At 62.6% G+C, this 57671-nt stretch carries 53 protein-coding genes, 2 tRNA genes and 3 pseudogenes (2 of these 58 cut by a window edge); 30 read left to right on the top strand and 28 right to left on the bottom strand.

Annotation, left to right across the window (positions count from 1 at the left end; translation table 11 throughout):
- The 8 genes from DC31_RS12650 to DC31_RS12620 all read left to right on the top strand — a co-directional run.
- Positions 1 to 400, top strand: the 3' portion of a protein-coding gene (locus DC31_RS12650; RefSeq protein ID WP_051606918.1) for a hypothetical protein. Its footprint begins 761 nt before the window's first position; only the last 400 of its 1161 coding nucleotides appear in the window; the start codon falls outside the window, past its left edge; its stop codon occupies positions 398 to 400.
- Positions 401 to 408: 8 nt separating this feature from the next.
- Entirely contained in the window at positions 409 to 1224 is an 816-nt protein-coding gene (locus DC31_RS12645; RefSeq protein ID WP_051606915.1) for an inositol monophosphatase family protein, read from the top strand.
- A 213-nt stretch (positions 1225 to 1437) separates the two neighbouring features.
- Complete coding sequence (locus DC31_RS12640) at positions 1438 to 2466, top strand: M23 family metallopeptidase (RefSeq protein WP_235201497.1); 1029 nt, start codon at positions 1438 to 1440, stop codon at positions 2464 to 2466.
- A gap of 66 nt (positions 2467 to 2532) precedes the next feature.
- Positions 2533 to 2605, top strand: a tRNA-Thr gene (locus DC31_RS12635).
- Positions 2606 to 2638: 33 nt separating this feature from the next.
- A tRNA-Met gene (locus DC31_RS12630) sits at positions 2639 to 2712 on the top strand.
- Between the two features lie 469 nt (positions 2713 to 3181).
- On the top strand, positions 3182 to 3469 hold the full coding sequence (locus tag DC31_RS17160) for a hypothetical protein (RefSeq protein WP_051606913.1): 288 nt from the start codon (positions 3182 to 3184) through the stop codon (positions 3467 to 3469).
- On the top strand, positions 3442 to 3867 hold the full coding sequence (locus tag DC31_RS12625) for a phosphatase PAP2 family protein (protein ID WP_051606911.1): 426 nt from the start codon (positions 3442 to 3444) through the stop codon (positions 3865 to 3867). The genes DC31_RS17160 and DC31_RS12625 overlap by 28 nt, the downstream gene beginning before the upstream one ends.
- A complete protein-coding gene (locus DC31_RS12620; protein ID WP_036280663.1) occupies positions 3864 to 4676 on the top strand; it encodes a DUF1206 domain-containing protein in 813 nt (270 codons plus the stop codon). The genes DC31_RS12625 and DC31_RS12620 overlap by 4 nt, the downstream gene beginning before the upstream one ends.
- Positions 4677 to 4725: 49 nt before the next feature.
- On the opposite strand, the gene DC31_RS12615 is transcribed toward DC31_RS12620, so the two are convergent.
- Both DC31_RS12615 and DC31_RS12610 read right to left on the bottom strand, forming a co-directional pair.
- Complete coding sequence (locus DC31_RS12615; RefSeq protein WP_051606909.1) at positions 4726 to 5994, bottom strand: serine hydrolase domain-containing protein; 1269 nt, start codon at positions 5992 to 5994, stop codon at positions 4726 to 4728.
- Between the two features lie 80 nt (positions 5995 to 6074).
- A complete protein-coding gene (locus tag DC31_RS12610; protein WP_051606906.1) occupies positions 6075 to 7322 on the bottom strand; it encodes a serine hydrolase domain-containing protein in 1248 nt (415 codons plus the stop codon).
- A 181-nt stretch (positions 7323 to 7503) separates the two neighbouring features.
- Between DC31_RS12610 and DC31_RS12605 the strand changes: the two genes are divergently transcribed.
- From DC31_RS12605 to DC31_RS12600, 3 genes are read left to right on the top strand one after another with little or no spacing between them, the layout of a single operon-like run.
- Positions 7504 to 9063, top strand: coding sequence for a histidine kinase (locus tag DC31_RS12605; RefSeq protein ID WP_051606905.1), 1560 nt, complete (start codon positions 7504 to 7506; stop codon positions 9061 to 9063).
- Entirely contained in the window at positions 8982 to 9251 is a 270-nt protein-coding gene (locus tag DC31_RS20610) for an ATP-binding protein (RefSeq protein ID WP_442921905.1), read from the top strand. The genes DC31_RS12605 and DC31_RS20610 overlap by 82 nt, the downstream gene beginning before the upstream one ends.
- Entirely contained in the window at positions 9242 to 9892 is a 651-nt protein-coding gene (locus DC31_RS12600; protein WP_036280661.1) for a response regulator transcription factor, read from the top strand. The genes DC31_RS20610 and DC31_RS12600 overlap by 10 nt, the downstream gene beginning before the upstream one ends.
- Before the next feature lie 57 nt (positions 9893 to 9949).
- Here the strand turns inward: DC31_RS12600 and DC31_RS12595 are convergent, their stop codons facing one another.
- From DC31_RS12595 to DC31_RS12585, 3 genes and pseudogenes are all read right to left on the bottom strand, one after another.
- A complete protein-coding gene (locus tag DC31_RS12595) occupies positions 9950 to 10744 on the bottom strand; it encodes a hypothetical protein (RefSeq protein ID WP_036280659.1) in 795 nt (264 codons plus the stop codon).
- 204 nt (positions 10745 to 10948) lie between these two features.
- Positions 10949 to 12995, bottom strand: a pseudogene (locus tag DC31_RS12590) (heavy metal translocating P-type ATPase); the annotation flags it as partial.
- Between the two features lie 112 nt (positions 12996 to 13107).
- Positions 13108 to 13317: a heavy-metal-associated domain-containing protein gene (locus tag DC31_RS12585; protein WP_036280657.1), complete on the bottom strand. Its 210-nt coding sequence runs from the start codon at positions 13315 to 13317 to the stop codon at positions 13108 to 13110.
- Between the two features lie 98 nt (positions 13318 to 13415).
- Between DC31_RS12585 and rraA the strand changes: the two genes are divergently transcribed.
- A complete protein-coding gene (rraA, locus tag DC31_RS12580; RefSeq protein ID WP_036280655.1) occupies positions 13416 to 13883 on the top strand; it encodes a ribonuclease E activity regulator RraA in 468 nt (155 codons plus the stop codon).
- A gap of 3 nt (positions 13884 to 13886) precedes the next feature.
- Here rraA and DC31_RS12575 read toward each other — a convergent pair whose 3' ends face one another.
- The gene (locus DC31_RS12575; RefSeq protein ID WP_235201496.1) at positions 13887 to 15194 is read right to left on the bottom strand and encodes a M20/M25/M40 family metallo-hydrolase; all 1308 of its coding nucleotides are present in this window, start codon (positions 15192 to 15194) and stop codon (positions 13887 to 13889) included.
- Between the two features lie 81 nt (positions 15195 to 15275).
- Between DC31_RS12575 and DC31_RS12570 the strand changes: the two genes are divergently transcribed.
- The 3 genes from DC31_RS12570 to DC31_RS12560 are packed head-to-tail and all read left to right on the top strand — an operon-like array spanning position 15276 to position 17937.
- Entirely contained in the window at positions 15276 to 16181 is a 906-nt protein-coding gene (locus DC31_RS12570; protein WP_235201495.1) for a MetQ/NlpA family ABC transporter substrate-binding protein, read from the top strand.
- The gene (locus DC31_RS12565) at positions 16178 to 17263 is read left to right on the top strand and encodes a methionine ABC transporter ATP-binding protein (protein ID WP_051606903.1); all 1086 of its coding nucleotides are present in this window, start codon (positions 16178 to 16180) and stop codon (positions 17261 to 17263) included. The genes DC31_RS12570 and DC31_RS12565 overlap by 4 nt, the downstream gene beginning before the upstream one ends.
- The gene (locus tag DC31_RS12560) at positions 17260 to 17937 is read left to right on the top strand and encodes a methionine ABC transporter permease (RefSeq protein ID WP_036280649.1); all 678 of its coding nucleotides are present in this window, start codon (positions 17260 to 17262) and stop codon (positions 17935 to 17937) included. Before DC31_RS12565 ends, DC31_RS12560 begins: the two co-directional genes overlap by 4 nt.
- Here the strand turns inward: DC31_RS12560 and DC31_RS12555 are convergent.
- Complete coding sequence (locus DC31_RS12555; protein ID WP_036280647.1) at positions 17934 to 18629, bottom strand: endonuclease/exonuclease/phosphatase family protein; 696 nt, start codon at positions 18627 to 18629, stop codon at positions 17934 to 17936. The two genes, DC31_RS12560 and DC31_RS12555, sit on opposite strands and share 4 nt — an antisense overlap.
- 49 nt (positions 18630 to 18678) lie before the next feature.
- On the bottom strand, positions 18679 to 19530 hold the full coding sequence (gene truA / locus DC31_RS12550; RefSeq protein WP_036280645.1) for a tRNA pseudouridine(38-40) synthase TruA: 852 nt from the start codon (positions 19528 to 19530) through the stop codon (positions 18679 to 18681).
- A 904-nt stretch (positions 19531 to 20434) separates the two neighbouring features.
- On the opposite strand from truA, the gene rplM reads away from it, so the two are divergent.
- The 3 genes and pseudogenes from rplM to glmM all read left to right on the top strand — a co-directional run bounded on the left by rplM (position 20435) and on the right by glmM (position 22777).
- Positions 20435 to 20881: a 50S ribosomal protein L13 gene (gene rplM / locus DC31_RS12545; protein ID WP_036280643.1), complete on the top strand. Its 447-nt coding sequence runs from the start codon at positions 20435 to 20437 to the stop codon at positions 20879 to 20881.
- Between the two features lie 29 nt (positions 20882 to 20910).
- A pseudogene (gene rpsI, locus DC31_RS12540) lies at positions 20911 to 21404 on the top strand (30S ribosomal protein S9).
- 14 nt (positions 21405 to 21418) lie between these two features.
- Positions 21419 to 22777, top strand: coding sequence for a phosphoglucosamine mutase (gene glmM, locus DC31_RS12535; protein ID WP_036280639.1), 1359 nt, complete (start codon positions 21419 to 21421; stop codon positions 22775 to 22777).
- A gap of 101 nt (positions 22778 to 22878) precedes the next feature.
- Here glmM and DC31_RS12530 read toward each other — a convergent pair whose 3' ends face one another.
- From DC31_RS12530 to rfbA, 7 genes and pseudogenes are all read right to left on the bottom strand, one after another.
- The gene (locus tag DC31_RS12530) at positions 22879 to 23442 is read right to left on the bottom strand and encodes a hypothetical protein (RefSeq protein WP_036280637.1); all 564 of its coding nucleotides are present in this window, start codon (positions 23440 to 23442) and stop codon (positions 22879 to 22881) included.
- A gap of 116 nt (positions 23443 to 23558) precedes the next feature.
- Positions 23559 to 24700 (bottom strand): annotated as a pseudogene (locus tag DC31_RS17155) (DUF4012 domain-containing protein).
- 649 nt (positions 24701 to 25349) lie between these two features.
- On the bottom strand, positions 25350 to 26276 hold the full coding sequence (galU, locus tag DC31_RS12520; protein ID WP_051607021.1) for a UTP--glucose-1-phosphate uridylyltransferase GalU: 927 nt from the start codon (positions 26274 to 26276) through the stop codon (positions 25350 to 25352).
- 23 nt (positions 26277 to 26299) lie between these two features.
- Positions 26300 to 27604, bottom strand: coding sequence for a UDP-glucose dehydrogenase family protein (locus DC31_RS12515; RefSeq protein ID WP_036280635.1), 1305 nt, complete (start codon positions 27602 to 27604; stop codon positions 26300 to 26302).
- Positions 27601 to 29028 (bottom strand): sugar nucleotide-binding protein, encoded by a 1428-nt coding sequence (locus DC31_RS12510; protein ID WP_036280633.1) that lies wholly within the window; start codon positions 29026 to 29028, stop codon positions 27601 to 27603. The genes DC31_RS12515 and DC31_RS12510 overlap by 4 nt, the downstream gene beginning before the upstream one ends.
- A complete protein-coding gene (gene rfbB, locus DC31_RS12505; protein ID WP_036280631.1) occupies positions 29025 to 30023 on the bottom strand; it encodes a dTDP-glucose 4,6-dehydratase in 999 nt (332 codons plus the stop codon). Before rfbB ends, DC31_RS12510 begins: the two co-directional genes overlap by 4 nt.
- Positions 30020 to 30892 carry a glucose-1-phosphate thymidylyltransferase RfbA gene (gene rfbA / locus DC31_RS12500; protein WP_036280629.1) on the bottom strand — a complete coding sequence of 291 codons (873 nt, stop codon included), beginning with the start codon at positions 30890 to 30892 and terminating at the stop codon, positions 30020 to 30022. Before rfbA ends, rfbB begins: the two co-directional genes overlap by 4 nt.
- A gap of 596 nt (positions 30893 to 31488) precedes the next feature.
- Here rfbA and DC31_RS12490 point away from each other — a divergent pair.
- Both DC31_RS12490 and DC31_RS12485 read left to right on the top strand, forming a co-directional pair.
- Complete coding sequence (locus DC31_RS12490; RefSeq protein WP_081813844.1) at positions 31489 to 32682, top strand: polysaccharide pyruvyl transferase family protein; 1194 nt, start codon at positions 31489 to 31491, stop codon at positions 32680 to 32682.
- Between the two features lie 115 nt (positions 32683 to 32797).
- Positions 32798 to 34270, top strand: a complete 1473-nt coding sequence (locus DC31_RS12485; protein ID WP_327036867.1) for a lipopolysaccharide biosynthesis protein — start codon at positions 32798 to 32800, stop codon at positions 34268 to 34270.
- Positions 34271 to 34498: 228 nt separating this feature from the next.
- Here DC31_RS12485 and DC31_RS17730 read toward each other — a convergent pair whose 3' ends face one another.
- From DC31_RS17730 to DC31_RS12450, 8 genes are all read right to left on the bottom strand, one after another.
- Positions 34499 to 35164, bottom strand: coding sequence for a glycosyltransferase (locus DC31_RS17730; RefSeq protein WP_081813842.1), 666 nt, complete (start codon positions 35162 to 35164; stop codon positions 34499 to 34501).
- Positions 35165 to 35535: 371 nt separating this feature from the next.
- Positions 35536 to 36774: an O-antigen ligase family protein gene (locus DC31_RS12475; RefSeq protein WP_160173236.1), complete on the bottom strand. Its 1239-nt coding sequence runs from the start codon at positions 36772 to 36774 to the stop codon at positions 35536 to 35538.
- 208 nt (positions 36775 to 36982) lie between these two features.
- Positions 36983 to 38092, bottom strand: coding sequence for a glycosyltransferase family 4 protein (locus tag DC31_RS17725; RefSeq protein WP_160173235.1), 1110 nt, complete (start codon positions 38090 to 38092; stop codon positions 36983 to 36985).
- A complete protein-coding gene (locus DC31_RS12465; RefSeq protein ID WP_051606897.1) occupies positions 38085 to 39245 on the bottom strand; it encodes a glycosyltransferase in 1161 nt (386 codons plus the stop codon). Before DC31_RS12465 ends, DC31_RS17725 begins: the two co-directional genes overlap by 8 nt.
- A 124-nt stretch (positions 39246 to 39369) precedes the next feature.
- Positions 39370 to 40269, bottom strand: a complete 900-nt coding sequence (locus DC31_RS20325) for a sugar transferase (RefSeq protein ID WP_327036865.1) — start codon at positions 40267 to 40269, stop codon at positions 39370 to 39372.
- Between the two features lie 42 nt (positions 40270 to 40311).
- The gene (locus tag DC31_RS20320) at positions 40312 to 40830 is read right to left on the bottom strand and encodes a hypothetical protein (RefSeq protein ID WP_327036864.1); all 519 of its coding nucleotides are present in this window, start codon (positions 40828 to 40830) and stop codon (positions 40312 to 40314) included.
- A gap of 181 nt (positions 40831 to 41011) precedes the next feature.
- Positions 41012 to 41740 carry a hypothetical protein gene (locus DC31_RS12455; RefSeq protein WP_036280614.1) on the bottom strand — a complete coding sequence of 243 codons (729 nt, stop codon included), beginning with the start codon at positions 41738 to 41740 and terminating at the stop codon, positions 41012 to 41014.
- Positions 41741 to 41938: 198 nt separating this feature from the next.
- The gene (locus DC31_RS12450; RefSeq protein ID WP_081813840.1) at positions 41939 to 43468 is read right to left on the bottom strand and encodes a polysaccharide biosynthesis tyrosine autokinase; all 1530 of its coding nucleotides are present in this window, start codon (positions 43466 to 43468) and stop codon (positions 41939 to 41941) included.
- A gap of 165 nt (positions 43469 to 43633) precedes the next feature.
- Between DC31_RS12450 and DC31_RS12445 the strand changes: the two genes are divergently transcribed.
- The 3 genes from DC31_RS12445 to DC31_RS12435 all read left to right on the top strand — a co-directional run bounded on the left by DC31_RS12445 (position 43634) and on the right by DC31_RS12435 (position 45618).
- Positions 43634 to 44302, top strand: a complete 669-nt coding sequence (locus DC31_RS12445) for a CPBP family intramembrane glutamic endopeptidase (RefSeq protein ID WP_051606895.1) — start codon at positions 43634 to 43636, stop codon at positions 44300 to 44302.
- A 381-nt stretch (positions 44303 to 44683) separates the two neighbouring features.
- On the top strand, positions 44684 to 45004 hold the full coding sequence (locus tag DC31_RS12440; protein WP_036280612.1) for a hypothetical protein: 321 nt from the start codon (positions 44684 to 44686) through the stop codon (positions 45002 to 45004).
- A gap of 317 nt (positions 45005 to 45321) precedes the next feature.
- Positions 45322 to 45618: a DUF7882 family protein gene (locus tag DC31_RS12435; RefSeq protein ID WP_036280611.1), complete on the top strand. Its 297-nt coding sequence runs from the start codon at positions 45322 to 45324 to the stop codon at positions 45616 to 45618.
- A gap of 378 nt (positions 45619 to 45996) precedes the next feature.
- Here the strand turns inward: DC31_RS12435 and DC31_RS12430 are convergent, their stop codons facing one another.
- The 3 genes from DC31_RS12430 to DC31_RS12425 are packed head-to-tail and all read right to left on the bottom strand — an operon-like array spanning position 45997 to position 46951.
- On the bottom strand, positions 45997 to 46314 hold the full coding sequence (locus DC31_RS12430; protein WP_036280609.1) for a DUF2283 domain-containing protein: 318 nt from the start codon (positions 46312 to 46314) through the stop codon (positions 45997 to 45999).
- Positions 46311 to 46553 (bottom strand): DUF4258 domain-containing protein, encoded by a 243-nt coding sequence (locus DC31_RS20605; protein WP_152545429.1) that lies wholly within the window; start codon positions 46551 to 46553, stop codon positions 46311 to 46313. The genes DC31_RS12430 and DC31_RS20605 overlap by 4 nt, the downstream gene beginning before the upstream one ends.
- Positions 46550 to 46951: a DUF6941 family protein gene (locus DC31_RS12425; RefSeq protein ID WP_036280607.1), complete on the bottom strand. Its 402-nt coding sequence runs from the start codon at positions 46949 to 46951 to the stop codon at positions 46550 to 46552. Before DC31_RS12425 ends, DC31_RS20605 begins: the two co-directional genes overlap by 4 nt.
- A 265-nt stretch (positions 46952 to 47216) precedes the next feature.
- Between DC31_RS12425 and DC31_RS19630 the strand changes: the two genes are divergently transcribed.
- The 4 genes from DC31_RS19630 (at position 47217) to DC31_RS12415 (ending at position 54656) form a co-directional block, all read left to right on the top strand.
- Positions 47217 to 48809 (top strand): DUF7927 domain-containing protein, encoded by a 1593-nt coding sequence (locus DC31_RS19630; protein ID WP_235201493.1) that lies wholly within the window; start codon positions 47217 to 47219, stop codon positions 48807 to 48809.
- A complete protein-coding gene (locus DC31_RS19625; protein ID WP_235201492.1) occupies positions 48806 to 51949 on the top strand; it encodes a DUF7927 domain-containing protein in 3144 nt (1047 codons plus the stop codon). The genes DC31_RS19630 and DC31_RS19625 overlap by 4 nt, the downstream gene beginning before the upstream one ends.
- The gene (locus DC31_RS19620) at positions 51832 to 52401 is read left to right on the top strand and encodes an isopeptide-forming domain-containing fimbrial protein (protein ID WP_442921904.1); all 570 of its coding nucleotides are present in this window, start codon (positions 51832 to 51834) and stop codon (positions 52399 to 52401) included. The genes DC31_RS19625 and DC31_RS19620 overlap by 118 nt, the downstream gene beginning before the upstream one ends.
- Before the next feature lie 287 nt (positions 52402 to 52688).
- On the top strand, positions 52689 to 54656 hold the full coding sequence (locus tag DC31_RS12415; RefSeq protein WP_036280605.1) for a hypothetical protein: 1968 nt from the start codon (positions 52689 to 52691) through the stop codon (positions 54654 to 54656).
- Between the two features lie 44 nt (positions 54657 to 54700).
- Here DC31_RS12415 and DC31_RS18200 read toward each other — a convergent pair whose 3' ends face one another.
- On the bottom strand, positions 54701 to 54922 hold the full coding sequence (locus tag DC31_RS18200; RefSeq protein WP_152545428.1) for a hypothetical protein: 222 nt from the start codon (positions 54920 to 54922) through the stop codon (positions 54701 to 54703).
- 112 nt (positions 54923 to 55034) lie between these two features.
- On the opposite strand from DC31_RS18200, the gene DC31_RS20315 reads away from it, so the two are divergent.
- Positions 55035 to 55421 (top strand): HNH endonuclease signature motif containing protein, encoded by a 387-nt coding sequence (locus tag DC31_RS20315; protein WP_152545427.1) that lies wholly within the window; start codon positions 55035 to 55037, stop codon positions 55419 to 55421.
- Positions 55378 to 55509 carry a hypothetical protein gene (locus tag DC31_RS20005; protein WP_268748244.1) on the top strand — a complete coding sequence of 44 codons (132 nt, stop codon included), beginning with the start codon at positions 55378 to 55380 and terminating at the stop codon, positions 55507 to 55509. The genes DC31_RS20315 and DC31_RS20005 overlap by 44 nt, the downstream gene beginning before the upstream one ends.
- 149 nt (positions 55510 to 55658) lie before the next feature.
- Here DC31_RS20005 and DC31_RS12400 read toward each other — a convergent pair whose 3' ends face one another.
- Entirely contained in the window at positions 55659 to 57023 is a 1365-nt protein-coding gene (locus DC31_RS12400) for an MFS transporter (protein ID WP_036280599.1), read from the bottom strand.
- A gap of 47 nt (positions 57024 to 57070) precedes the next feature.
- Between DC31_RS12400 and DC31_RS12395 the strand changes: the two genes are divergently transcribed.
- Positions 57071 to 57671: the 5' end (the start) of a LuxR C-terminal-related transcriptional regulator gene (locus DC31_RS12395; protein WP_081813838.1), read on the top strand. 1700 nt of this gene lie beyond the right edge of the window; 601 of the gene's 2301 nt are visible here — the first part of the coding sequence; its start codon is at positions 57071 to 57073; its stop codon lies beyond the right edge, outside the window.

Raw genomic sequence — 57671 nt, 5'->3', positions numbered from 1 at the left:
CGCTCAGCAGTGGCCGACCTACGCCGACGGCGTGACGCCGCTACCCATGCTGCAAGACGGGCAGCCGGACTGGAACGCCTACTACACCGGTTACCCGACGCAGCAGCAGGGCTACCAGCAGGCGCCAGCTCCGGCGCAGACCTTCCCCGTTGCGCAGGACTACGGGCAGGCGCCTCAGGCTCCTGATTACTCCCAGGCGCCTCAGGTGCCTGACTACTCGCAGGCGCCAGACGCACAGCCCGCGCCGCCAGCATCCACCGTGCCACCAGCATCAGCCATGCCACCCGTGCCGCCGATGCCGGACTACCCGCAGTCCACACCCACTCCGCTCGCGGCACCCGAGCAGACGGCGCCCACACCAGGTTCGGTCCCGCCTCCGCCGCCCGCCCCGCCGCGATGACATCCGAGATGACCGGTGGGAATGCCAACCTGAGGGACCCTCAGTCACTTCAAGAGCTCGCGGTCGACATTGCGCGTGAGGCTGGCGATCTTGCTCGTCGTCGACGCGCGGAGGGTGTGTCGCTGGCTGCGACGAAGTCGAGCGTTGCCGACATCGTCACCGAAGCTGACCGCGAGGTCGAAGAGCTCATCCGTGAGCGGCTGCGAGTCGAGTGCGCCGGCGACGGATTCCTCGGTGAGGAGTCTGAGCCGAGCGACGGCACCACCGGAGTGACCTGGGTCGTTGATCCGATCGACGGCACGGTCAATTACGCCTACGGGCTGCCGCTGTACAGCGTCAGTATCGCCGCGGTTGCGGGTAGTGCCGATCCTGAGAGTTGGCAGGCGCTCGCGGGGGTTGTCTATGCGCCCGTGCTCGGCGAACTGTTCTCTGCGGCACGCGGATCCGGAGCCTGGCTCGACGGCACCCGTCTTGCAGTGAATACCGAGACTCCGGCTGGTGCGTTGCTGTCGACCGGGTTCGGCTACGACCCTTCGACGCACGACGGTGACCTCGCGACGGTCCGACAGATCATGCCGCTCGCGCGTGACCTGCGCCGTATGGGGTCGGCCGCGATCGACCTGAGCTACGTCGCGGCCGGCCGTCTGGACGGCTACTTCGAGCGCGGGCTGAAGCCCTGGGACTTCGCGGCAGGGGCGCTTCTGGTCGAAGAGGCCGGGGGAGTGGTTACCCGGTCTGACACAGCATCCGCACGTCCGATGCTGGTCGCCGCCGGTAACCAAGTGCACGCCCGGTTGTCCGCGATTCTCGACAACGGAAAATAAGGATCCGCACATGGCATTCTCAGGCCGCTCACGATAGCGTTTATCTGTTCGTTACCTTCGCTCCCCGAACTTCGAAGGTGTAAGCCCTCACTTTTACGAATTCCCCCGAGAGAACGACTTTTGCCTTTCGATACCCCTATGGCTGAGCCCGCACGCACGCGGCGAGACAGCCGGCGACGGACCGTGATTTCTTCGACTCCCGCGGATATCGAAGTGACCTCTCCCGTAGAAGCGGCGACTTCTGCTGTTCTCCGCGTCGCTCTTGCTGATGCCGCGCTTCTGGGAGCTGCAGTGCAGCCGCTCTCGCGTCGCGCTGTTCGTGAGCGCGAACGTGCGGGAGCGGATGCTGCTGCTGACGTCGACGCGTTCATCGCAGCATCCCGTGCCTTCGGTACCATTGCCGCAGAGGTTCCCGTCGTCAAGGCGACCGAAGAAGAACTCCCGGTCGAGAACGCTCTCCCCACCGAGGCGACCACGGTCCACGTGGCGCCTCGCAAGCACAAGTCACGTCGTAAGTTCATCGCCTTCGGCGCGACGGTTGGTGTCATGGGTGCTGCGGGTCTGCTCGCCGTTTCGATGACTCTTCCTGCGGCGGCTGTCGCGGGTGTGAAGGGCGGTCAGGCGCAGTCGGTGACTTCGCTGGTCGCCGCAACCAAGGGCACGGCATCCGAGGGCGCTGGTGACGAGATCCAGGCATTTGTCGCGTCATCCGACGTGAAGAACGACGTGATGCAGCGTATCGACGCCTTCTCGACGATCTCGCTGGGGCAGCTGGCGGCAGAAGAGGGAATCAACTTCTCCGCGTCGCTGTACACGAATGACCCGAATGCGGCGATCCAGTGGCCGTTTGTGGTGGGTGTGGCGATGAGTTCCGGCTACGGCATGCGCGAGGGCGGCATGCACGAGGGCCTCGACCTTGTCCCGGGTGAGGGTGCTCCGATTCAGTCGATCGCCGACGGCACTGTGCGCATCGCGACCGAGTCCGGCGGAAACTACGGCGTGACCGTGTACGTCGACCACGTGATTGACGGAAAGGTCATCACCAGTCATTACTCGCACATGCAGTACGGCTCGCTCAAGGTCGTCGCAGGGCAAACCGTGAAGGTCGGAGATGTTGTCGGACTGGTCGGAAATACCGGTCGCTCGTACGGCGCACACCTGCACTTCGAACTCATTGTCAGCGGTGCGACGATCGACCCGCTTCCCTGGATGCAGGAGAACGCGGGACGGTACTCGTACTAGCGGCCTCAGTTTCATGGGAACGCCAAAGTGATGGTATTCTCGTGTGGTTGCCTTCACGGGTGACAGCGCCCCGATAGCTCAGTGGTAGAGCACTTCCATGGTAAGGAAGGGGTCGTCAGTTCAATCCTGACTCGGGCTCGCAGCATTCTTCTCACGCCGATGGATGCCTCGCGGCAGGGTAGCTCAGCTGGTCAGAGCGCACGACTCATAATCGTGAGGTCGCGGGTTCAAGCCCCGCTCCTGCTACAGATGAAAACCCCCGGATTTCCGGGGGTTTTTGCGTATCCGGAACCTTGGCTGGAACGGTGCTGGGGAGGACTGTGCCGGTTGAGATGTCGAGAACAGATCGCACTGGCCGTTCACCGAGCCGCCGAGGTACGTGTGTAGCACGGCGGGCAGTAGCCCTCGGAGCCTGGCAGTCTTCCGGACGGTAGACGAGCCAGGCTCACGTGTTTCTACAGCCGGGTAACCCGGGGCTCGACGATCGCGTCGACGCGACGGATCCAGTCGCCGCCGTTCGCGTAGCACCAGGCGACGGCATCGCTCACCCAGAGCAGCGGATGCTCCGCAGTGCCGGGTTTGTGCGGAAATCGGGGGTTTTGTCGTATCCGGGATGCGCGCCTGTTCGATGAAGCCGCACAAGGCTCGCAAACCGGCCGCCGCAGAATAGTCTTACCCTTACCGCACAAGGCGTGATCTCTGGGAGGGCACTGGCATGAGCACCGATATCGCCCCGACCTCCCGGCGCCGCATGATCGCCTTCGTCGTGGGAGTTGCAGCCGTTATCGCGTTCATCACCCTCCGACTCATCGTGGCGGCAGGTGATCACGAGCCGCTGGCGGTCGACGTCTGGTGGCATGACCTTATGGTGGCGAACCTCAACGACGCTTTAATCATCGCCGCCTGGGTGCCCGCGGTCGTCGGGGGCACGATCGGAATGATCGTCGTGGGAGCCATTTTCATCGCGTGGCTCCTATGGCGCGGGCGCGAGGGGATGCCGTAACGCTGGCGGCTGCCATGATCGTCGTCGTCGCGATCGGGGCGACCATGGCCGCTGTGATCGCCCGCAAGCGTCCCGAGGACTCGCTCGCTGAAAGTGTCGCGACCTCATTCCCCTCCGGGCATACTGCCGTCGCGACGACGGTTGTCGTCGTCCTCGGACTGCTCCTGCGACGCTGGTACGTGTGGAGCCTCGGCGCCGTGTGGGTTCTCATGATGATGTGGAGTCGCACCTATCTCCACGCGCACTGGCTCAGCGACGTGGTGGCCGGTCTCCTTGAAGGCATCGCCGTTGGCATGCTTATCTGGGTCGCAGCAGAGGCCGTACGCGATCGTCACGCCACCCGCACCGTCGATGCATCCTCCAACGAACAACCGATTGAAAGTGTCGCGAACTCATGAATCCCAAGACTTCAGCCGCGTCGACAGCCAGAGCGGCCCAGGGGTCCGATGCGTTCCGTGTCCTCGCTCGCGTTGGGTACATCGTTCTCGGCATCCTGCACGTTCTCATCGGGGCTATCGCGATCTCGATCACCACAGGCGGAGGAGGCGGCGACGCCGATCAGGGAGGTGCGATGCAGCAGATCCAGAAGTCATCGGCAGGCGTCGTACTGCTGTGGATCATCGTTGTCGGTCTTTTCGCGCTCGCGATCTGGCAGATCGCGGAAGCCGTGACTGAGCGTGACCCCGACACGAAAAAGAAGTGGGGATACCGGATCAAATTCATCGGCACTGCGTTCGCCTACCTCGCGATCGCTGGGACCGCGCTCACCTACGCTCTTGGCGGGCAGTCTCAGTCGTCCCAGTCCTCCCAGTCGCTCAGCGCTCAACTCCTGGCCGTGCCTGCGGGTGTCGCACTGCTTGTTCTACTCGGTCTCATCGTGGTCGCGATCGGCATCGCATTCATCGTCCGCGGCATCACCAAGGCATTCAAGAAGAATCTCAACCTTCCGACCGGAGCCACGCGCTCTGGCATCGTCACCTTCGGCGTCGCCGGTTACATCGCGAAGGGCATCGCGGTCGCCGTGGCCGGAGTGCTCTTCGTGGTCGCCGCGCTCACACATAACCCCGAAGCTGCCGGCGGACTGGATTCTGCGCTGCGCACGCTCGCAGGACTTCCGTTCGGCACGGTGATCCTGTGGACTGTGGGCGCCGGGCTTATCCTCTACGGCCTGTTCTGCTTCGCACGCGCCCGCTACGCGAGGATGTGATTCGCGGAGCTGGCGATGACTCGTCAGCTCCGCGGACGCGCAGCCGGAGCTACGGCGTCGGTGTCGGCGATGCTGCCGGATCGGGCGGCAAGACGGACGCCCCATACATGGCGCCCATTACCGACTTCGCGAGCACGACAGCGGCGTTCTGCCCGTCGACCGGCGAGGCTGAGAGGTTGCATCCGATGATGATGGTGTCGCCGGTGTCAACGTTGTAGACCATGAACGTCGAGAAGCCCGGGAGTTGTCCGTCGTGGCCGAAGATCCCTGGGGCGAATTGGACGATGCCGAGACCGTAACCGATCCCACTGGGTGCTCCTGCACTCATCGGCTGGATGCTCGCCAAGCGCAGTTTCTGGGTGGCGTCATCTAGTAGTCCACCGCCCACGAGGGCTTTTACATAGACGGCGAGATCAGCGGGCGTCGAGATGGCTCCGCCGGCCGTCCAGCCCCACGAAGGATTCGCGTCCGTCTGATCTATGGGCTCTAGCGTGCCGTCGAGCGCGTCAGAGAGTTGGTCCGCCGGAACCGCGTACGAGTCGATCGTGTCGACGTTCGTGCCGAATTGGTATCCCCGCGCGTGGCTCTGAGGGATGGAAGAGTCCGTGGCGGCCGGCAGCGAGGAGTGCTTCAGACCGAGTGGTTCGAAGATTCTCTCCTTGAAGGCCTCGGATGCTGACATCCCGGTGAGCTGTTCGATCACGACGCCGAGCAGCACGATGTTGGTATTGCTGTATTCGAACTCCGTTCCGGGCGCCGCATTCACCGGGTGCGAGAACGCGATCGCGAGAAGCTCGTCGGGAGTCCACGCTTTTTGCGGATCATCGTCGAGGGTGGAATTGAAGCCAGGGTCGAAGGTGTAGCTGAAGAGCCCGCTTCGCATCTCCGAGAGCTGAGTGATGGTGATGTTCTCACCTCCGGGTACGTCGGGGCGGTATTTCGAGATCGGGTCGTCGAGCGAGAGTTTGCCCTCGTCGACAAGCTGCAGGATGACGGTCGAGGTCATCGTCTTCGTGTTGCTGCCGATCCGAAAATAGTCGTCGAGTGACATCGGTACGTCGGCGCCCAATTCAGCCGTGCCGAAAGTCGCCGACCAGTCGCCCTTCGACGGCGACTGCACTGACACGACGACTCCGGGGATGGCATTTTTCTCCATCACGTCGGTGATCTGCCCCTCAAGGGTCGCGGCGTATTCGGGCGTGACCTCGGCTGGCGAGTCCGTCACGGGTGCGGCCGGTGCCGCACCCGGCGAGGCGCACGCGCTGAGACTCAGCACCGCACCGACCACGAAGATGGCTAGGGCAGATTTTTTGATCATGGTCGCAATCGTGTCAGTCGCGAGCGGCGAAAAAAGGAGACCTAGGTCTCCAACGGATGCGGTGCCCGCCCCGCCGGATGCTACTTCGGCGGACCGTGGGTGAACGCCGGCGGCGGGTTCTCAGGCACGAGCTGCGTGGCGATCTGGAGGGCGAGCTCGGTCGACCAGTTCGTCAGCGAGATATCCCAATCTGCGTAGCTGTTCGGTCCCGGCACAGCCGACACTGCGATCGTTACTGAACCTCGGTCTGAACTCGATGCAGGGAGCGTGGCAACGGCTGACTGGTATCCGCCGAACAGCGGCGTCTGCAGTATCCAGTCGTCCTGAATGAACACTCCGAGGCCGTAGTTCCACTCTTTGGTGAGAGTGTGGCAGTTGCTGCATCCATCCAGTGGCGCGCCGAAGCCGACCAGTGCGGGAGCGATCATCTCCTCGTACGATTCGGCAGAGAGAAGTTCACCGCGGCCGACGATCGCGTCGAAGCTGGATGCCATGTCATCGATCGTCGTCGTCTCGATGGCCCCGGCCGGCAGCGTCCACGACGGATTCCAGTAGGTCGAGTCTTCATAGGTTCCGCGTTCCGCAGTGAATCCGTGCACGACAGGATCCGGCATCCGGGCGGTGATGTCATGCACCGTCCCAGCGAGGTCGAGCGGGTCGAGCACATACTTCGCGATGAGCTCGTCGACCGGGGCATCGCCCGCTTCGGCGAGAACCCTGCCGAGCAGGATGTATCCGGCGTGTGAGTAGTCCCAGTTCTCGCCCGGTGCGAACATGCGCGGGGTGGCGCTGCTGAATGCCAGGAGCTCGTCCTCGGTCCACGCCCGAAACGGGTCAGCGTCGTTCGCAGCATCGAAGTCGGGGTTCGCAACGTGATCCGGGTAGCCGGCGGTCATCGACGCGAGCATCCGCAGGGTCGCGGTATCGGCTCCCGGCCACTCGGGTAGCCAACGTGAGATCGGCTCGTCGATGTCGACGAGCCCCTCATCGGCCATCGCGAGCATTGTGGCGGCCATGTACATGATCGCGACAGCGCCATTTCGGAAGTGTCCGTCCTCACTCACGGGTACACCGGTCATCGAGTCGCCGAGGGCGAGGGTTGTGACTGTTTCACCATCGATGCGCACCTGGACGACGACAGACGCCAGCTCGCGCTTCTCGAATTGCGCATTCGCCAGATCGTCGACGATGGCAACGGCTGCAGGATCCTCAACAGCCACCGGAGTCTCGGATGCCGCGGGCGGCGTCGCAGCGCTGCATCCGACGAGAACGAGCCCGACGCACGCGGCCGTACCCGTACCCAAAAACGCACGAAGGCGTGCAATCACGATGTGTGCTCCTGACAGGCAAGTCGCCGATCGCTGGCGAGGGCAATAGTCTCAGTTCTTGAGGGCATGATCAGCACGCTACGCAAACCATCGCGGGCGCCGTTAGAGACCTGAGTCCCCAATGTGGCGCAAGAGCTGAAGGGGCCTCATCGCGAGTGCCGAGAAACAGAACGGGGTGAGGATGCGCGAACTGCGCTCGCCGCTGCGTCGCTCATTCGATCGGGCGCTTCTCGCGCTTCTCGTCGCCGGTCTGCTCTTCGTCGTGCTGCTTGTCGCGCTCCTGCCGTCCGGCGGCTCGATGGACATCGCCCGCATCCTGTTCCCCTCGGCTCTCGTCGTATACCTGATCGCCGGATTGCTCTCCTGGTATTACCGACCGAGTAATCGGATGGGCGCACTCCTCCTGCTGGCCGGGGTGGGGATCTTCCTCACCGGAGCGGAAAACACCACGGTGCCGCTGTTCGTTGCACTCGGCGTGGTCGGAGGCAGCCTCACACTCGCCGTGCTCATCCACCTGCTGCTGGCCTTCCCCTCCGGTCGGCTGCACGGGAAGGTTTCGCAGATCACGGTCGCCGCGGGGTACTTCACGGCGCTCGTGCTGCAGGCTCCGCGTTACCTCTTCATCCCGCACCCGAGTTTCTCCACTTCGTCGTTGTGGGATGCGCCATGGGTTGCTGAGTTCGCAGCATCCGCGCAGACCCTCATCGGCGGACTGGTGTTCATTGTCACGGGTGTGCAGCTGGTCTTCCGGCTGAAGCGTGCGTCAACAGCGGAACGCCGCGTGCTCGTGCCGCTGTACTTCTACGGCATCTTCGCCATCGCCGTTCTCTTCTTCGCGACGCGGCTGCTCGGCGCATTCCTAAGCTGGCCAGCCGATGCAGTCGGCATCCTCCAATTGACGGTCATCGCGCTCGTGCCAGTCGCGTTCGCGCTCGCGGTGCTGCGCGGCGGTGTCGCTCGCACCGGCGAGCTCGAGGAGCTTGGGGCCTGGCTCGGCGCGGCCGGCGACGAGAAGCCGGCCATCGCGGGTGCCTTGGCGCGGACACTCGGAGACCCGACGATCGAGGTCTGGTTTTGGGTGTCCTCCCGCGCGATATATGTCGATGCGCAGGGCGTTGAGGTCGGCGTCGAGCCCGAGGTCTCGCGTGGGACGGAAGTCGTCGAGCTCGACGGTCGGCGCATCGGCGCGATCTCTTATGACAGGGCGCTCATGCCGGAGCCAGAGCTTGCGCGCACCGCGGGGCGAGTGGTGGCGATCGCGCTGGATCGCGAAAGGCTGACCGCAGAGCTGCGTGCGAGCAGGCGCGCGCTCCAGCTCTCACGCGAGCGGCTTGTCGAAGCCGCCGATCACGAGCGCCGCCGCATCGCGCAGGACCTCCACGACGGGCTGCAGGTGCAGTTGGTGCTGCTCGCGCTGGACGCGCAGCGGCTTGCGCGCGCGCTCGGTCCCGGCGAAGGTCTGTCGCTCTCGCAACGAGCAACGGCGTTGCGAGAGGGCATCGACTCAGCGGCTGTGGAACTGCGTGAACTGGTCCATTCCGTGATGCCGGCTGCCCTCATTCAGCGAGGGCTGTCGCTGCCGCCGAAGACCTCGTCGATCGGATGCCGATCCCTACCACACTGCATCTCGACGTCGTCGATGGTGACTGCCCGCCGGCTGTGGAGAGCGTCGCCTATTTTGTGGTCGCCGAGGCGCTCGCTAACGCCGTCAAATACTCGGATGCTCGTGCCATCAACGTGAGCCTGCGTCGAACAGCGGACAGCCTGCACATCGAGGTGAGGGATGACGGGCGGGGCGGCGCGCGCGCCGGAGGCGGCTCAGGACTTCTCGGGATGGCCGAGCGTATAGATGTGCTTGGGGGAACACTTGTCGTGGTCAGTGAACCAGACAACGGAACGACGATCAGAGTGGAAGTGCCGTGCGCGTAGTCATCGGTGAGGATGAGGCCCTGTTGCGCAGAGGCCTGGAGTTGGTGCTCGATGAGGGCGGCTTCGATGTTGTGGATTCCGTGTCGGATGCTGAGTCTCTCGAGCGATCTGTGGCCACCCACCGACCGGACCTTGTGGTGACGGATATCCGGATGCCGCCGACGTACACCGAAGAAGGCCTCGTTGCGGCGGCGCGCATCCGCGAGCAATTCCCTGGCACATCTGTAGTGGTGCTCTCGCAGCATGTGCAGCGGCGTTACGCGGTCGAACTTCTGAGCGATCAGGCCGGGGGCGTGGGGTATCTCTTGAAGCAGCGAATCGCGGATGTAGACACCTTCCTCGGCAATCTGCGGGAAGTGGCCCAGGGCGGCACCGCCATCGACCCGGACGTGATCGCTCTGATGGTGGCCCGCGCACGCATTTCTGATTCCGCAGTCGGCGCGCTCACGGTGCGGCAGCGCGAGGTGCTCGCGCTGGTTGCCGAAGGACGAAGCAATGCGTCCATTGCCGCGCTGCTCTTCCTCACGGAGAAGTCGGTCGTGCAGCACATATCGAGGATCTACGATGCACTCTCGCTGCCCGTCGATTCTGATGCGCACCGCCGTGTGCTCGCCGTGCTTCAGTACCTCAACCAGCAGTAGCGGTAGCCAACCGGGATGCTCGCTGACGGGATGCGCGGGACTTCGATGCCGCGCTGGTTAGGGGAACATCCGACGCAACAGCGTCCAGTTGCTCTCGCTGAGCGCTTGAGTGATGACGCTCGCGGCATCCGGGGAGACATCCACGGATAGGCGGTCCCACACGGATTGAGCAGTTGGCAGGTCGCGCGCGGCGATGGCGGTCGAGAACTCATAGACCGTGTGGAAGTACGGGATGGTCGACGTTCCCGGTTCGGCCGCGTAAGGCATGAAAGAGCTGACCAACGGAAGCGTGGGGTCTGGGCGCAGGTACAGCACATCGCCGGGCTGGATCGCAGTGCCGCAGCAACGGTGGTTCAGCGTTCCGAGGGTCAGCGCATTGCCGAAGCAGAAGCGGTCGCCGATCGCGAACAGCGCGTCGCCGGGCTCGACGGTGTAGGTCTCGATCTGTCCCTGCTCGTCCAAGCCCACTGCGCCCGCCGCGAATTCCCGCGGTCCCATGTCGATGAGTTCAGCGCCGGTGAGTGTCGCGTAGGTCGGTCCGTCCTCGTTGCCCGCGATGTTGATCCAGGCCGTTGCCGTGCAATCGCCCGGGCCGCCTTCCGGTACCCAGGTTCCATTGCCGATATCGACGTACCCGTCCGGGATGCCGTCTGGATTGTCAGTGGAATCCGCAGCCACAACCGTGTCTGCTGAGGGTGCGCTGGCATCGGCCTGCTCGGTGCCGGACTGGTTGAACAGCGCCCAGCCGCCGACCCCGGACACGACCGAGGCAACGGCGGGAGCAGCGACCGCGACGAGGCACGCGACGACGAGGCCGGAGACAGCGGCGGTGATCTTCTGGGAGCGGTTCATTTGGTCTCTACCTTGGCATCGACCCGAATGAATGCGCCAGAGGATCGCAAGTGCGCCTCAGCGCACCACACTCCGAAACCCGCGCAGCCGCAGGCTGTTTCCGACCACGAACACGCTCGATAGTGCCATCGCCGCTCCTGCGAGCATCGGATTCAGCATCCCGAGTGCGGCGATCGGGATCGCGGCGACGTTGTAGGCGAAGGCCCAGAACAGATTGGCCTTAATGGTTCCGAGCGTCCGGCGCGACAGTCGGATCGCATCGACGGCGCTGCGCAGATCACCGCGCACGAGCGCGATATCGGACGCTTCGATCGCGACGTCCGTCCCTGTTCCCATCGCCAACCCGAGGTCAGCCTGCGCGAGAGCGGGGGCGTCGTTCACGCCGTCGCCGACCATCGCGACGACCTTGCCCTCGGACTGCAGACGCTTCACCACAGACACCTTGTCCTTCGGCAGCACCTCCGCGATGACGTGATCAATTCCGACTTCGGACGCGATCTGCCGCGCGACCGCCGCGTTGTCACCGGTCAGCAGAATGGGGGAGAGCCCGAGTTTCTTCATTTGGGCGATCGCCTCGGCGCTGGTGGGTTTGACCGTATCGGCGACGATCAGGATGCCGCGCGCACGCGCCGCCCCACCCCACCGCAACCACGGTCTTGCCTTCGCTCTCAGCCTGAGCCTTCGCCGACGCGACAGAAGGCGAGAGTGCGAGTGACCAATCTGCGAGCAGCGACTCGCGCCCGACGACGAGACTGTGCCCCTCGACGATGCCCTGAACGCCCTTGCCTGCGACGCTCACGAATTCAGAAACCACAGGTAGCGGTCCGGATGCACGCACCGCACCCGCCGCAATGGCCTGGGCGATCGGATGCTCGGACGCATCCTCCAGCGCTCCGGCCAGTCGCAGCAGCTCATCAGCATCTATTCCAGATTCGGCATGAACATCGACGAGAGTCATCTTGCCGGTCGTGACGGTGCCGGTTTTGTCGAGCACGATCGTGTCGACCTTGCGGGTGGACTCGAGAACCTCAGGGCCTTTGATGAGAATCCCCATCTGCGCACCGCGTCCGGTGCCGACCAGCAATGCCGTCGGGGTCGCGAGACCCAGCGCACACGGGCACGCGATGACCAGCACGGCAACCGCTGCGGTGAACGCCGCAGCGGCGGGGAATCCTGCGAGCAGCCAGCCGCCGAGAGTCACCACCGCGATGACGAGCACGATCGGTACGAAGACGCCCGAGATCCGGTCGGCGAGGCGCTGTACCTCGGCCTTGCCGGTCTGCGCATCTTCGACGAGCCACGCCATCTGCGCGAGCTGCGTGTCAGCGCCGATGCGCGTTGCGCGCACCACGAGGCGGCCGCCGGCGTTGACGGTCGCTCCGGTGACGGCATCCCGTTCGGTGACCTCGACAGGAACGGATTCGCCGGTGAGCATCGAAGCATCCACCGCCGACGTGCCCGACGTGACAACGCCATCGGTCGCGATCTTCTCGCCGGGGCGTACGATGAACTCGTCACCCACCTGCAGCTCCGCGATCGGGATCTGAGTCTCCACGCCATCGCGGAGCACCGAGACGTCCTTCGCGCCGAGCTCGAGCAACGCGCGCATCGCCGCACCGGCTTGGCGCTTGGAACGCTTTTCGAAGTAGCGTCCGGCGAGGATGAACATCGTCACGCCCGCGCCGACCTCGAGGTAGATGTTCGCCGCACCGTCTGAGCGCGCGAGCGCGAACTCGAAACCGTGCGTCATCCCTGGCATCCCGGCTGTGCCGAAGAACAGCGCGTGCAGCGACCACAGGAAAGCCGCGAGCGTGCCCATCGAGATGAGCGTGTCCATGGTCGCGGCGCCGTGGCGGAGATTCATCCACGCCGCACGGTGGAACGGGAACGCGCCCCACACGATCACGGGAGCGGCCAGCGCCAGCGACGCCCACTGCCAATACGTGAACTGCAGCGCCGGGATCATCGCCATCGCAATCACCGGAACGGTCAGGATCGTCGAGATGATCAGACGCTGGCGTAGCGACGTGAGTTCGGGATCTCCTTCTGCGACTTCGTCAACGTCGGCTTTCGCGGCCGGAAGTGCGGCGGTGTATCCCGTGCGCTCAACCTCGGCGATGAGCAGCGCGGGGTCGTAGTTCGCTGGAATCGTCACCTTCGCCTTTTCGGTGGCGTAGTTGACGGATGCCGTGACTCCATCGACCTTGTTCAGCTTGCGCTCGATGCGGTTGGCGCACGAGGCGCAGGTCATCCCGCCGATCTCCAGCTCAACGCTCGACCCCGCGGGGACTGCAGAAATCGGAGTGCTCATCAGGATGCTCCTCTGGAAACGATGTTCGGGGACGGCCGGGGATAGCGCGGGGTCAGGCGCGAACGGCTGAGTAGCCGGCCTCGTCGACCGCGGCGAGAACTGCGGCGTCATCGATCGGCTGGGTCGAGGTGACGATGAGCTTGCCGGACTGTGCGCTGACCTGGATGTCGTCGACGCCGGCGATCTGGCTGACCTCTTCGCGAACCGACATCTCGCAGTGCCCGCAGGTCATGCCCGTCACTTGATACTCGATAGTGCTCATTTCGTGCTCCTCTGGTTGGTGTCTACTAAACGTAACAGATACCCCCCAGGGGTATTCCATGGACCCCGCGAAAGAGTCCGCCGTGCAAGGATGGCGGCATGTCTACTGCTACCGCCGACCTCTACGACGAGTTCGAGGAGGGCATTCAGTCTCTCCCCGTCCAGTTCCGCAGTTTCGGGCGCCGCGCGGCGTTCGACGGGCCGATTCGCACGATCCGCTGTTTTGAAGACAACGCGCTCGTGAAGGCGACATTGGCGACTCCCGGTGAGGATGCCGTGCTCGTCGTCGACGGCGGCGGATCGCTGCAGACAGCACTCATGGGCGACCTGATTGCCGAGTCGGCAGTCGCCAACGGCTGGGCCGGCGTCGTTATCCACGGTGCGATCCGCGACAGCGTCGCGATCAATGGTCTCGATCTCGGAGTGAAGGCACTCGGCACCAACCCCCGCAAGAGCAGCAAGCTCGGCACCGGCGAGGTCGATGTCGAGCTGGAGTTCGGGGGAGTGGTGTTCCGCGTCGGCGCGCACCTCTACAGCGACGAAGACGGCATCCTCGTCGAGCGCTGACCTCTAAGCGTTCTCGAGAATCCCCGCAGTCACGCGCGCGCTGAAGTACAGCGCCTCCACCGGCACGCACTCATCGGCCGAGTGGAACTGGCCGTAGACGTCGAAGTCGTCCGGCACGCGCAGCGGCACGAACCCGTAGCCGTTGACACCCAGCCGCGCGAAGTGCTTGTTGTCGGTGGATGCCGGCAGCAGGTACGGCACCACGACCCCATCCGGGTCTTCTTCGCCGATGGCTGCGGTGATTGCATCCACTAGGTCCCCGTCGACGGGCGACGCGATCGGGTCCATCGATCTGAAGCCCTCCACCTCGACGGTCGGGCCGGACAGGCGCGACAGTTCCGCGAGCAACTCCGCCTCACCATCGGGCAGGGCCCGATAGTCGATGATCGCCTCGGCGCTCGCCGGAATGATGTTGCTCTTATCGCCTGCACGCAGCACGGTCGGCGCGGCAGTGTTGCGGGCTGCTGCCGCGATCACGCGCCCTACGAATCCGAGGTCTTCGAGCTCGGCATCCAGGTTCGCGTCGCTGAACACGACGCCCCGCGCGTGCCCGAACACTTGAAGGAAACGCGCCAGGGCCGGCGTCCGTACCACCGGGAATCGGTGTGCGCCGATCCGCGCGACGGCTCCGGCGAGCTGCGGCACCGCATCGCTCGGAAGCGGACGCGAAGCGTGGCCCGCCTCACCGCGCGCGGTCAGTCGCACGCTGCCGACGCCCTTCTCGGCGGTCGCGAGCAGATACGCCCGTCGCCCTTCGACAAGCGGCACCGAGAACCCGCCGACCTCGCTGATCGCCTCGCTCGCACCGGTGAACAGCTCTGGCCGATTATCGACCAGCCACGACGCACCCCAGACGCCGCCGCTCTCCTCATCGGCGAGGAAAGCGAAGATCAGATCGCGACGCGGCCGGATGCCGGAACGAGCAAAGTGCCGCGCCACCGCGAGGATGACGCCCGCGAAGTTCTTCATGTCAACGGCGCCACGGCCGTACAGCAGACCGTCCTCAATCTCGGCGCCGAACGGCGGATGAGTCCAGTCGTCAGCCTGCACCGGAACCACATCGAGGTGCGCGTGCACGATGAGCGCCGCAGCATCCGGATCGGTGCCGGAGATACGCGCGACCACGCTGCCGCGCCCGGGTGTGGGCTCGACGAAGGTCGTCGCGATGCCAACGTCTTCAAGTTTGGACTGCACGAAGCGCGCGGCGCGTGTCTCACCATCGCCGATCGTCGAGAGGTCGCCGGTGTTGACGCTGTCGATGCGGATGAGGTCGCGCACGAACTCGAGCGCTTCACTTTCCAGAGGAGTCACCCCCTCACCGTAGCGGCCGCTCATTACGCGCCGTTACTTCCCGAATCGGTCCGACCCCGCACCTCGTGATTCACTAAATTTGTGAACAACTCCCGTATGAAGAACAAGATCGTTTCCGTCCTCGGCATCCTGGTGGCCGGTGCGCTGACCATGTCGATGGCGGCATGCGCGGGCAGTGACGCAGGAGCCACAGATGAAAGCAAGATCGTCCTCGTGGCGGATGACGGTACCGAAGCGCACTGGACTCTCATCAAAGACAAGCTCGCCGACGAGGGTATCGAGCTCGAAGTCCGCACGATCACCGACGGCGTGCAGCTGAACCAGGCCGTGCAGGAGGGCGAGGCTGATATCAACCTCTTCCAGCACCTGATCTTCCTCTCTGACTTCAATGTGAACAGCGGCGGCACCCTTGTGCCGGTCGGCGCCACCGCCGTCTACCCGCTCGCGCTGTACTCCGAGAAGTACACCGATGTCGCCGATATTCCGGAGGGCACGAAGGTCGCCATCCCCAACAACCCGACCAACCTCGCGCGCGCCCTGCTGAACCTTCAGCGCGCCGGACTCGTCGAGCTGAAGGACGGCGGCAGCGCCTTCTCGTCCGAGGCCGACATCACCTCGAGCAAGATCGAGATCGTCGCCGTCGACTCTAACCAGACGGTGACCGCTCTGAAGGACGGCAGTGCGGACGCCGCGATCGTCAACAACACTCAGGCGCAGAAGGGCGGGCTCGGCGACGACCTGATCATCTTCACCGAAGATCTCGACAACCCTGAGCTCGCGCCGTACATCAACATCTTCGCCGTCAAGGACGAGAACAAGGACGACCCGCGCTGGGCGAAGGTTCTCGAGGCATACCACTCCACCGAGGTTGAGGCCGCAGTCACCGAATTGAACCAGGGCAACCTGCAGTTCAAGGGCGACTGGACCATCGCTGACCTCCAGGCTGAGCTGACTGACCTCGAAGATCAGTTGCGCGCAAACAAGTGACTTCGAGCGACGGCGGGGCCCCGCAGACACACGACACCAGGTCGACGAGCATCATCACGTTCGATCGTGTCTCCAAAGCGTTCCCCGGAACGCGCAAGGGCCCCGTCGTCGACGCTCTCGAAACCGTAGACCTTGAAGTCCAGCCGGGCTCCATCGTCGGCGTCATCGGATACTCCGGGGCGGGCAAGTCCACCCTGGTCCGTCTCATCAACGGCCTCGAGAAGCCCACCGCCGGCACCGTTAACGTGCTGGGAACGGATGTCGGAAACGCCTCCGAGACGCAGCTGCGCAGCCTGCGCGGACGCATCGGCATGATCTTCCAGCAGTTCAACCTCTTCAACTCCCGCACAGTGCGCGGCAACGTCGCGTATCCGCTCAAGGTCGCCGGGTGGAAGAAGGCCGACATCGGCCCGCGCGTCACCGAACTGCTCGACTTCGTGGGGATCGGCGACAAGGCTGATAGGTATCCGCGGTCGCTGTCGGGCGGACAGAAGCAGCGCGTCGGCATTGCCCGCGCGATCGCCGCGAACCCTGAACTGCTGCTCGCCGACGAGGCGACGAGCGCCCTCGACCCGCAGACGACGGGCGAAGTGCTGAACCTCCTCCGCGAGATCAACCGCACCCTGGGCATCACCATCGTCGTCATCACCCACCAGATCTCGGTCGTGCACGAGCTGTGCGATCAGGTCGTCGTCATGGACGGCGGCAAAGTCGTCGACAGCGGCGACACCTACCGCGTCTTCGCGCATCCGCGGGCGGCGCTCACTGAGCGATTCGTCGCGGCGGTCACGCAGGGCGTGCCGTCGGGGGAGACCCTGGATGCTCTGCTCCTCGGTGGCGGCACCCTCATCAGCGTCGACGTCAACGAGTTCACCAGCGAGAACGTCGACGACGTCTTCGAGAAGCATGGCGTGCGTCGATCGGTCGTGTTCGGCGGCGTCACCGACATTCGCGGTCGCCAGCTCGGAACGCTCACCTATCGCGTGCAGGGGACGGCGGATGCTATCGCAGAAGTCGTCGGCGAGTTGGGTGCGCGCACGCGCGCTGAAGTACTGGCATCCAGAGCGGAGGCCCGCGCATGAACGGTATCCGTCCGCTCGCTGACTGGAGCACGCTGACTCCGGTGCTGCTGGAGTCGATCCAGGAGACCATCTATATGGTCGCGGTCACTCTGGTGATCGGTGGCATTGCGGGGCTTCTGATCGGTGCGGTGCTCTACGCCACGCGTCCGGGAAACCTGTTCGGCAACAGCGTCGTTTTCAACGTGATGAACCTGGTGATCAACGTCATCCGGCCGATTCCGTTCATCATCTTCCTCACCGCGGTGGGGCCGGTGACGAAGGTGATCGCGGGCACGACGCTGGGCACTGAGGCGGCGATCGTGCCGATGACGATCATGGCTGCGGTGGTGATCGGGCGCGTCGTCGAACAGAACCTTATCGCCGTCGACCCAGGCATCGTCGAGGCGGCGCTCGCGATCGGGGCGAAGCGACTTTCGATCCTGTTCGGTGTCGTGATTCCCGAGGCGCTAGCGCCGCTGATCCTCGGCTACACGTTCATGTTCATCGCGGTCGTCGACATGTCGGCGATGGCCGGATACATCGGTGGCGGCGGACTCGGAAACTTCGCCATCATCTACGGCTACCAGCAGTTCAACCAGGAAGCGACCTGGGTTACGGTGGCGATCATCATCGTGATCGTGCAGGTGGGCCAGATCTTCGGCAACTGGCTCGCGCAGCGGGTGCTGCGGCGCTAGCGTGCTCCGCTGCTTCGCTTGCCGTTCACCACAGCGGCCGTCACCAGAATCGGGCGGTGATCGCTCGAACGCTGGGGCAACGTCTGGATGCTGTCGATCGTGTAGCCGTTCGACGTCGCAAAGTCGTAGTGACCCTTGAATACGCGGTAGCGGGTGTACGTGCGATCGTCGCTGAGCGTCAGCGTGTACCCGTGATCGCGGATGGTCTGGCCGAGGTTCTCTTTGAATACGGGGTAGTTGTAGTCGCCGACCATGAGCACGGGGAGGCCGCGTCCCATGTTCTCGAGCTCGCTGAGCGCCGTGCGGATCTGGTTGCGTCGTAGTGAGTTCAGCGCGGTGAGCGGTGCGGCGTGGAACGAGGCGACGATCAGCTCGGCACCGTTGTCGATGTCGCGGAGGCGCACTCCGAGCACGCGCTCATTCGCTGGCTTGAGAACCCGGTCGTGCAGTGACTTCTTGAGCCCGAAGGTTTGGATGTCTTGCAGCTGGAACGTGTTCGTGCGGTAGTAGACGGCGAGACCCAGCCGGTTGCCCTGGGTAGCGTCTGCGAGGGTGAGCCCGGCGATCTCGTCGGGAAGGTGCGAAACGTCGCATTCCTGCAGGCAGAGAACATCAAGCTCGTGCTCAGCGACGAGCTCTTCCAGCTCGGTGGCAGCACGATGCTTGCGCAGGTTGTACGAGATCACCTTCATCACCGTCCACGCTAGTGCGTGAAACTGAATCTGGACTATCTAATTCGTGTCAGTCGGATGCTTCGCTGTCACGCCGCGCGCGCGTTTGCTCTGCGCGCGCCCCGAGCAGATCGTCGGTCGGGTAGCCGACTTCGGTGAGCGTGAGTCCTCGCGCGGCGAGCACTTTGAACTCGCTGGTGCGTTCGAGAGCGTCGCGCAGCGCGACGAGATCGCTCACATCGAGGCGTTGTTCGCCGACAGCAGCGCACGCGCCGACGAGTGCCCGCACCATGCTGTGGCAGAAGGCGTCAGCCTTGACCTCGGCGACGAGCACGCCGTCGGCATCGCGCTGCCAGCGGTAGTCGAGCAGTGTGCGAATCGTGGTCGCCCCTTCGCGGGCTTTGCAATAGGCGGCGAAGTCATGAAGGCCAATGAGGGATGCTGCCGCAGCATCCATTGCCTCGACATCGAGCGACGAGCGGATGCTGGTGGTGTCGAGCCTGCGCGCCGGGTCGAAGCCGGCGACGTCATCGGCAAGGCGGTAGCGGTACCGCCGCCACACGGCGGAAAAGCGGGCATCGAACCCCTCGGGCGCGCGCGAGGAGCGGCGCACGGTGACGTCGGGGTATGCGCCGAGGACACCCCGCATCCGGCCTGCGATAGAACCAGCGGGATCGTGGGCGGTGCGTCCGTGTCGGGCCTCGATGCGGCCCCACTGGGACTCGTCGAGATCGACGTGTGCGACCTGGCCGGCGGCGTGGACTCCGGCATCCGTGCGCCCCGCGACGACGAACTGCACGTCGGACCCGACGATCCGCGCGAGCGCTTCTTCGAGAGTGCCCTGTACGGTGCGCAACTGCGGTTGCTTCGCCCACCCGCGAAAGTGGGTGCCGTCATAGGCGATGTCGAGCCGGATGCGCACGAAGCCAGCCTAGCCCCGCGGCTAACATCCCACAGGAGCGCGAGCGACGCAGGCTGCAACGGCTGTCATCGGCGTGATTCTGCGACTGCGAGTGTTCTCCGAGTCTCGAACAGCAGACAACATCGGTCCAGCGAGTTGCTGCTTGTCCGATCGCGGGACGAGTGCGTCCGCCCACCCGCCGAGCCAGCTAATTAAAACCACGCCCATCGAAGGCAAGGGCAGGCGTGCCTGCCCGCGACAGCCAAATGTCTCAATACGCCGGACGTCGGCACCCAAGCACCCGTCAGGTGCCACGCCTCGTCGTGATCCCCGGTTCGGGGGTCACCGCTTGCCGCTAGTCTCGCCCGGGTGCCACGGTTTGCCGCTGAACGCAGATTTGACGGCAAGGCGCGACACCTCGCGGCGCAATTCCGACCGGAGATGGCCCGCGTCGGTGGTTTGGTATTGGCATCCGGCACGGTGGAGAGATGGGGCTGCCGCGGGCAGGCGTGCCTGCCCTTGCCGGCGATGAGAATGGTCGAGATATTGAGGCGGGGAGCGTTACGAGAGGCCACGCTTGGTCGTTGATGCAGGGGGAGGGGGCGCAGCTTGTCGCTAACGCTGAGGGAGGGGGTTGAGTTCGTCGCTAAAACTGTGAATAGCGACCAGGCGGGACCCCTCTTTTGGCGGATGCGACCAACTGCGTCCCCTCGCACCCCCGCGACCCACGGCGGCACGCGCCACCGACAGCAGCGTCGACCCATTTGCCCACCCGCCCTTCATGCCGTAAGCTACTTCTTTGGTACTCGACTGCAGAGTGCCGCGAACGTGAGCCCTCCACTGGCGTCTTCCTCGCATTTAGCAAGGAACCACCCCGGAGTGGGATTCACGAACCTCTCCGTTCGAACAAGAAAGCAGCACTATTGTGACGCGCACTTACACACCCAAGGCTGGCGAGATCCAGCGCGACTGGGTCGTCATCGACGCCAATGACGTCGTTCTTGGCCGCCTCGCCTCGCATGCGGCAACGCTCCTGCGTGGCAAGCACAAGCCGACCTTCACGAACCACCTCGACTCTGGTGACTTCGTCATCATCATCAACGCCGAAAAGGTCGCGCTGACGGGTCAGAAGCTTCAGAAGAAGATGGCCTACCGCCACTCCGGTTACCCGGGTGGTCTCACGAAGATCTCCTACGCAGAGCTCCTCGAGAAGAACCCGATCCGCGCTGTCGAGAAGGCCGTCCGCGGCATGCTCCCCAAGAACAGCCTTGGTCGTCAGCAGCTGACGAAGCTGAAGGTGTACGTCGGTGCTGAGCACCCGCACGCCGCACAGCAGCCGCAGACGTACACCCTCGACCAGGTCGCCCAGTAAGCGCCGTAAAGATTACTAAGGACAGACTCGTGGCTGATACTCAGGACACCCCCGAAACCGAAACCCCTCAGAACTACTCGACGTCGAGCCCGGAGACCGCTACGGCCACCGAGACGGCTCCTCGTCCGGTGCTCAACGTTCCCGGCGCAGCAGTCGGTCGCCGCAAGCAGGCTATTGCCCGCGTGCGCGTCGTCCCCGGCTCGGGCACGATTACGGTCAATGGCCGTACGCTCGAGGACTACTTCCCGAACAAGCTGCACCAGCAGCTGATCACCGACCCGTTCACGGTGCTGAACCTGACTGGTGCGTACGACGTCATCGCTCGCATCTCGGGTGGTGGCGACTCCGGCCAGGCCGGTGCGCTGCGTCTCGGCATCGCTCGCTCGCTCAACCTGATCGACGAAGAGAACAACCGCGCGATCCTCAAGAAGGCCGGCTTCCTGCGTCGTGACTCTCGCGTCATCGAGCGCAAGAAGGCTGGTCTCAAGAGGCCCGCAAGGCTCCTCAGTACTCGAAGCGCTAAGGCTCACTACTCCGATGCCGCTTTTTGGCACGGACGGCGTGCGAGGACTTGCCAATGGCATCCTCACCGCCGACCTGGCGCTCACCCTGGCCCAGGCGACAGCTGTCGTCCTGGGCCAGGGCCGTACTGCAGAGAGTCGCAAGTCTGAGGGCAAGCGGCTGTCCGCAGTCGTTGCCCGCGACCCGCGTATCTCCGGGGAATTCCTCGTGGCCGCAGTCTCTGCTGGCCTCGCAGCATCCGGTGTCGACGTTCTCGACGCTGGTGTCATCCCGACCCCGGCCCTGGCGTTCCTCGTCGCAGATCACGATGCCGACTTCGGCGTCATGGTGTCTGCGTCGCACAACCCCGCGCCCGACAACGGGATCAAGATTTTCGCCCGCGGTGGTGTGAAGCTTCCCGACGCGGTTGAGCAGCGCATTGAAGCCGCGATGGCGGGGGAGAAGCTTCTTCCCACAGGCGAGGGTGTCGGCCGAGTCCGACGCTTCTCCGATGCCGAAGATCGCTACGCACTGCACCTTCTGGGGTCGCTGCCGCATCGGCTTGACGGCATCCATGTTGTGCTCGATTGTGCGAATGGCGCGGCTTCTGGGGTTTCTCCAGAGACGTTCAAGGATGCCGGCGCCACCGTCACCGTCATCGGTGCAGAGCCCGACGGCATCAACATCAACGACGGTGTCGGCTCGACGCACCTCGACAACCTCGCCGAGGCTGTTGTGCGTCTTGGCGCCGATGTCGGTATTGCGCACGATGGTGACGCTGATCGCTGCCTCGCAGTGGATGCTGACGGCAAAATCGTCGACGGCGACCAGATCATGGCGATCATCGCTGTCTCGATGAAAGAGCGCGGCGTCCTCACCGACAACACGCTCGTCGCGACCGTGATGAGCAACCTCGGGTTGCACATGGCGATGAAGGAGCACGGGATCACCGTGCGCCAGACCGCTGTGGGTGACCGTTACGTGCTCGAAGATATGAACGCTGGCGGCTACGCGCTGGGTGGCGAGCAGTCTGGGCACGTGATCATGAGCGAGTTCGCCACGACCGGTGACGGCGTGCTGACGGGCCTGCACCTGGTGGCAGAGATGGCGCGCAAGAACAAGACGCTCGCCGAGCTCGCGGCGGTCATGACGGTGTACCCGCAGGTGCTCACGAACGTGCGCGACGTCGACAAAGATCGCGTTGACGAGGACGAGGGCGTGCAGGATGCTGTCGCCGCCGTCGAGGCGAAGCTTGGTGAGTCCGGACGAGTGCTGCTGCGCAAGTCAGGCACCGAGGCTCTCGTTCGCGTGATGGTCGAGGCGGCTGATCCTGAGTCTGCGGAGACCTACGCCGCGCATCTCGCCGACGTGGTTCGCCAGCGCCTCGCGCTGTAGTCGTCGCGCTTATAGCTGCTACGTACACGTAGCCGCCCACACACGACAAAAAAGTAATGCCCCGGCCCGAAGCCGGGGCATTACTTGTTACTGAAGGTGTATCAGGCTGCGGCGTTCTGCTTGTTACGGCGAACTGCAGCGGCGACTGCGACGCCACCACCGGCGAGAACGAGTGCGCCACCAGCGACCCACGTGGTGAGGAGAGCTGTGCTGTCCATGCCCGTAGCAGCAAGGTTGTCCTTGTTGTCGGTGCCTGCGGCAGAAACCGTGATCGTCGCGGCAGCGCCGACCGGGTTCGAGGGCGAGGTAGCGAGGATCGTGTAGGTGCCCGAAGCGTTAGCCGGCAGGGTGATCGACGCGCCACCGACGCCACCGGCGCCGTTAGCCGTGGTGGTGCCGAGTGCCTGCGTCTGTACGGCAAACTTCACGAAGCCGAGGGTTGCGCCACTGGCGTTCTCGCCCGTGAGGCTGATCGAGACCGTCTCGCCGGGCAGGAACGCGCCAGCCTGAACGGAGAACGTGAAGGATCCACCGGCTACAACAGTCGAGCTGCTGGTGTCACCGGTAGGAGTAGGAGTGTAGGCAGATGCCGCGGTCGGAACCGCGAACAGTGCGCCAGCGGCGATCGCTGTGATGACAGCGGCCTTGGTGAACGTGTGCTTCATGAGTCCCTCCGGACTTTTTGAGAGTGAGAAAATCAACGCGTGAGTAGACCCGGCGTAATTAGTTGGTTCCGACGAGCCCCCCTCTTAGACGCCCGTCGTCGGTAGTTCCATAATCATTATTCAGGAGAAGCACAGCTTTCTGCAAGTTGGGGGGTGCGTTGAGCGTGAACAGTCGGTGTCATCTGCGTTACGATCTGCGCACTCTGCGGTGTTCTCACCCTCACCTGTAGGGTCAGTTCTTCGCCCGGGGCAAGTCGTGTGGTCCATGAGATGACCTGGCGGCCAGCGTCATTTCCTCCGCCGAATCCGGGAGATTGCCCTGTACCACTGGCGGACGACGACATGAGTTCCGCGCCCTCGGGCAGGTAAACGTATGCCACCGTTTCAACTTGGCCTGGGGGGATGCCGTGTTTTCCGCCGCCGGTGATGTACCAGGGAAGCGACGCGGCATCCGCGGGTGCGGCGTTACGCAGTGTGACGGTGAGCCCGGCTTCGCCCGCGGCACACCATGACGTGTCTGCCGAGAATTCCATGTAGTAGTCCATCTTCGAACTCGTGCCGTCATTGAGGAAGACGCCGAAGTCGGTGGCCGCGGGGTCGCTAGAGCCGAGCACGCCCTGCAATGTGGTGCCATCGAGAATTGCTTGTTCCTCGGGGGCGGCGTTCCACAACAGCAACCGATTTTCTTCGCCAGCACGTCCGAGCGCGGCGATGAGAGCGGCCGGATCGACATTGCCTGCAGAGAGGGCACCGAACACAGCGGCCGAGGACATCGCGAAGAAAGCATCCTGCTCTTTCGGATCTTCGTAGCGCAGGTACACCTCGTTGAGAAGCAACTGCACCGCGTTCTCATTGGTCAGCACGTCGCCGGTGGGGAGCTGGATCGGACCGGTCGCTTCGAGAAGGTAGGACAGTGCGACCGGATCGAGCGCGAGCACTCCATCGACGGTCGTTCCCGTCTCGCGCGCCCACATCTGCTGCATGATCGGGGCGTCGCGCGTGAAATCGGGAATCTGAGTGACGTTCTGCACGAACGTCGCTGGCTGTTCGCCGAATAGTCGCAGCTCTTCATCGGTGAGGGGTATGACGGGTTCGTCGTACTGCGGGAAGTCCGACGACGAGGCTGGGAAGCCAGAGTGAGCTGGCCGTTCTCGGTGTGCAGCAGCACGAGAGCCCCGACGATGCCGCCGAGCGAGCGCCACTCGGCATTGTTCTGAAAGACGACGAGATAGTTGCGGGGACCATCTGCGCCGAGCATCGCGGGTAGTAGTGCGGTGGTGCGACGCAGCGCATCTGCTCCGCCGTACGCCTGTTCGAGCAGCGTCGAAACCTGGTCGACCGCATCCCGCACGGGGGCAACCAACGGGGCGGGGTCGATGGCAGAGACGGCCGAGGTCGCCGCACCGAGGCCTTCGGCGCCGGCTGTCGACGCTTCGCTGAGAGCTGCGAAGGGCGTCAGATCGATCGCGCCATTCTGGGGCCGGATGCTGTCGATAGAGAATGATGATGCGACGGATGCGAGTGGGGTCAGTGACTGCGAGGCCACATCATCGAGTGAGGCGGCGACCGTCGATACGGCAGCCAGCTGCGGGCCGACCCAGGGCAGTTGTTCGCCGAGCTTCCAGATCACGTCGCCGGTCAGGTCACGAGCGGCGGATGTATCGGCAGAGATGTCGGAGATAAGGTTTGCGGCGGTCGCCGGATCTGAGAGGGCCGCTGCGGCATCCCCCGCAGTCGCTTGAGCGCTGACGAGGTGCTGGTAGGCCAGAAACCCGCGCACGCCGATCCAAGCGGTGCCCAGCACGGCGAGTAGAAGAATGCCACCGAGTACCCAGGCCGACACTCGTCCTACGCGGCGTCGTGTGGGGGAGCTATCCGATGTCACCATGCCACGATAGCTGGCCAAATTAGTCAAACGTTGCGGTGAGCTCTTGCATCCACGTCTTTAGCTCGGGACCGAGGTCGTCGCGGTCGAGTGCGAGCAGCACGTTGGACTTCAGGTAGTCGAGGCGATCGCCGGTGTCGTAGCGTCGGCCGGAGAAGATCACACCCAGCACGGGGCCGGCAATCGACTCATCGGCGGCGAGCTCTTCGAGGGCGTCGGTGAGCTGTATCTCGCCGCCCTTTCCGGGCGCCGTCTGGGCGAGCACTTCGAAGATCTCTGGCTTGAGTACATAGCGACCGATGATGGCGAGGTTCGACGGTGCCTCATCGGCAGCAGGCTTCTCTACGAGGGCGTTCACTCGCACGACATCGGGCTCGTCCGTGGTCTCAACATCAGCGCACCCGTAGAGATGAATCTGGCTGGGTTCGACCTCCATGAGGGCGATCACCGTGGCAGAGCGATTCTGCGAAACCTCGATCATGCGCGAGAGCAACGGGTCGCGAGCGTCGATGAGATCATCGCCGAGCATGACGGCGAAGGTCTCGTTGCCCACGTGCTTGCGAGCTCGCAGCACGGCGTGACCGAGGCCCTTCGGGTCACCTTGGCGAACGAAATGGATGTCGGCAAGAGCACTGGGCTCGACCACGCGCGCGAGCTTGTCGTGATCGCCTTTTCTTTCGAGCGTGTGCTCGAGCTCGGTGACCCGGTCGAAGTGGTTCGCGAGAGCGTTCTTGTTGCGCCCAATGATCATGACGATGTCGTCGATACCTGCGGCGACTGCTTCTTCGACGACGTACTGAATGGCCGGCTTGTCAACGACGGGCAGCATTTCCTTCGGCATCGCCTTGGTGGCGGGCAGGAAGCGCGTGCCGAGTCCGGCGGCGGGGATGACGGCTTGATGGGGGAGAAAGGCATGGGGGCGATTCTTTCGGTCGGAGGGGACGAGGATGCCGAGGCTGGCGTCTCGTGGATTTAGGGGCGGCCCATGCCGTAGTACGTCCAGCCCGCGTTTCGCCAGGCAGTCGCGTCCAAGCAGTTGCGCCCGTCCACGACGATCCTCGCGTTTACGAGCGAACCTGCGCGCTCGGGGGAGAGCTCGCGCCGGTACTCGTCCCATTCGGTGACGACGACGACTGCGTCGGCACCGCGGAGGGCCTCGTCGCGGTCCTCGACGTAGGCCAACTGCGGGTGTGACCGCCGGGCGTTCTCGATTGCCTGCGGATCAGTCACGGTGACTTCCGCGCCGAGTCCGCGCAGGCGCACAGCGACGTCGAGGGCGGGGGAGTCTCGGATGTCGTCGCTGTGTGGTTTGAAGGCGGCGCCGAGAACCGTGACGTGCTTGCCGACCACGTTGCCGCCGAGGGCGTCGATGACGAGTGTTACGGCGCGTTCGCGGCGGCGCAGGTTGATGGCGTCGACTTCGCGGAGGAACCCTACGGATTCACCGCGCCCGAGCTCTTCCGCGCGTGCAGCGAACGCACGAATATCCTTCGGGAGGCAGCCTCCACCGAAGCCGATTCCAGCTCCGAGGAACTTCCGCCCGATGCGTGCATCGTGTCCGATCGCATCCGCAAGCTGCGTGACGTCAGCACCGGTTGCTTCTGCGATCTCAGCCATGGCGTTAATGAACGAGATCTTGGTGGCGAGGAAAGCGTTCGCTGCGACCTTGACGAGCTCTGCGGTGGCGAGGTCAGTGACGATGAATGGCGTGCCCTTGGCCACGGCCGGGTGATAAACCTCCCGCAAGATGTCCGCAGCCCTGGCCTCGCCGTCTGCCACGCCGACGACCAACCGATCCGGATCGATCGTGTCCTGCACAGCGAATCCTTCGCGCAGGAACTCCGGGTTCCACACGAGCATCGCGCCAGCATCTGAAATACGCGGTGCAAGCTCAGCCGCGGTCCCGACCGGCACTGTCGATTTTCCGGCGACGATGTCGCCCGGCGAGAGGAAGGGAAGGAGTGCGTCGACTGCGGCATTCACGTATGTGAGGTCTGCCGCATATCCGTCCTTCTGCTGCGGCGTGCCGACGCCGATGAAGTGCACCCGGGCGCCCTGCGCCTCGGCCATATCGGTCGTAAACCGCAGGTTGCCAGAGGCGATACCGGCGGACAGAATCTCTGGCAGTCCGGGCTCGAAGAACGGGGCTTCACCCGCGGAGAGCGACGCGATCTTGCGCTCATCCACGTCGATGCCGACGACCTCGTGCCCGATAGATGCCATGGCCGCCGCGTGGACCGCGCCGAGGTAACCACAACCAATAACTGAAAGCTTCACGACTTGTTTTCCATTCCATTGACATATTCAACGAGGGACTGGTGCGCGTCCCGAGGTGTGAATCCGGTCTTCACGACTTTCGCAAGATCCAAGACACTGTTCGCGGGGCGGGGCGCTATTGGTCGACTCGCTCCCGCGAAGTACGTCGAGGTACTTACAGGGGTGACTCGTCGCGGATCATGGCCAGACAACCGGAATATTTCCTCTGCTATCTGTGCCCAGGACTGGGGGTCGCCTGATCCGGTGACGTTATAGACGCCGTACGGCGCGCACGTCTCATATAGATGAACGATTGCGTCAGCGATGTCTGATGTGAAGCTCAGTCGACCGTGTTGATCGCTCACGACGCGGGGGTCTACGCCTCGTTTCGCGAGCGAGTGCATGGTCCGTACGAAATTGTTGCCCTCGCCGATCACCCACGAGGTCCGAATAATGTAGTGTCTCGCCGCGGTCGAAGCAGCCAGGTCACCGGCCGCTTTAGTCTCGCCGTAGACGCCGAGCGGGCACAAGGGTGCGTCTTCGGAGTAGGGGCTCTTCTCAGTTCCGTCGAACACGTAGTCACTCGAGATGTGCAACAGGGTGACGCCGTATTCATCGGCAATACGCGCGATCGCGGCGACCGCAGTGGCATTGGCTGACCACGCTTGCCGGCGACCTTCTGGTGTTTCGGCGAGGTCGACGGCGGTGTAGGCGGCTGCGTTGATGATCAGACCGTAGTTGCGCCAACGACGTGCACTCGACAGGTCGGGATCTGTGAGGTCGAGCTCTGCACGAGTCGCGTATTCGATGTTCGCCGCGTCGCCCAGCCGGGCGCGTAACGCCTGCCCGAGTTGGCCGTTTGCGCCCAATACGAGGATTCCGCGCGGCACGACTGGCTTGACGTCTGCAAGTCGAGGGTGGGCGTTGTCCTTCTCGGAGATCTCGACATCGCTCAGCGGGATCGGCCAGCTGATGGCGGCGATCTCATCGGCGAGGTTGAGGAACGCGTAATCGGAGTCGGGTGACCAGTGGTCGTTGACAAGGTACGTGTACCCGGTGTTCGGCTCGAGCGTCTGGTACGAGTTTCCGACGCCGCGGGGCACGAAGATTGCGCGTGACGGGTCGATCTCGGTGGTGAACACCGCACCGAACGTGGGGCCCTCGCGCAGATCGACCCAGGCGCCGAAGATGCGTCCGGTTGCGACCGAGACCCACTTGTCCCAAGGTTCGGCGTGGATGCCGCGAGTAGTGCCGACCGCATCATTGAAGGAGATGTTGTTCTGCACCGGACCAAAATCGGGCAGTCCCAACGCGGTCATTTTCTCTCGCTGCCAGTTCTCTTTGAACCAGCCGCGCGCGTCGCCGTGCACAGGCAACTCGAAGAGCACGAGCCCCGGGATCGACGTCTCGATCCGCTGCAGAGATTTTCCGAAGACGGCGCTCACTGTCCCTTCCCCGCATAGAACGCCTCGGTAGCATCCTTCGCTGGTGCCCACCAGTCTTCGTGCGTCCGGTACCAGTCGATCATGGCCGAAAGGCCGGATTCGAAGTCGCCGTACGAGGGTGTCCAGCCGAGCTCACGGCGCAGCTTGGTCGAATCGATCGCATAGCGCAGGTCGTGGCCAGCGCGATCCGTGACGTGGTCGTAGGCGTCGCTGGGCTGACCCATGATCGACAGGATCAGCTCAACGACGTCCTTGTTGTTCTTCTCGCCGTCGGCACCGATGAGATACGTCTCACCGTTCACGCCCTTATCGAGGATCGTCAGTACGGCGGAGGAGTGGTCATCGGCGTGGATCCAGTCGCGTACGTTCTCGCCCGCGCCGTAGAGCTTGGGGCGGATGCCGCGGATCACGTTCGTGATCTGCCGGGGGATGAACTTCTCCACGTGCTGGTAGGGACCGTAGTTGTTCGAGCAGTTCGAGATCGTCGCACGCACTCCGAACGATCGCACCCACGCCCGCACCAGCAGATCGGATCCCGCCTTGGTCGACGAGTAAGGCGACGACGGGCTGTACGGGGTCGACTCCGTGAACCGCTGTGGGTCGTCCAGTTCGAGGTCGCCGTACACCTCATCTGTGGAGATGTGATGAAACCGTGTGCCATGCATGCGGGCTGCTTCGAGCAGCGTGAATGTGCCGACGATGTTCGTGTCCAGGAACGGACGCGGGTTGTCCAACGAGTTGTCGTTATGCGACTCCGCCGCATAATGCACCACAGCATCTGCCTTCGAGAAAAGCGACGAGACGAGCGCGGCATCCGTGATGTCGCCGTGCACGAACGTCACACGGTTCTCGGGAATCCCCGCCAACGAGGCCCGGTTGCCGGCATACGTCAGCGCATCGAGCACCGTCACATGGTCATCGGTGTTCTCGACCACGTGGTGGACGAAGTTTGACCCGATGAATCCGGCTCCGCCGGTCACGAGCAGACGGCTCATGCGTGGCCTCGCTTAAGTATCTCTAGCAGGTAGGTGCCGTAGCCGGACTTGATGAGCTTCTCCGCGCGCTCGCGCAACTGGTCGTCGCTCAGATAGCCCTGTCGCCAGGCGATCTCCTCCGGCACGCCAATCTTCAACGCCGTGCGTCGCTCCATCGTGCGCACATATTCGGCGGCGTCCGTCATCTGATCAAATGTGCCGGTGTCTAACCACGCGGTTCCGCGTGGCAGTACCTCGACCTGTAGCTTGTCGCGCTCCAGGTAAGCACGGTTGATGTCGGTGATCTCGTACTCCCCGCGAGCGCTGGGCTTTAGGTCGCGAGCGATCTGCACCACGTCGTTGTCGTAGAAGTACAGTCCCGGTACCGCGTAATTGCTCTTCGGCACCGGTGGCTTTTCCTCGAGAGACACCGCCCGACCATCGGAGTCGAACTCGACGACACCGTACGCAGCCGGATCCCCGACCCAGTATGCGAAGACCGCGCCACCGTCGATGTTCTCGAACCGCTGAAGGCGGCTTCCTAGACCGGGACCGTAGAGCAGATTGTCGCCGAGCACGAGAGCGACCGTCTCATCGCCGATGAAGTCAGCGCCGATCGTGAACGCCTGCGCGAGACCGTCCGGGGATGGCTGCTGGGCGAACGTGAGATTGATGCCGAACTGGGAGCCGTCTCCGAGAAGACGTTCGAAGGGCTCCGCGTCGTGCGGCGTCGTGATCACCAGGATGTCCCGAATGCCGGCGAGCATCAACGTCGACAACGGGCAGTAGACCATCGGCTTGTCGTACACCGGAATCAGTTGCTTGGAAACGCCGAGCGTGATGGGGTGCAGCCGCGTGCCGGAGCCGCCGGCCAGAATGATGCCTTTCAACGTGTTCCGTTCTGTTCGGGTGGTCGTTGTCGGGCATTACGGACGGCCAATGCCGTGGTAGGTCCAGACTGCCCCCCGCCACGCGTCGTCGTGGCAGTTTCGGCCGTCAATGAGAATCGTACCGGCGACGAGTGCGGCCACGTGCTCGCCAACCACGTTGTCGCTGAGAGCGATGTCGGTTGCGAATCCAAGCAGTCCAGGTGCGATGCCGTCAGCGTGGATCCGGGGAAGATCGGGCTCGAAGAGGTGGGTATCCCTGTTGAGGTGGACGTGATCTTGTGCTTATCGACGTCAATGCTGATCACTTCGTGACGGATGGATGCCCCGGCCGACGCGTGGACTGCGCCGAGGGAGTTGCAATCCATGACTGAGAGTCTCACTCTGCTCCTAGTTCGTTGGGTCCTTCATGCATAGCAGAGTCGCGTGACAGGTACGTTTCGTGGCTTCCTCCGAGCAATCTCCGCGGGCGTCTGAACGCTAGCTGGTTCGGCATTGTCACCCTGTGACGTTCCTATCAACGGTCTCTGGCCCCGCGTAAACCTCGGGCTCCAGGTTCGAAGGTTACGAAGGCAGATGAACCCGGGAGACGGCGTTCTATGAAAATGGTGTTCATTCCTTTGACTACGATGGTCGTTGTGACTCCTGGTCTCTTCATCGGCGCCTACGAGCGCGACAACTTCGGCGATCTGCTGTTCCTTACCCAGACGCGACACTTTATGAGGGGTGTTGACGCTTCCGGCAGCAGCCTCATCGACTCGGACATGACTGGAGTTGGCGGTGAGCATGTCTCTGCGTACCCGTCGCTGCTGCATGGTGCACGAGTGCCGTTCGTATGGGTCGTCGGCGGTGAAACCGGCGGGACCTCAGTCACGGACGCGGTAGCAATGTTGGATCACGATCTCAGAGGTCGCGGTGCGGACTCGGGTCTCGGGCTCCCGGCATACGCCTCGCCGTATCTCCCGAGACCGTCCCGTTACCCGGCGCTGCAGGGGTCTGCTTCAGTCATTAACTCCGTCGGAGTGTCTGGCGTGCGTCCGCTGACTGGGAAGCATCGTATCGAGACGATCGGAGCACTTCGTGAAGCGACATTTCTCTCGGTGCGGGAGGCCGCCTCAAGCCAGGTTCTCACCCGCCTAGGAATTGAGCATCGGTTGGCTCCCGATCTTGTTCATACCGTCGCGAAGACTACTCCACTTGACGCTGAATCCGACAGAACCATTGCGCTCGTGCAAGCGAAGGTGAAGCATATTGAGCGGGTCGGTATCCCCGAGTTTGCGAAGCTCCTCGCCGGGTCCGGTTCACTTCGGCCGTTCCACATTAGGTTGTTCTCTGCCGGAGAGGCGCCTGGCCACGATTCACTCGAGGTTTTGAAGACAGTTGCTCACGAGTTCCGTGCTTTTGGGGGTGGTGCCCGCATCGATGTTTCTGAAGCGAGAACCGCGCATGAGAAAGCCGCAGAAATCGCGAGCGCCGGCCTGTGGATCGGCACCTCCTTGCATGGATACATTATCTCCACTTCGTACAACGTGCCACGGGTGGGATTGATGCTGAGAAAGGTTAAGCAGTATGCCAGCTCTTGGGACATTCCCGCTCCGTCAGGGGTCCCCCTACGGTCGCTAGATGGCGCCATTGAGCAGGCCCTTGAGTTGTCGAGAACAACTGACGGCGATCGCCTGGCTCTGCACCTGGCTGACAGAGCCGAAGAAAACGTCAGGCCGCGCGCGAGCATGTTCTCAGCACTCAAGTCGTCGATCGACGGGCCTCGGCAGAGCAGACCACCTCGAAGTTGAGTCGAGTCACTCGTGCCGGGAGTGCGATGGAGTATCAGTGGCGCCAGGGTGGCCGTGTCGTCGGCCGGCTGTCGCGAGCGATAAACGAGCTGTCGACAAATCGCGCAGATCGCGGATGACAACGCAGGCAGCTATGCCACGTGGCGCGAGGATGCTAATGCTCGCGCAGCTTTCCAAAGCTGTAGTGCTGCTGCTCGGCATTGTGGTTCTTTCGCGTCTTCTCGATCCTCGTGAATTTGGTCTGGTCGCGGTTCCGATTGCCATCGTCGGGGTCGGCGAATTGTTGCGCGACATGGGGCTTTCGACCGCTGCAACCACGACTCCGAACTTGAGCTCTAGCCTCCGTGACCTGCTCTTCTGGTTGAACTGCGGTCTAGCTGTTCTGCTCGTCGGCGTCACACTCCTGATCACACAGCTGTTGGCTGGACTTTTCGATAGTCCTGCTTTGGGCGAAATTCTGCCCTGGCTGTCGATTGTCTTTTTGCTGAATGGTGTCGGTGCGCAGTACAGAGCCAACCTGAACAGGGAGATGCGGTTCAACGCTATGGCAGCGGTTGACTCGTCTGCCGCGTTGCTCGGCGTTCTCGGGGCTATCGCCCTCGCCTTGACCGGTGCCGGCTACTGGGCGCTTGTAGCACAGCCGATTATCGTGGCCGCTGTATCCACGGCAATCCTCGTGGCGCTTGGTCGCTGGGTTCCGAAGCTCCCGCGGCGGGCCGAGGGCGCGCGGAAACTAGTGGGTTTCGGGATGAGCGTCTCCTGGTCCCAGGTGCTCATGTACGCCGGTAACAATGTGGATACGCTTGCGCTGGGCTACTGGGGATCACCGACACAACTCGGCTACTACTCACGATCCTTTCAAGTCGCGGTGCAACCGCTTACGCTATTGAAGGCACCGGCTACGGCCGTAGCGCTTCCTCTGCTTTCGCGCCGTCGAGACAACGCGGCGGGGTTCGAGCGGGCGGTAGTCACCGGCCTGAAGTTGATTGCCTACACGATTGTGCCGGTCGCTTTGGCTCTTGCGGCGTGTGCGCCACCAGTGGTGCGTCTCTTCTTGGGGCCGGCATGGGAGCCGGTGATACCGATGGTTGCGTTGCTCGCGGCTGCGGCGGCAATTCAACAATATGCGTCGGTCGCAAGTTGGATGTTCTTGGCTGCGAATCTTGGTCGCGACCTGCGTAGATACAGCTTGGTGTCGTTGCTGATTAAGGTTCTTTTTGTCATCGTAGCCGCGCCGTACGGACCACTTTCAGTCGCGGCCGCTTTCCTTGTGTCTAGCGCGATCTCGTCGCCGATTGTCATGATTTGGGCAAGTCGAGCCACGCGAGTAAGCGTTCGCAGACTGCTTCTCGGAACCGCGATTCCGATTGCAATTGCGGTTGTCGCGGCCGGGGTGGCAGCCGCGATTTGTTACGGTGTGCCATTAGACGCGCTTGCACAACTGAGTCTGGCCGTGTGCGGGTTTACAACGATCTACGTGCTTGCTTACCTTGTCCCCGCAGCACGTAGAGACATGAAGGACGTCATTCGATTGTTGCTACGGCGGGGCAAAGATGCGGATGGTTCGACCCCTCAAAGCTCGATCTGACGATGGTTGCGAGGTATCGCTTCATCGATCCGATTCGGACATACGTGAACCCGCGTACACCGAGAAGCTCGAAAAGAGTTCGAATGTTCAAGAGACATCGACGGTCGTGAGCGGTACGGTCGATTCTGACTGATCGTTGCACGATGGCTCACGTCATCCAGACCGAGAGGCGAGCCCGAGAATCATGCCCATCTCCCAGAATGCTAGGGCCTAGGCATGCGTATTGACCTAGCGCGTCACGGCGTCGGTGCATGCGATCTCGAAAGTCCGCTGAACATGCTTGATCGTGAAGAGGGTCAGTGCCCGGTCACGAGCAGCTTCACCGAGGCGTGCGCGAAGTGCGGGGTCGCAAAGCTGGCTGAGGCAATGAGCAAGCGAAGCGGGGCTTCCCGGTTGAAATACGAGCCCCGCTTCGCCGACGGCCCACCGTAGCGGCGCAAAGTCCGCCACAACGATCGCTCGGCCTGCAACCATGGCATCGATCAGTTTTGCAGGAAGCTGGGCTTGCGAGTGTATTTCCCCAGGCATGCTCGGGATGACTACGATGTCGCCTGACTTAACGTGACTTAGTCCTTGCTCAAGCGTCGTCTGTCCTATCCACTCTTCAAGACCCTGTGCATCGCTTGGCGGGTCATCGGTCACGGTTAGGCTTACCCCCTTGTCCGCTAGTGTCCTGACTGCGGCACGCAGTACGTCAATTCCCTTGTGTCGCCGGTTGGTGCCCACGAAGACGACTCGTGGCGTTGCCGACTCGTGAGGCGCACCGTTACCCGTGTCTGCCCTAGCGTGAGGCACAACCTCGCCACCGAATCGCTCTCGTAAAACGGGGTTGCTAACGATCACCGGGTAATTCTTGACCCGACGTGATAAGAAAAAAAGTCGGCCAAAATACATTCGCGCGTAATATGGACTTGGCTAGTGCTTTAAAGGGATACCCGCGTCCCAATATTGATTCAATATCTGGATCATCAATATCAAGCAGGACACGAGTAGAAGGGGGAAGTTTGATGGCTCTTCCAAATGACCCGGGTAACGGCTTGACAGCAATGACGAGATCCACGTCTCGTGCGATACGTGCCAACTCAATGTCGTTCGCAACTACCTCGCAGTTCTCTTCGAATTCAGTACACGCGCGGGGAACCACAATTTGTCACCTTTGGGCGCGACGACGTGAGCGTCCCAACCCAGACTTTGGGCCAGTGACCACAGCACTTGGGCGCGTCCCGTCGAGTTGTCCGAAAGATCCTTGGTAAGGAGAAGGAGCTTCAATTACGATCCAATCGTGGCGTGAGATCTAACGCTTTATGGCGGTTTAAGCTTGACGCTCTATTGTTCTGGCATTCTCGCAAGGCCAGTCCAATCAGAAGTACGGAAACGGGAGTCGTCGCCCACATGCTGTGAGTATCAACCGTAAGCATGTGAGCAAACTCTGAGATAATCAGCGCGATTGCTGCGGCTCGCGCCGGACCCGAGGGCGTCCTTACTGCATTCAGTAGGTTAGCAATCCAGAAGCCGATAAAAGCAATCCCCGCGATTAGACCCAATTCGACAAATATAGACAAGAATGAATTATCCCCGGCACTACCCACGTGCGGAATAGTCATTCCATATCCTATTCCGAAGAACGGGTTCTGGGAGATCAAACTCATCATTTGATCCCAAGTATTGACTCGTGTGGTGGAAGAATAGAAACTGGATTCGCCTGACCAGTTGAAGAGGTCCAAGCGCTGCAAGCTTATTTCCAGACGAGCGTCTATGCCGCTCGCTGATATGTACAACATGAGTGCAACTACACCGGTTACAGCGACTCCAATGATTGCAAGGGCGCGTCTCCCCCGAAGGAGGGTAGGGATCATGCACATTAGCGCGATCACAAGATGAAGCATTGCTGCGCGAGACGTGCTTAGGAATGTCGCGTAAGAAGCGATTGCGACTGAAAGCAGAATAAGTGCTGGTCTCAGACGATACAGCACGCCAAGGGTTAGTGCGCAAGCTCCTAATAGTGCCGCAATATGGCCAAAATCACCGCTATTGCCCAATAGGCCACCAGCACGCAGGGAACTGCCCAGTCCATCTCCGTACCAGTTCACCTGTTGAGTGTCACGTATCTGTATCCCCGCATGGTGAAGCAAGATCCCAATGGTGCAAGCGGCAAGGCTGCTCACAATCGCCGCGATCGTCACCCGTCGGGCGCGTGTCTGGTTCCATCCCTCCCAGCTCATTACGACGAAAAAGGGCGTATAAATCTCCAACACTCTAAGAATTAGAATGACGTCAGAGGGGTTGGCTCCGGGTGGCACTGGTATCAGGTCGAGGAGCACAGCAAACGTTGAAATCGATGCGGCAAGGACGAACACCGTCGCCAGCAAAGATGCGCCGGTTACCTTCGAAGAAAGCTGCCGGAGAAGCACGATTAGTGCGAAGGGGAAAAGGAAATCGACCGCGCCAATCGCTACGCCGCTGCTTATGCGGAGAATAAGAATCGGGACGAGCGCGGCGTACAACCAGACGACTACGAAGGTGAAGTCACGCCGGGGAATTGAGTTGAGACGTCGCGGTCTGCGGTGTGTGCTGAGAGTTCTTAGATGCGTGGAGGACATGCTTGTCTCTGCGGACTCGATGGCCCGCGCCTATCTTGTTCCGATGTTAGTCAAACCGGGCACGAGGAATACGCGGTCCTGGATGAGCGTTGTCATGGCGTTTTCCCAGCCACTACGGGTCAATCATATCGTCGAGTTCCTGAACGGTTACGGCGTCCGCATATCGCGCAGCGGACAGCGTTGCAGCGCCGGCGACTTGCTCACGCAGTAGCGTGTCCAACAGCAGCTTCTCTAGCAAGTCAGCCAACCTATCACTGTCTTCGGGAGGGATTAAGAAGCCGTTTACTCCATTCGTGATGACTTCAACAGGCCCGCCTTCGTTCGAGGCGATCACAATGAGGCCTTCCGAGAGACCCTGCACCACGACTTGACCAAAAGGTTCTGGTGATGTTGAGCAGGCGACGAGTAGATCATGAGTGGCGAGTAGGGCTTGGGGATTGTCCACGTGGCCAGTAAACGTGATCGACGTTCGGAGATTCTTGGCGATCGCCCAGATCTCCTTTTCATATTCCGGATCCTCGTGTGTACTTGTTCCAGCGATAGTCAGGATTATTTTGTCACCCAACCCGCGGTGCTCGAGAATTCGTGCTGCTTCAAGGAGCACGTGTATTCCTTTCCAGCGGGCGATTCTGCTCAAGGACAGAATCCGTAGTGGAAGGTGCGTGGCGCGCCCGCTGGAGATTTGGGCATTCGGGATTCCTGAAACGGGGTAGGCGATTCGTGCGCTTTCTCGTATCTTTCTGACCGGGATGGTGGATGCAGTCCAACGACTATTCGAAATTACGACGTCATATCGACGCATCATCCATTGTCCAAGTACTATCCTCTTAATAGCGCTCTTTCGCGCCGGGTTGAGGTCGTCCCGCATATAGTATATTCGTGTGGCCAGGCGCTTTGATAAGGTGGCCAAGATCAGCGCGGATTTATTGCTGTTAGCGATAACAATGTCAGGTCTCAAGCTCGTCAAACGACGTTTCAAATTAGATCGCGTGGCGAGCAGTGATTTGTCGTCGTCTCTATCATTCAAGACTTCAACTGGGAATCCGCGCTCCTTTTGAACAACGTCAAAAGCGCCTCCAGGGCTTAGAAGGATTAGGTGAACATTGATGAGGCGCGTCTTTGTAAGATAGCGGGCCAGTCCAAGTTGACCGCCGCCCGGTAGCCCAGAATGGTCGACGAACACGACTCGTGGCGAGTGAACGTGACGCTCTGTATCAGACATTCGCGTTGCCCTGCCTGTGATCGTCATTGGCAAGTGGGCCGCGTGGCTGCGAGCCGAGTACCCATGTTTGTATGAGTTGTCGGAAGTGAGTTGTGGAGAACTGAGACGTTCTAGAGGGGAGGCCCGAACGATCGATGGATAGCGCCGTTTCGATGGCCTCTCTCCAGCCCTGAGTGGATGGATTGTCAATTGTTGAACCGCCTTCCGCGAGCGTGACGCTCTCAAGGGCGCCGCCGACGTTTGGGACAACCACCGGCGTCCCAGCCGCCATCGCCTCGACAGGCATGATGCCGAAGTCTTCGATCGCAGGAAACACAAGTGCGAGTGCGCGTTGGTACAACGCATAGAGCATTTCGTCACTCGGACTTATAACGAAAGTCACTGGGACTGCTGCAGTTTGGGCGCGGGCCAAGAGGGCATCGTGATCTGGTCCACGTCCGGCGAGCACGACGGGGAGCTTGGTTGCCTCACCAGCCTCGATCACGAGATCAAGTCGTTTGTACGACACGAACCGCGATGCTCCAAGGAGGAATTCCGAGGGGAGCGCTTCGAGCGTGTCGAGTTCATCGCTCGTCAGATGATTACGCCAGTCTCCGCCCGCAATAATTCGATCGGTATCAACCGGCGGGTAGATGACATCTGAATCACGGCCCCATGCACGTTCAATGCGTTTGCGGGTGAACTCACTATTGGCAGCGATACGGAATGACTCTTGGGCTCGCTTTCGATCTAGCGGCTTGAGGATGCCTGCGGCTAAACGAACGAGAGGGCCACGGCCGCGGTGGTCAAGCTCTGGCTCCCAGATGTATCTGGCGGGAGTGTGAACGTATGAAAACTTCGGTACTTCGCGGTCTAATCCGCGAAGTTGAACGTGATGTGCAAAGAGATGAGAACTTGTCAGGAGCCATTCATACTGCTGGTGCGCCTGAAGCGTTCTCCACGTCGCTGGCAAGAACGGGAGTGCCAGCATCTTGCTTCGACGCAGTGGGGTCCGGGCGATCCAAGTCTCGTATGTTGTTGCGCTAAAACGACCAGGATCGTCGTTCCAAAGCACTTGGAGGTCAGCGGTGGGGAAGCTTTTGACGAACTGCTCAACGACGTTCTCCGACCCTCCCGCCTTTGCCACCCATTCGTGAACGAGAAGTCCGGTCATGTCGTTCGGCTCCTGAGACTTTTGAAACGGGATCGATCTAGATCATCGTTGTGTGGGCTCGCGTGGACTAACTGAGGCTGGGGTCTTAGATCCTGTGCGTCGGGTTCTTTGGCGGGTGGGAACCTCAATGCGCAGTCTCCCCCGGCATGAGTACCGCCTTGAAAGTCTTAAGTAGGATTCCAATATCCCCGAGTAGCGACCAATTCTCCACGTAGTAGAGGTCGAGACGGACCGTATCTTCCCAACTCATGGTCGAACGGCCGCTCACCTGCCAAAGCCCAGTGATTCCCGGTCTTGCAAGCAATCGGCGTCGGGCGGTGTCCGTATACAGCGCGACTTCTGCAGCGATCTGCGGCCGCGGGCCGACCAGGCTCATCGATCCGCCGAACACGTTGAAAAACTGAGGGAGCTCGTCCAGCGAGTACCTGCGAATAAACTTGCCCACCCGCGTGATGCGGGGGTCGTCTTTCACCTTGAAAAGTGGCTGTTCGCTCGTGCCTTGGGCTTCGAGTAGCGCCTTGAGTTCCTTGTCAGCGCCCACACGCATAGAGCGGAACTTCAGCATGTGGAACGGTTCGCCCTTAAATCCGATGCGCTCTTGCTTAAAGAGCAGGGGCCCTGGACTCGTTGCCTTCACAGCGATCGTCACTGCCAGCAGCACGGGAGACGCTAGGGCGATCAGCACCAGCGAGCCCAGAATGTCGGTAAGGCGCTTGGAGAAGCGTTGCCCTGCACTGAACCGCGGCGTTTCGACGTGAATCAGAGGAAGGCCGGAAACCGGGCGGGTATGGATGCGAGGTCCCGCAATATCAGTGATGTTTGGCGCCAAAACGAGGTGCTGGCGTCCGGCTTCGAGCGCCCATGAAATCTGCTTCACCCCGCCAGGCGGCAAATCTCCACTGCTTGCGACAATCACGGTGTCCGCGCCGGTCGCAACGATTGCTCGTTCGATCGCGGACACAGAGCCCATCGCAGGAATCTCCGTACCGGGAACCGTGCCTGCGATCTTCCTGTCGGAGTACACGCACCGACCACCTTGTACCCGGCGTCCGGGGCGCGCTCAAGTTCACGGGCGATATTGGCGATCGCGGTCTCTGAACCGACCAAAAAGGGCACGAGCGGAGTAGGTGCCGACGCGTCGGTTCGAGACAAGCCACTGGCGCCACAGCCACCGGACGTATACGAGAAGGATGACGCCGATGGGGAGGCTGATCAGCAGGTAGCCGCGGGCGATATCGATTCTGGTGAGGAACGCCACGATCGCGATGGCGCCGAAAAGAGAGAAGCTGGCGCGGGTGACGCGTACGTACTCGGTCGTGCCCGTACCGATCACTCGGTGACTGCGCGAATCGATCAGACCAAGCGACCATGTCCACAGGATGATCAGCGCGGCGGAAAACAGCCAGTACGACACGTTCGATAGCCCAAAGAAGTTGTCGGTCGACAGCGGGACGTCGCCGAAACCCAGCCAGACAATCTGAGTGCCACAGACGACCCAGATGAGAACAAGCAGATCGGTGAGCCATAGGTTCCGGGCGTATCGCTTGCGCCAATCGAAGGCACTGTGCTTAGTGGCTCCAGGCAAGGGGATAGGCGCAGTAGGTGGGCGCGACCCATCAGCTGAGGTAATGGTGGCCTCTTGCAGCTGCGACGTCGTCGTCGCGTCGATCCTTTTCGTCGACGTCACAGTGGTTCCTTCACGGCTTTCCCAAACGGCTCCCCGACGCGGACATTACCAGACACTTCCTTCTAGCAGGTTTCGTGAGTCAAGGGGACGTAATCTTCCACTCATCGCCAGACCACACGAGCACTCCATCGCCGGAAGTAGCGATCGTCACGGGTGCGCTTACATCTGCAATCGAAACGCAGCCTACTTCGTCTCCAGATGTCCCATCCGCTTCGGCGTAGCGCGTCAGTGCTAGCCCGTTACAAACGTCAGAAAGGTGCGCCACGACAATACTACTGTCGGCAATGGCCAGGGCTGCGACGTTGGACGCCGGGAGCGCGGACCAGGAGGAGTCGTCGTTGAGTCGGTACGTAACGCCATCGCAGGAGATTGCAAGCTGAGCGCCAGCGGAGTGGAGGTCGCGGGCATCGGCACAGGGCGCGGCGACTGCGCCGATCGGCCGTTCGATGCTGGCACTATCTACTGGATTGATGTAACGCAGGCTCGCGAGCACGTCTGGGTAAGACTCCCAGAACTGCCCCTGAGTGAATGTGCGCAACGCCTGGACCCGGCAGGCCTCACCCATGGAAGCCACGATCTCAGCCTCTGTGCCGGCGAACGAGTTCAACGCGATGAGTTCACCGATTTCGAGATAGGTCGGGGTCACATCGACCCAGTTCTCGCCGTCGTCAGTTGAGCGCTCCAGTAGTGGTGCGACTCTGCCGCATTCTCCGGCGATACCGCGCCAAATCACTCCGGTGCCAACGGCGATAAAGCGTTCTTGAGCGCGGTCGTACGACGGCGCGGGAAGAGGAGTCTCGGATGGCATTGGCTCAGGGCTCGGCGCTGAGGGTGGGGCGAAAGTCGGTACTGGGGCAACATCCCCGTCTGCAGGTGTCGACCTCACGTGATCTAGCGCCAGCAACGTTAGCGCCACAGCCCCGATCGCAAGTACGACAACGATCCCACTTACGAGCCACTTTCGGGGTGTGCCGCTCATCGCCTTTCGTCGTGCCATGCGGCGACCTCAGCGAGGCTTGAGCAGATCGTCGAAGGCTGTCTGGTCATCAGAGGCGGCCGCCGAACGACGCACTCCCGCCGACGGCGGGGCAATGTCCGTGGGCGACTTCATCGCATTCGCTCCCGCTCGGCTCTTCTTCGCAGTCGCCTTCTTCGTCGGCGTAGTGGTGGCCGCCGTCTGATAGTCGCCGTAACCGCCATAACCGTACCCATACGCGTAGGCATCAGCGCCCCTCGTGGGCACCATGGTTAGTACGACGCCGGCGACCTTCGAGCCGACCGTCTCCAGCGCTTCGAGAGCTCCCTCCAGCTGATGGGTGGTCGTCTTGCCCACGGCGACGACCATGATTGCCCCCGAAGTCGCCCTCGAAAGCACAGCGGCGTCGGTGACGGGAAGAAGAGGCGGTGCGTCGCACAGAACGACGTCAAACTCCTCCGCCAGAGCATCCAGCAATTTATGCATGCGATCAGAGCCCAGCAGCTCACTCGGGTTTGGCGGAATCTTTCCTGCCGGAAGGACGAACAGCGAACGGTTGCCCCACGGCAAAAGCACGTCTGCCACCCGGGCGCGCCCGATCATCACATCGGTGAGACCGATGCCACCCTCGATGCCCAGATACTCAGCCACTTTCGGCTTGCGTAGGTCCGTATCGATCAGCGCGACCCGCTTGCCCATGTCGGCCAGAGCAATCGCGAGGTTGATCGTCGTCGTCGTCTTTCCCTCCGTCGGAATGCTGGATGTGATCACGAAAGTGTGTCCACCATCCATCTCAAGGAATTGCAGATTGGTACGTAGCGCGCGGAATGCTTCAGACCGAGGGTTTTGTGGGTCATCCTGCACGATAAGTGGGCGATCTTTCGACCTGGAATCAAATGGGATCGCACCGATCAACGGACGATCAGTCAGAGCCTCGACATCGCGCGGCGACCGCACCCGATTATCGAGAACGCTGCGCAACACCGCAATCCCCACGCCCAACGCAAGCCCGACGAGCACACCCAACGCGAGGTTTAGCGGGACGTTAGGGCTCACAGGCGCCTGAGCGGCGAGGGCGTCGCGTACACGCGTGAGTTTGATGGGGCTGACATCCGTGCCTGCCGGAGTGTCGATGCGCTCGACGGCAGCGGCGAGGCTTGCCCCCAGGGCATTCGCGATGTCGGCAGCGTGGACTGGATCCGGGTCCTCCACCGTGATCTCGATGAGCGTGCTGTTGAGTGGACTTGAGGACGTGACACTCTCTGCCAGCACATCAGCGGAGACGTCTAGACCGAGTTCGGTGATCACCGGGTTCATCACCACAGGCTCGCGCACGAGACCGACGTATGTCACTATGCGTGACTGTGCGAAGCTCGAGCCCTGTTGCAGTTCGCTCGCAGTGCCGCCCGCTTGCGACTGCACAAAGACGACGCTCTGTGCCGAATAGATTGGCGTGCGAGTGAGCGAGTATCCCGCAGCAGCCGCCAGGCCGATCAGGGTCGCTGCCACGATCACAAGCCAGTTCTTGCGGAGGATGCGGATGTAGTCGCTGAGCTCCATGGTGCCTCTCATATGTTCTCGGTACGCGGCTTCATTGTCGCACAGCCAATTGTCGTTGCCGTGCTCCGGGTAACCTTGACCACGATGCCTACTGACACAGTGACACCCGATCGAGCCCGTCGCAGGGCGCGGCGCCACCGCCCTTGGTGGCGAGGTGGCTCTTCTGTGCACAAGTGGGGCAGCGATCTCATCGGCTGGGCGGCACTCGGACTGGGCGCAGGAATTCTGCTCGGCGCGTGGCTCGGCGGCATTGTCGGCACCGTGGCGCTGTGGGTCGGCATGCTCGTGCCAGTACTACTCGCCTTTCGGCGAGGGGTCCCACGAGGGCTCCTGCGCTTCCGGGGCGTCGACCTTCTCTACGGGTTCGTTCTCGCTGGCATCCTGCGGGTGGTCCAGGGATGGCTCGTCGTCGCTTTCGGAGGATCGGGGGCACTGCCTTCTTACCCGAGTCTGGGCGGACAACTGCCGACTCTGTGGTGGCTCGAGGACTTGATCGGGGGAGTGGTTGTCGCGCCCGTCATTGAAGAGTTCTTCTTCCGTGGCCTGCTGCTCGTGTGCATCTTTACTCTCGTGCGTCGATTTGCCGGGGGCGAGCAGGGCAGCATCGGCATCGCCGGGTTCGTCTCGGTCGTAGCATCCGCGGGGTTGTTCATGCTCACCCACCAGCTCGTGTCGCCGCTCACGCCAGACGCTGCTGTGAGCCTGATGCTCCTTAGCGTCGTGGGCGGTCTGCTCGTCGTGTTCACCGGCCGGATCTGGCCTGCTGTGCTGCTGCACATCTTCTTTAACGGCACGGGCGTGCTGTTGATGGTTGCGGGGACGCTGCTCGGCTGAGCCCATCGGTTGCAGGATTGGTCAGCGTCGCGGGCAGTTCGCACGGCCGCCAAGACGCGTCGAGTCCTATTAGCCGGTCTCATCTAAGATCGCGGCATGAGTGACAAGCGGTGGACCGGCGTCGACGCGATCGACATGACACCGATTCCGCGTTGTCTGCACGGTGGCCAGCAGGTACCTAGTTCAACACTCGAACGCGAAAGCTGAGTTCGGCGGCGCGAGGATCTGACTCCAACCGGGCGCGCAGCATTCCGCGCTGATCGTCGCTGCACGCGAGATTACGCCTGACCCTAGTTATCGAGGCCTGCACTGCCGAGAGCCGTCGTGCCTCGATTTCCACCTGACAGATGCGATGGAGTGCTCGGTCAGGAAGGGGGCGAGATGTCCACGAATCGCAGTGACGAGATCGCGGCAGCGCTTCATCGGCGAATCGCTGAGCAACTCACGGCGGAACCCGTCTATGTGATCAACCGCGCCCTCCTGAACGCTCAAAAGGTGAGGGAGAACTCGCGAGGGAGTGCACGCGACGCGGTTGATCGCTGGGTGAGCCTACTGAGCAACGGGGACCTCCGTGGTATCCGAGAGCACATGCTCGGGGACGACGAACTGAGTCGGCAGATGCGAAACTCGAGTGTTTTCCAAAACGTCCTCTCCTCCCGCGAGCGCGACGGCCTCGTCGACGGCGTGCTCAGTGCGGCGTAGCCAGCTTCGATTGCTCATCCTCGAAGCCCACCGGCTGACGGACGCTGACGAGTGCACATCGATTCGGCCAGCCCGGGCACCGCCACACTCCCGCAAGGCTCATCGCAGCCTTGATTCGATCCGACCTCATCGATCCCAGAAAACTGCAATCCCGGCTCGAGCTCTACTCCGGGGAGGCGAACATCAACCACGCGTGGGGGAGCAGATGTTGCCCGTGCAGGCCATCAGGATCCGCGAAAGCCGCCACTCTCCTCACCCTTTGCTGGGGCGGCGGACTGGGAACTTCTGTGGGTCTCAGAGCCGCGTAGTGTTCATTCATGGGAAAACTCGAGTACAACAGCTCTCGTCCAGCGATTGAGGTCGATGACGGAACCCTGGCGCACCTGAAGATCGTGATCGGGACGAAGCTGCGCCGCCACGAGAGCTTCATGATGACGTGGCTGCCCGAGGATAAGGAACCTGCCGGACGTCTCACGGTTTGGATGCACCCGGCCATCCCGCTGGTCATCGCGTTCGACGACTCGAGGATGCCCGCGATCGATCCGAAGCGGATCGAAACCATGATGGAAAACCTCAATGCCCGCGGAGAGCTCGTGCTCGACCAACTTGGGTGAAAAGCAACGGACGAAGAACCGACCCCCGAGGGGGAGTTCGTAACTGGACTTTCTGCCAAGATTGCCCAGTAGAGCGAATCACCTGGGCCGCCCGTTCCGGCATGCGCCAAGGGGCGATCCGATCAGCAGCGAAGTCGCCCGAGACCAGTGCACCTTGCTCGGCGAGGTCCAGCGCCTGCTCATTTACGGGACGGTTGCTCCACCAGTAATAGGTCTGGCCGCCGGGGCCCGATCAGGTGATCGAAAGCCCGGCCGCAACTCTGCTCGAGGTCGTCGACCAAGGTCATCTGCTCGTGGAAGGCAGGTGTTGGGAGCGCAAAAAACCCCGCCGCTCCTGGCCTCAAGATCAGGAGCGGCGGGGTCTTTCATCGTTCTTAGTCAGGCGGAAGTCAACGCGCCTTGGACGACGCGAGTTGTGCCCTCGGAGGAACTCCGAAAGTGGTGTCCGATGCTAGGACGAAGCTTACGGAGCGTTTCGACGTCGTCACTGTGTACGTGGCAATCATCGATTAGCTTCTGAAAAGGTATATCCGCGTCGATTCGAAGAAGCTCGATCCCAGCCACGATCCTGAACTCGTCAAAGTCAACGAGCACATCATCGGTTACTTGCACTGTCTCAGCGACAGCCTCATCAGACATGGAGATGTATGCGGCGTCGGCGGTTGTGTCAACCTCTACAACGAATTTTCTAGTCATCTCACTCTCCCTTCCCAGCGATACTTTTCAAGACCCAGACTCCGGTGGGAGGCGAACGTAGTTCCAACGATCCAGATCTTGAGGATTCGACCAGCCTTCGTCTTACCGACGATACACGTTGAATCTTCAGGCGTGCTGGATGTCTTGACAATGTTTGTCAGTGCTTCATTCAACTCCGCATCACTGACATTTCGCTGCTGCATGCGGCGGCGAAAATGAGAAGTTGGCTGAAGGATCACGGGGCTTCGGCGAGCTCGATCTCGAACGCGAGACGTCGAGCATGGGTGCCTTGAATCAAGATATCAAAAGTGTAGAGACCGGGGCGATCCACCGGCAACTGCGTATTGATAGCAAACAGCAACCCCACCATCCCATCGCCGTATGGCCGGGCATGGGGTCCGGGCTGCAGGTCACCATTGACTGACATTGCAAAGGAATCGTCCGGCGGAGTGATCTTGACTTCGATTGGCACGGGGCCCTCGATGACATGTGCCCGCACACGACCTGCAACGCCAAGCATCATCTGGATGGGCATCGAAGGAACAGCCGCAAAGGTGAAGCTCGCACCCACGGCTGTCAGCTTCCCCTCCTGCAGGCTCACGAAATCGGCGAGGTACGCGTAGTCCAGTTCAGCCATGTCGCGAGTGTATCGGTGTCAAGCTCGTCAATGCGCTTTCCCCCACATTCGAGGCTCCGCGGACTACCGCGGGATGAAGTCCGGGGTGAAATCTTCGCATTCCACTCGTCTCCGGGCATCCCAACAACGAGTCTGACTGAGGCCCCAGACCGCGGCGGTGCGTCGCTTACCCGACGATGCGTCGACGACATAGTCCTGCCTGCGTGTTTTGGGAGCCGTCCGTGTGTGCATGTGCCACCGGTCAATAACCTAGGGGAGAGCAGTCGTGAGATTTCGTGTTGCCCAAGAGCACCACTTACCGCCAGAGCATCAACACGTCGCGAAAGGTGACCGCTGGCGCCACGGCCTGAAGAAGGTCGTTGGCAGCCTGGCGAGCGTTGCGGTCATCGCGTCGTCACTCGTCGTCGCCGGCGCGGTGACGGCTGCACCTGCAGCAGCCGCAGATCCGTTCCAGTGCACCCCGGGTGCGGTCTACGTGCAGAGTTCCACACAGGTGCGAGAGTTCGCGATCAACGTGAATGGCGGCGCTTCCGGAAACGGCGGCACCCTCGGCACCACGAACTTCGGATCGGACCACTCGGACAACGGTCTCGGTATCTCGGCGGGCGGCCAGTTCGCGTATACGGTGACGAACACGTCCTCAAGCAAGACGCTCGCGAAGCATGATCGCGTGACCGATGAGACTACTCAGTTAGATTTCTCGCTCAACTCCGCGGTGTTGCGCGGTGCGGTGCATCCCACCACCGGCGTCTACTACTTCGCGAGCAGCACCGCCAACAACACCATCAACCTTTACGCGTGGAACGAGAGCACCACGCCGCAGACCTATGTTCAAGTCGGCACGCTTCGTCCGACGAGCGGCAGCAGCAACTTCGGTGCGAACGGTGACATGGCGTTCAGCGCCTCGGGCCAGCTCGTGCTCGTCGCTGACCGGTACATCTACTCCGCAGACATCCCCTTGACGCTCACCCAGAGCACCGCCACGATCGACGCCAAGCAGGTGCACGACATGGGTTCCGGCGTCGAGGGTAACGGCATCGCCTTCGGCAACATGGGCCACATCTTCGTCTCGGCATCGAATGGCGGCAGCCGCATCATCGAAGTCGACCTTGCGCGCGGTTCGACGATCAACTCGACGAGTCTCGGCAACTTCTCGCCGACCGACATGTCGAGCTGTACCTTCCCGAATACCCTCACCCTGAAGAAGGACGTTCCAGCCGGCCGCCACGCGGACTCCGATCAGTTCGGACTCCGCGTCGACTCGCCGAGCGCCTACCAGGTCGCGCAGACGAACGCCACCACCGCGGGCAACGCATTCGGCGTGCAGCCTGACTACGCGGGCCCCGTATTCACGAACCAGGGCGACACCTTCAGCCTCTCTGAATCAGCATCCGGCACGACCGACCTGGACCGTTACGCGGCATCGCTCGTCTGTGTGCAGCTGAACTCCGACGGATCGACGACACCCGTTTCGGTGAACGCATCGAACCAGGTCACCCAACCCCAAGGCAACCTCGGCACCGAGGTCGTCTGCACCTTCACGAACGACAAGCTCACTCCTGCACTCGATCTGCGAAAGACCGCAGACCCCGCGAACGGCACCGCCGTCACCGCAGGACAGACGATCACCTACACGGTCGAAGCGGAGAACACCGGCAACACGTTGCTCAACCCCGTCACGGTCTCTGACGACCTCATCGACGTCTTCTCGCACGCCGAGTATCAGGATGACGTCACCACCCAGATCGATCGCACCGAGGTCACCTCGGGCGCCGCCGCCATCACCGACACAGACCTCGCCTGGCTGGTGCTCTCGCGCCCGGTCAGATCGTCACCATCACCTACTCGGTCATCGTGAACGACGACGTCGAGGGCGAGGCGATCGCCAACAGCGTCACGGCCTCCGGCACCCCTCCCGGGCCGTTCGATCCCGTCACCCCTCCGGCCGTGACGACCGAGAACCCCGTCGCCGGCTTCGAAATCACCAAGACCGCCGACCCGGCATCCGGCACCGTCGTCGAACCCGGCGACACCATCGAATACACCGTCACCGGCACTAACACCGGCGCCACGACCCTGAACCCGGCGACGATCGCCGACAACCTGGCCGGCGTTCTCGCCTACGCCGAATACAACAACGACATCACCACCACGCTCAACGGCACCGAGGTCACCTCGGGTGCAGCGACGATCTCGGAGAACGACCTCGCCTGGACCGGCGCGCTCGAGGCCGGCCAGACAGTGACGATCACCTACTCGGTGACCGTCGATGAAGGCACCTCCGGACAGATCCTCAGCAACACGGTCTCCGGCTCGGCGACTCCGACCACCACTGACCCTGCAGACCCGAGCGGCCCGCAGATCCCCGGCGAGCCGATCGTTCCCCCGACGATCACGACCGAGCACCCCGTGATCGGGTCGGGCTTCACGATCAGCAAGACCGCCGACCCGGCATCCGGAACGGCAGTCGAATCTGGTGACACGATCGAGTACACGATCACCGGCACGAACACCGGAGACACGGAACTCACCCCGGCTCAGATCATCGACGACCTGTCGTCGGTGCTCGACAACGCCGATTTCAACGACGACCTCACATCCACCCGTGGCGACGTCAAGCTCGTCGACGAGACCCTCACATGGACCGGCTCGATCCCGCAGGGCCAGTCGGTGACCATCACCTACAGCGTCACCGTGAACCAGGGCGTCACCAGCGCACTGCTGCACAACATCGCAACAGGTGAGGCGACACCGCAGATCCCGACCGACCCGACCGATCCGGACGGCCCGACAACTCCGGGTACGCCGATCACTCCGCCGCCGGCCGAGACCATGCACCCGGTCGTGGAGACGGGCTTCGAGGTCGCCAAGTCGGCTGACCCGGCATCGGGCACCGCCGTGCGCGCCGGTGACACGATCAGCTACACGGTAACGGGCACGAACACGGGAAACACCGTGCTCGAGCCGGCCTCGATCAGCGACGACCTGTCGGCTGTGCTGAGCAGCGCTCAGTACAACGGCGACGTCGCAGCGACCGTCGGCTCAGCTCAGGTCGTGGGGACGACACTGAGCTGGACTGGCGCCCTCGCCCCTGGTTACGACGTCACGATCACCTACACCGTGACCGTGAACGACGGCGCCACCGGGGTGCTGCTGCGCAACACCGTCACGGGTGTTGCGACCCCGCTGATCCCCGAGGATCCGACCGACCCCGAGAGCCCGACAACTCCGGGTGATCCCGTGACGCCGCCGCCGGCGACGACCGAGCACCCCGTGGTCAACCCTGGCTTCGAGATCACCAAGACGGCGGATCCGGTCACCGGAACCAGCGTCGACCCTGGCAGCGTCATCGAGTACACCGTGACCGGTACCAACACCGGTGACACCGTCCTTGACCCCGCGTCGATCTCGGACAACCTCGCCGGTCTACTCGTCCACGCGAGCTACAACGACAACGCCGCAGCATCCGTCGGTAGCGTTGAGGTAACCGGCAACGCTCTCACCTGGACCGGTGAGCTCGCACCCGGCGACGATGTCGTGATCACCTACTCGGTGACCATCGATGCCGATGCTGGTGGCGAGATCATCGCGAACTCTGTGACCGGCTCAGCGACCCCGCTGCTGCCGGAAGACCCGAGCGACCCCGAGAGCCCGACGACACCCGGCACCCCCGTGGTGCCACCGACGGTGACCACCGAGCACCCGGTCAACGAGCCCGGCTTCACCTTCTCGAAGTCGGTCGACCCCACCTCGGGCACCGCAGTCGACCCCGGCCAGGTGCTCACCTACACGCTCACCGGCACCAACACCGGTGAGACGGCCCTGAACCCGGTCGACATCGCTGATGACCTCTCGGGCGTTCTCGAGTTCGCCACCTACAACGGCGATGCTGCGGCGACGATCAACGGCGCGGATGCTGCATCCCCCGCCATCGACGGCGACGCTCTCACCTGGTCGGGTGCGCTGCAGGTCGGCGAGGGCGTCACGGTCACTTACTCGGTGACGGTCGGACCGGATGCTGTGGGCGAGGTGCTGCAGAACTCGGCGACGGGTACAGCCGCACCTCCCGGCGGCGAGGAGATCACGCCTCCGCCCGGCGAGACGAACACCCCGGTCAACCAGCCCGGATTCTCGCTCTCGAAGAGCGCTGCACCGGTCGCTGGGGCCGCAGTCGACCCGGGCAGCGTCATCACCTACACGGTGACCGGCGTGAACACCGGTGAGACAGCGCTCGACCCGGTGAAGCTCGTCGACGACCTGTCCGGTGTGCTCGCGCACGCCGCGTACAACAGCGACGCCGTTGCGACCATCAACGCGACGGATGCTGCGGCACCCGCCGTCGACGGCGACGCACTCTCTTGGACCGGGGCTCTCGAGGTCGGCCAGACCGTCACGATCACCTACTCGGTGACCGTGAATGGCGACGCCGGCGGAGCAGTGCTCGAGAACAGCGTGACCGGCAGCGCGACCCCTCCGGGTGGCGTGCCGCCGATCGAGACGCCTCCGGCGACCACCGAACATCCGGTCAATCAGCCGGGCTTCGCTCTCACCAAGGCGGCGGATCCGGCATCCGGCACGCGCGTCGACCCGGGTAGCGTCATCACCTACACGGTGACCGGCATCAACACCGGCGAGACCGCGCTCGAACAGGTGAGCATCGTCGACGACCTCTCCGCTGTACTGGAGAACGCCGTCTACAACGATGACGCTGCCGCAAGCATCGGGGGCGTACCCACCGCTGCCGACGGCGAGCTCTTCTGGAGTGGAGCCCTCGAAATCGGCGAGCGCGTCACGATCACCTACTCGGTGACCGTGAACGGCGACGCGGCGGCTCGCTGCTGGAGAACACCGTCAGCGGTGTCGCAGTGCCTCCGGGCGGCGTGGAACTCACGCCTCCGCCGGCGACCACTGAGCACCCGGTCGGCACCCCCGGCTTCGAGTTCGAGAAGTCTTCGAACCCGGCATCCGGCACCGCAATCGCCACTGGCAGCGTCGTGACCTACACCCTCACCGGTGTGAACACCGGCGAGACCGGACTGGACGAGGTCGTCATCACCGATGATCTCAGCCAGGTGCTGCCGTATGCCAAGTTCAACGACGACGTCGTGGTGAAGGTCGGAGACCATGTGGTTGCCGCTCCGATCCTCGATGGTACGGAGCTGACCTGGACCGGGAGTCTCGCCGAGGGCGCGACCGTCACGATCACCTACTCGGTGACCGTGAACGCGGACGCCGCCGGTGAGACGCTGGCGAACGTGGCCACCACCTCGGCGACGCCTCCGGGCGGCCAGACAATCACGCCTCCGCCGAGCGAGACCGAGCATTCTGTGCTAACTCCGCTGGCCATCACCGGCGGACAGCTCGCCCCGTGGATTCTGGTGCTCAGCGTGCTGCTGCTGATCAGCGGTGGAGCGCTGATGTTGCTGCGTCGCCGCACAAAGACCGCGTAGTCCCCCTGCGCGGAAGACGGGCGTCGCATCTGAGAGGATGCGGCGCCCGTCTCCGTATTGTGCTCGTCGTGGGCCGCACGACGGAAGACGACACGGTGCAGAGACAGCCTGGACGATTTCCCGATCCGGGAAGAGTTGCGCATTATTCCCGGCACTCGCCTCAGGCGGAGTGAGGCTCGTCTTCGGACATGACCCGAGTGATGGAGAGGAACACAGTGAAGTCGCAGCGTCGAACTCTCTACCGGAAGCTCGGTGAGACGTCTCGAGTGGTCGGATAGCATTCGGTCATGCCTGCGAAGAAGCACGACCAGAGACCGCCCCGCGACCTCTGGTATCGGTATGTGATGCTCCTACGTGCGCATCGTCAAGTTGTGCGAACGTGTCTGTCCGGGCTTGCACTGTCGTGCCTGGTCGTCTTCGGCCTGCTCGGATTCTCTCGTTTCTGGCAAGCGGCCCCGCCTCCCGCGGCGGTTGGCTTCGCCCCTGTGATCGTCGGCGATGTGCCGTTCTGGCTATTGGTGATTCTCGGTGGCGTGTTCGCCGCGTGCGTCATCCTCCGCTCGCTCGTGACCGACGCCAGTCTTGAGATCGCTCGGAAACGAGCTGGAGATGACACCGTCATCTCCGCTTCAAAGTCCTCTCTGTTCGAACCAGGCGGGCAGAGCCCGTTCGACGAGGATCTGGCGAAAACGGCTCTGGCAGCGAACCCAGAGATGATGGCTTTTCTCGATCATTCACATAGAGCGCTTTCGCTGTCCGCATACGCGCAGCTCGAAGATCTCATTGAGAATGTGCAACTCGACACGCCTCTCGGCGTCGTGCACGCAAGTAGATGGAACCTGTTTCGTCGGAAGAAGGCTGAGCAACCTCCCGTCTTGGTCGAGAACGTCGGTGATGCGCTGAGCTCCGTCATCAACGCTGTCGTTGCACCGGATACCATCTTCACCCGTGTCTCAGAACGACGCGAACTCGGGGATGAACGCGCGACCGTCACGGTTGCTCGTACCGTCGAAGGGCACCCAGCACTACGGCATCTGGTGCTCATTCCGATCCTTCGAATTCCCAAGGCCAAGCTGGTCGGTGCGCTTTCTGTGCAGATCGATGGCAAACCGGCGCGTACGGTCCCGACCAGCATGAGTCGCGGACTGCTGGTGCGGATGCTTCAACAGCTGGTCGTCCAGGCAGCCAATGATGCGTCCGATGAACAGAAGCAACTCCTGTTGCAGTTCGCGGCGCGAGCCGGTCAGGCGATAGTCAGCGATGTGCCGCTCGAGGAGCGCATACGCGGTCAATGGTTGGCGGTATGCGACGACGTGTTGCGTTCACTCGCGCCCCAACCGGCAGAGCCATGGCTCGTCGCGCTGGCAGAGATCGCGCTTTCCAGTGACATCATCTTCGCTGTAGTGCCGGAAGGATGCGGCTCGACGCGCAGGATCAGCGTCTCGTATACGGAACCGTACGGCGAGAGGGTCATCGGGGTTGTGAACCACATACGTCGGCTGGTCGGGATCGGTCCGGCAGAGTACAAGATCGATCTACACAGGATTGCCGAGGCGAACAGCTATCACCTTGATGTGACGACTGTTGCGAACACCTACGTCGAGGAAGCTAGTGTGATCGTGCCAGGAGCGCGCGCTGAACGGGATCGTGCGGCGGTCGAACCTTCGTCAGAATTGATCCAGGTAGCTTCACTTCGAGGGGATGGCCAGACGCATCTGTACTGGCGAAACTATCGGAGAGACGGCATCACAGGTGGGTCTGCCCGATCGACGACTCCACAGTTCTATCTGAGAATCAGGGAGCGCCCGCCCGGGCTGCTCGGGCCCACGCTCGCACTTTCTGCATGGACGACGACACTCACCTGCGCAGTCGGGTATTTTTACCCATTGCTGTTCGCGAACACATCCGGTGGTAGCTCCGTCTGGACGACGGTGATCCTTGCCGCCCCAGCGCTGCTGGCCGGATGGCTCCTGTCCCGGCTGACCGTGGACTCATTGCGAATCATGTCTGCGTCGACCTTCATGCTCGTCGCGACTCTCGCGCTCATTGTCGCACTTCTCGTGACGATGTCTGCGTTCACGATGAGCGGTGTGAGTCTGCCGACTTGGGAACTTAGCGCGCAGCTCCTTGTGTACCACCCTGATTGGATGCTCCTCATGGCTATGACTATGCTTCACGCACTCGCGACGGGGCTTTTGTTCATCGGGCGAGGACGAAGATACCGTAGTACTATCAACGAAAGGGCAGGGGAATAGTGATGGCCATCAGGCGGGGCGCACGTCGTAAGGCTCGGGTTACGTCATCTCTGATGCACAAGCGCGTCGATGAGTTTCCTGCCCAGGTGAATCTCGGCTTTGACGGCCTCGGTTATATCGTCGCCGTAGACACGACGCTCGAGGAAGTACACGATTTCATAGGCAAGGTTAGCCAAGTGAGCCCCACTGATGTCGAAAGATTCTTCGGCGCGGTAGACGCGAAGACAGCCTGAGGGCGTATCCCGCAGTTCAGTACGGCGGCTCATGCTCATTCCTGGCCGATGTTCAACTTTCCGAATATCACGGCAGCGCCGCACCCGTCGCTCACAGCGAAGACCACCTGGTCTCGGTGTCTAGCGTGGTCGCAGAGCAGCGCATGTGCGACAGCGGATTCGTGCTGGTCACCGTCGATTCGTGCGGGAGCAGCGCCTGTTCACCTCTAGACAGCGCATCGCGCTCGCGATCCGCGACGGTGGATGCCGGTGGAAAGGATGCGATCGGCCGGCGTCGTACTGTGAAGCGCACCACATCGACGAATGGGCCAAGGATAAGGGACGCACGGATATCGACCGAGGAATACTGCTGTGCCGGTATCACCACATGACGCTCCACCACGGCAAGTGGTGGATCACCCGTCGCGGGAAGGACGACTTCGTCCTCCACCACCCGTCAGGGGAGACGTTCGTCATGCGACCACGAACAGTGCTCAGCTACGCGTTCGGTGGGATCGACCCGCCACCCAGACGATTTCGGCCCGCCGCCTGACCTCAGCCCGCCGTATGAGGGCGGAGCGCTGCGCGTGGAAGCATCCATCGCCGGCGTCATCCAGTCGCTGCTCGCGCAGATTGACTAAAACTAAAAGAGGTACTTAGGTGCGGTTGCTGCTGCGACCGTGGGCGGGGCGTTGAGCAAAGGAGCGCAGCGACTGCGACGAAACGGGTTGAGCGACACTTCGACTCGCTTCGCTCGCTCAGCGCGGGTCTCCGCGAGTCGAAGCCGCAACTATCGTGCGCTTTTGTCTCCGTCGAGGTGCGTTCGGTTCAGCGTGCGACTGACCTCATCCGGCGGCGATCGAACGGGTTGCGATGTCGCGGTGCCGCGGGCCGCGCGGCGTAACGCCGGAAGGGTGGCGAGGCTCAGCAGCGCGACCACCGCAGCGCAGAGATACAGCATCAGGTAGTTGTCGGTCGCGCCAGAGACCGGATCGCCGTGACCGACGTGCAGCAGGGCGGCAGCCGCCACCGGCGCGAGCACCTGCGGAATCGTCTCGGCAATATTGAGCACTCCGAGATAGGTGCCCGCGCGACCGGCGGGGATGACGCGCATCGCCAGAGCCAGATTCACGGCGAGGTAGATGCCGACGGCGAGTCCGCCCATGCTCGCCGCCGCCCAGAGCAAGAGCGGTGCATCCGCGATCGAGCGCAAAGACGCACCGGCGGCCAGACCCAGCGCACCGCACACGAGAAATGGCAGATGACGCTGAAGACGCGAAGCCCACGCCCCGCCCACGGCGGCACCGAGAACGATGCCCGTGCCTCCGGCGAGCGTGGCGACCATCGCAACAGGGGTCGCAGCGACGGGATCGTGAGTCATGCGGTCGATGATCAGGTAGATGGTGAACGCCGAGGCGAGCGAGAAGGCCGACTGCATCGCGAGCCGCTGCAGCCAGACGGCAGCGAACTCCTTCGGGAAGGGCGAGGAGACGGATGCCGCCCCGATGTCGCGGCGAGGCGCGGGCAGTGCGCTCGCCGCTCTGTCGGGGACCGTCATCGCGAGTCCGACCACGACGAAGGCGATCAGCGGCATCACGAGCGACACCAGTTCGACGTGCCGCGGGAGGAGCGCTGTCAGCACGAGCGGGGGAAGCGTGCCGACGAAGGCCGCTGCGGTGAACACGCCGGCCGCTGCGGCCCGCCTGGTCTCCGGCACACTATCGGCTAGCAGCGCGGCCGCGGCGGCGAGTGTCGCGTTGAATGCGGTCTGAGTGCACACCCAGCCGACGATGATCGCCGGAAGAGAGTCGGCCCCGGCGAGCGCTGCGACGCTGATGAATCCGGCGACCGTGCCGCCCAGCATCCATGGCCTGCGCCTGCCGAACCGGCCGCGCGTGCGATCGGAGAGCGCTCCGAAGAAAGGATTCGCGAGTAGCGCGGCAAGTCCGCCGAGCGTCAGTACGGTCGCGAGCGCGGTGGCACGGTGCTCTTCGGGGAGCAGCGCGGCGATCTTCAGCGGGATGCCCGCCACGACCGGTGCTGTCAGCGAGCCAAGGGTGACGAGGTTCACGGCCGCCAGCAGATAGACGGATCGCCGCTCCGCACGGGTCGAGTTGTTCGCCTTGTTCGCGGCGCTCGCTTTGTTCGCAGGCATCCGAACCCCTCCATCGTCCAGCTGATCACTCTAGCTAGAGTGAGAGGATGCGTGAGATGGGGTCGATGGTGTCGGGCCTGTCTTCCTCCACGGTGCTGGAGCGCCGACGGCTCATCGACGCACTGTCGTCGCCCGCTCGCCTCGTCGTCCTCGTCGGTCCGGTCGGATCCGGGGCGACGACGCTGCTGCGGCAGTGGGCGGCGCAGTGGTCGGCGCAGTACGAGGATGTGACCTGGGCGTGGTCGGGTTCGATTCCGGATGCTCCGGGTGATGTTCTCATCCTCGACGATGCCGACGCCCTGGATACCTTGGACTGGGAGCAGATCCACGACCTTCGTCGGGCCCGGCCGCAGCTGCTCATTCGCGCCGCTGCGCACAGCCACCGGGCCGTGCCGGCGGGCGAAGAGGCCGAGTTCGTCCACGGGCTGTCGTTCACCGCGCTCGAGACGTCGGAATACCTCGCCGCCCTCAGCTCGCATCTGGAGTCGGCTGCCGTCCAGCTCGTCACCGGCGGGCTCCCGGCCGCCGTGCGCGCCGTCGCGCAGCTCAAGACCGTGCGCCCTGCGCTCGTGAACGAGGTTCTCGCTGAGCTGCGACCCGGCGGCCTGCAGCCGCAGCATGCGCGATTCGCCATTCCGCAAGTGCTGA

Origin of the sequence: Microbacterium sp. CH12i, assembly GCF_000685355.1 — a bacterium.
GTDB lineage: Bacteria > Actinomycetota > Actinomycetes > Actinomycetales > Microbacteriaceae > Microbacterium.
This window is presented reverse-complemented; position numbering and strand designations above follow the sequence as displayed.

Excerpts from the sequence above, each read along its gene's own strand:
- DC31_RS12645 (WP_051606915.1), top strand. The coding sequence starts at position 409 with ATGACCGGTGGGAATGCCAACCTGAGGGACCCTCAGTCACTTCAAGAG.
- DC31_RS17160 (WP_051606913.1), top strand. The coding sequence starts at position 3,182 with ATGAGCACCGATATCGCCCCGACCTCCCGGCGCCGCATGATCGCCTTC.
- DC31_RS12625 (WP_051606911.1), top strand. The coding sequence starts at position 3,442 with ATGGCGCGGGCGCGAGGGGATGCCGTAACGCTGGCGGCTGCCATGATC.
- DC31_RS12620 (WP_036280663.1), top strand. The coding sequence starts at position 3,864 with ATGAATCCCAAGACTTCAGCCGCGTCGACAGCCAGAGCGGCCCAGGGG.
- DC31_RS12615 (WP_051606909.1), bottom strand. The coding sequence starts at position 5,994 with ATGATCAAAAAATCTGCCCTAGCCATCTTCGTGGTCGGTGCGGTGCTG.
- DC31_RS12605 (WP_051606905.1), top strand. The coding sequence starts at position 7,504 with ATGCGCGAACTGCGCTCGCCGCTGCGTCGCTCATTCGATCGGGCGCTT.
- DC31_RS12595 (WP_036280659.1), bottom strand. The coding sequence starts at position 10,744 with ATGAACCGCTCCCAGAAGATCACCGCCGCTGTCTCCGGCCTCGTCGTC.
- DC31_RS12585 (WP_036280657.1), bottom strand. The coding sequence starts at position 13,317 with ATGAGCACTATCGAGTATCAAGTGACGGGCATGACCTGCGGGCACTGC.
- rraA (WP_036280655.1), top strand. The coding sequence starts at position 13,416 with ATGTCTACTGCTACCGCCGACCTCTACGACGAGTTCGAGGAGGGCATT.
- DC31_RS12560 (WP_036280649.1), top strand. The coding sequence starts at position 17,260 with ATGAACGGTATCCGTCCGCTCGCTGACTGGAGCACGCTGACTCCGGTG.
- DC31_RS12555 (WP_036280647.1), bottom strand. The coding sequence starts at position 18,629 with ATGAAGGTGATCTCGTACAACCTGCGCAAGCATCGTGCTGCCACCGAG.
- glmM (WP_036280639.1), top strand. The coding sequence starts at position 21,419 with ATGCCGCTTTTTGGCACGGACGGCGTGCGAGGACTTGCCAATGGCATC.
- DC31_RS12530 (WP_036280637.1), bottom strand. The coding sequence starts at position 23,442 with ATGAAGCACACGTTCACCAAGGCCGCTGTCATCACAGCGATCGCCGCT.
- rfbB (WP_036280631.1), bottom strand. The coding sequence starts at position 30,023 with ATGAGCCGTCTGCTCGTGACCGGCGGAGCCGGATTCATCGGGTCAAAC.
- DC31_RS12490 (WP_081813844.1), top strand. The coding sequence starts at position 31,489 with ATGAAAATGGTGTTCATTCCTTTGACTACGATGGTCGTTGTGACTCCT.
- DC31_RS12485 (WP_327036867.1), top strand. The coding sequence starts at position 32,798 with ATGACAACGCAGGCAGCTATGCCACGTGGCGCGAGGATGCTAATGCTC.
- DC31_RS17730 (WP_081813842.1), bottom strand. The coding sequence starts at position 35,164 with ATGTATTTTGGCCGACTTTTTTTCTTATCACGTCGGGTCAAGAATTAC.
- DC31_RS17725 (WP_160173235.1), bottom strand. The coding sequence starts at position 38,092 with ATGTCTGATACAGAGCGTCACGTTCACTCGCCACGAGTCGTGTTCGTC.
- DC31_RS12465 (WP_051606897.1), bottom strand. The coding sequence starts at position 39,245 with ATGACCGGACTTCTCGTTCACGAATGGGTGGCAAAGGCGGGAGGGTCG.
- DC31_RS12455 (WP_036280614.1), bottom strand. The coding sequence starts at position 41,740 with ATGCCATCCGAGACTCCTCTTCCCGCGCCGTCGTACGACCGCGCTCAA.
- DC31_RS12450 (WP_081813840.1), bottom strand. The coding sequence starts at position 43,468 with ATGGAGCTCAGCGACTACATCCGCATCCTCCGCAAGAACTGGCTTGTG.
- DC31_RS12440 (WP_036280612.1), top strand. The coding sequence starts at position 44,684 with ATGTCCACGAATCGCAGTGACGAGATCGCGGCAGCGCTTCATCGGCGA.
- DC31_RS12435 (WP_036280611.1), top strand. The coding sequence starts at position 45,322 with ATGGGAAAACTCGAGTACAACAGCTCTCGTCCAGCGATTGAGGTCGAT.
- DC31_RS12430 (WP_036280609.1), bottom strand. The coding sequence starts at position 46,314 with ATGACTAGAAAATTCGTTGTAGAGGTTGACACAACCGCCGACGCCGCA.
- DC31_RS12425 (WP_036280607.1), bottom strand. The coding sequence starts at position 46,951 with ATGGCTGAACTGGACTACGCGTACCTCGCCGATTTCGTGAGCCTGCAG.
- DC31_RS12415 (WP_036280605.1), top strand. The coding sequence starts at position 52,689 with ATGCCTGCGAAGAAGCACGACCAGAGACCGCCCCGCGACCTCTGGTAT.
- DC31_RS18200 (WP_152545428.1), bottom strand. The coding sequence starts at position 54,922 with ATGAGCCGCCGTACTGAACTGCGGGATACGCCCTCAGGCTGTCTTCGC.
- DC31_RS12400 (WP_036280599.1), bottom strand. The coding sequence starts at position 57,023 with ATGCCTGCGAACAAAGCGAGCGCCGCGAACAAGGCGAACAACTCGACC.